44 protein-coding genes are annotated in these 41,948 nt (G+C 51.0%); 16 read left to right on the plus strand and 28 right to left on the minus strand.

All coding sequences use genetic code 11. The features are described from left to right. Window positions 1-163: 163 nt before the first annotated feature. The 4 genes from xapR to xapA are packed head-to-tail and all read right to left on the minus strand — an operon-like array spanning window position 164 to window position 3,450. The gene (xapR, locus tag HEN33_RS16570) at window positions 164-1,048 is read right to left on the minus strand and encodes a DNA-binding transcriptional regulator XapR (protein ID WP_000442947.1); all 885 of its coding nucleotides are present in this window, start codon (window positions 1,046-1,048) and stop codon (window positions 164-166) included. Window positions 1,049-1,088: 40 nt separating this feature from the next. After that, window positions 1,089-1,247 carry a DUF1427 family protein gene (locus tag HEN33_RS16575; protein WP_000651752.1) on the minus strand — a complete coding sequence of 53 codons (159 nt, stop codon included), beginning with the start codon at window positions 1,245-1,247 and terminating at the stop codon, window positions 1,089-1,091. 52 nt (window positions 1,248-1,299) lie between these two features. After that, window positions 1,300-2,556: a xanthosine/proton symporter XapB gene (gene xapB / locus HEN33_RS16580; RefSeq protein WP_000020390.1), complete on the minus strand. Its 1,257-nt coding sequence runs from the start codon at window positions 2,554-2,556 to the stop codon at window positions 1,300-1,302. A 60-nt stretch (window positions 2,557-2,616) separates the two neighbouring features. After that, on the minus strand, window positions 2,617-3,450 hold the full coding sequence (gene xapA / locus HEN33_RS16585) for a xanthosine phosphorylase (RefSeq protein WP_000283878.1): 834 nt from the start codon (window positions 3,448-3,450) through the stop codon (window positions 2,617-2,619). Between the two features lie 248 nt (window positions 3,451-3,698). Here xapA and HEN33_RS16590 point away from each other — a divergent pair, with 248 nt between their 5' ends. Beyond that, window positions 3,699-4,463 (plus strand): nucleoside-specific channel-forming Tsx family protein, encoded by a 765-nt coding sequence (locus HEN33_RS16590; RefSeq protein ID WP_000716371.1) that lies wholly within the window; start codon window positions 3,699-3,701, stop codon window positions 4,461-4,463. Between the two features lie 38 nt (window positions 4,464-4,501). Here HEN33_RS16590 and HEN33_RS16595 read toward each other — a convergent pair whose 3' ends face one another. Next, window positions 4,502-5,428 carry a LysR family transcriptional regulator gene (locus HEN33_RS16595; RefSeq protein WP_001109794.1) on the minus strand — a complete coding sequence of 309 codons (927 nt, stop codon included), beginning with the start codon at window positions 5,426-5,428 and terminating at the stop codon, window positions 4,502-4,504. An 89-nt stretch (window positions 5,429-5,517) separates the two neighbouring features. Between HEN33_RS16595 and HEN33_RS16600 the strand changes: the two genes are divergently transcribed. Further along, window positions 5,518-6,516, plus strand: a complete 999-nt coding sequence (locus tag HEN33_RS16600; RefSeq protein WP_000765604.1) for a bile acid:sodium symporter family protein — start codon at window positions 5,518-5,520, stop codon at window positions 6,514-6,516. Here HEN33_RS16600 and HEN33_RS16605 read toward each other — a convergent pair. The 3 genes from HEN33_RS16605 to zipA form a co-directional block, all read right to left on the minus strand. Beyond that, a complete protein-coding gene (locus tag HEN33_RS16605) occupies window positions 6,513-6,731 on the minus strand; it encodes a DUF3820 family protein (protein ID WP_000410201.1) in 219 nt (72 codons plus the stop codon). The genes HEN33_RS16600 and HEN33_RS16605 overlap by 4 nt on opposite strands. Window position 6,732: 1 nt before the next feature. Next, the gene (ligA, locus tag HEN33_RS16610; RefSeq protein ID WP_000443657.1) at window positions 6,733-8,748 is read right to left on the minus strand and encodes an NAD-dependent DNA ligase LigA; all 2,016 of its coding nucleotides are present in this window, start codon (window positions 8,746-8,748) and stop codon (window positions 6,733-6,735) included. A 70-nt stretch (window positions 8,749-8,818) separates the two neighbouring features. After that, window positions 8,819-9,817 (minus strand): cell division protein ZipA, encoded by a 999-nt coding sequence (gene zipA, locus HEN33_RS16615; RefSeq protein ID WP_001305210.1) that lies wholly within the window; start codon window positions 9,815-9,817, stop codon window positions 8,819-8,821. Between the two features lie 229 nt (window positions 9,818-10,046). Between zipA and cysZ the strand changes: the two genes are divergently transcribed. The 5 genes from cysZ to crr all read left to right on the plus strand — a co-directional run bounded on the left by cysZ (window position 10,047) and on the right by crr (window position 14,927). Continuing rightward, a complete protein-coding gene (cysZ, locus tag HEN33_RS16620) occupies window positions 10,047-10,808 on the plus strand; it encodes a sulfate transporter CysZ (RefSeq protein ID WP_032264456.1) in 762 nt (253 codons plus the stop codon). Between the two features lie 184 nt (window positions 10,809-10,992). Beyond that, complete coding sequence (gene cysK / locus HEN33_RS16625; protein ID WP_000034402.1) at window positions 10,993-11,964, plus strand: cysteine synthase A; 972 nt, start codon at window positions 10,993-10,995, stop codon at window positions 11,962-11,964. 383 nt (window positions 11,965-12,347) lie between these two features. Then, the gene (gene ptsH, locus HEN33_RS16630) at window positions 12,348-12,605 is read left to right on the plus strand and encodes a phosphocarrier protein Hpr (protein ID WP_000487600.1); all 258 of its coding nucleotides are present in this window, start codon (window positions 12,348-12,350) and stop codon (window positions 12,603-12,605) included. A 44-nt stretch (window positions 12,606-12,649) separates the two neighbouring features. Beyond that, entirely contained in the window at window positions 12,650-14,377 is a 1,728-nt protein-coding gene (gene ptsI / locus HEN33_RS16635) for a phosphoenolpyruvate-protein phosphotransferase PtsI (protein WP_000623136.1), read from the plus strand. Window positions 14,378-14,417: 40 nt separating this feature from the next. After that, window positions 14,418-14,927 (plus strand): PTS glucose transporter subunit IIA, encoded by a 510-nt coding sequence (gene crr / locus HEN33_RS16640; RefSeq protein WP_000522247.1) that lies wholly within the window; start codon window positions 14,418-14,420, stop codon window positions 14,925-14,927. Between the two features lie 42 nt (window positions 14,928-14,969). Here crr and pdxK read toward each other — a convergent pair whose 3' ends face one another. Further along, on the minus strand, window positions 14,970-15,821 hold the full coding sequence (gene pdxK / locus HEN33_RS16645; RefSeq protein ID WP_000096671.1) for a pyridoxine/pyridoxal/pyridoxamine kinase: 852 nt from the start codon (window positions 15,819-15,821) through the stop codon (window positions 14,970-14,972). Window positions 15,822-15,925: 104 nt separating this feature from the next. On the opposite strand from pdxK, the gene HEN33_RS16650 reads away from it, so the two are divergent. Next, complete coding sequence (locus HEN33_RS16650) at window positions 15,926-16,294, plus strand: YfeK family protein (RefSeq protein WP_039020925.1); 369 nt, start codon at window positions 15,926-15,928, stop codon at window positions 16,292-16,294. Window positions 16,295-16,296: 2 nt separating this feature from the next. Here the strand turns inward: HEN33_RS16650 and cysM are convergent, their stop codons facing one another. The 7 genes from cysM to murR form a co-directional block, all read right to left on the minus strand. Then, entirely contained in the window at window positions 16,297-17,208 is a 912-nt protein-coding gene (gene cysM / locus HEN33_RS16655) for a cysteine synthase B (protein WP_000105473.1), read from the minus strand. 134 nt (window positions 17,209-17,342) lie between these two features. Beyond that, the gene (gene cysA / locus HEN33_RS16660; protein ID WP_176262584.1) at window positions 17,343-18,440 is read right to left on the minus strand and encodes a sulfate/thiosulfate ABC transporter ATP-binding protein CysA; all 1,098 of its coding nucleotides are present in this window, start codon (window positions 18,438-18,440) and stop codon (window positions 17,343-17,345) included. Continuing rightward, window positions 18,430-19,305, minus strand: coding sequence for a sulfate/thiosulfate ABC transporter permease CysW (gene cysW / locus HEN33_RS16665; RefSeq protein ID WP_000852696.1), 876 nt, complete (start codon window positions 19,303-19,305; stop codon window positions 18,430-18,432). The genes cysA and cysW overlap by 11 nt, the downstream gene beginning before the upstream one ends. Then, window positions 19,305-20,138, minus strand: a complete 834-nt coding sequence (gene cysT / locus HEN33_RS16670) for a sulfate/thiosulfate ABC transporter permease CysT (RefSeq protein ID WP_000458406.1) — start codon at window positions 20,136-20,138, stop codon at window positions 19,305-19,307. Before cysT ends, cysW begins: the two co-directional genes overlap by 1 nt. Next, on the minus strand, window positions 20,138-21,154 hold the full coding sequence (gene cysP, locus HEN33_RS16675; RefSeq protein ID WP_000290253.1) for a thiosulfate/sulfate ABC transporter substrate-binding protein CysP: 1,017 nt from the start codon (window positions 21,152-21,154) through the stop codon (window positions 20,138-20,140). Before cysP ends, cysT begins: the two co-directional genes overlap by 1 nt. Before the next feature lie 303 nt (window positions 21,155-21,457). Continuing rightward, window positions 21,458-22,249, minus strand: a complete 792-nt coding sequence (ucpA, locus tag HEN33_RS16680) for an SDR family oxidoreductase UcpA (protein WP_000517442.1) — start codon at window positions 22,247-22,249, stop codon at window positions 21,458-21,460. Between the two features lie 128 nt (window positions 22,250-22,377). Then, on the minus strand, window positions 22,378-23,235 hold the full coding sequence (gene murR, locus HEN33_RS16685) for an HTH-type transcriptional regulator MurR (protein ID WP_032184830.1): 858 nt from the start codon (window positions 23,233-23,235) through the stop codon (window positions 22,378-22,380). A gap of 163 nt (window positions 23,236-23,398) precedes the next feature. On the opposite strand from murR, the gene murQ reads away from it, so the two are divergent. The 3 genes from murQ to pbp4b are packed head-to-tail and all read left to right on the plus strand — an operon-like array spanning window position 23,399 to window position 27,029. Further along, on the plus strand, window positions 23,399-24,295 hold the full coding sequence (gene murQ, locus HEN33_RS16690; protein ID WP_001175598.1) for an N-acetylmuramic acid 6-phosphate etherase: 897 nt from the start codon (window positions 23,399-23,401) through the stop codon (window positions 24,293-24,295). 3 nt (window positions 24,296-24,298) lie between these two features. Continuing rightward, window positions 24,299-25,723, plus strand: coding sequence for a PTS N-acetylmuramic acid transporter subunit IIBC (gene murP, locus HEN33_RS16695; protein WP_001040487.1), 1,425 nt, complete (start codon window positions 24,299-24,301; stop codon window positions 25,721-25,723). Window positions 25,724-25,727: 4 nt separating this feature from the next. After that, window positions 25,728-27,029: a penicillin binding protein PBP4B gene (gene pbp4b, locus HEN33_RS16700; protein WP_176262585.1), complete on the plus strand. Its 1,302-nt coding sequence runs from the start codon at window positions 25,728-25,730 to the stop codon at window positions 27,027-27,029. A gap of 57 nt (window positions 27,030-27,086) precedes the next feature. Here the strand turns inward: pbp4b and yfeX are convergent, their stop codons facing one another. The 4 genes from yfeX to HEN33_RS16720 form a co-directional block, all read right to left on the minus strand. Beyond that, window positions 27,087-27,986, minus strand: coding sequence for a porphyrinogen peroxidase (yfeX, locus tag HEN33_RS16705; RefSeq protein WP_001353051.1), 900 nt, complete (start codon window positions 27,984-27,986; stop codon window positions 27,087-27,089). 95 nt (window positions 27,987-28,081) lie between these two features. Then, the gene (locus tag HEN33_RS16710; RefSeq protein ID WP_000838945.1) at window positions 28,082-28,657 is read right to left on the minus strand and encodes an RpoE-regulated lipoprotein; all 576 of its coding nucleotides are present in this window, start codon (window positions 28,655-28,657) and stop codon (window positions 28,082-28,084) included. A gap of 60 nt (window positions 28,658-28,717) precedes the next feature. Continuing rightward, entirely contained in the window at window positions 28,718-29,167 is a 450-nt protein-coding gene (locus tag HEN33_RS16715; protein ID WP_176262586.1) for a DUF2919 domain-containing protein, read from the minus strand. Then, window positions 29,154-29,579, minus strand: coding sequence for a GNAT family acetyltransferase (locus HEN33_RS16720; RefSeq protein ID WP_176262587.1), 426 nt, complete (start codon window positions 29,577-29,579; stop codon window positions 29,154-29,156). Before HEN33_RS16720 ends, HEN33_RS16715 begins: the two co-directional genes overlap by 14 nt. Before the next feature lie 213 nt (window positions 29,580-29,792). On the opposite strand from HEN33_RS16720, the gene amiA reads away from it, so the two are divergent. The 4 genes from amiA (at window position 29,793) to HEN33_RS16740 (ending at window position 33,690) form a co-directional block, all read left to right on the plus strand. Then, window positions 29,793-30,662 (plus strand): N-acetylmuramoyl-L-alanine amidase AmiA, encoded by an 870-nt coding sequence (gene amiA / locus HEN33_RS16725; RefSeq protein ID WP_000102907.1) that lies wholly within the window; start codon window positions 29,793-29,795, stop codon window positions 30,660-30,662. A gap of 3 nt (window positions 30,663-30,665) precedes the next feature. Then, window positions 30,666-31,565 (plus strand): oxygen-dependent coproporphyrinogen oxidase, encoded by a 900-nt coding sequence (gene hemF, locus HEN33_RS16730; protein WP_176262592.1) that lies wholly within the window; start codon window positions 30,666-30,668, stop codon window positions 31,563-31,565. Window positions 31,566-31,702: 137 nt separating this feature from the next. Continuing rightward, window positions 31,703-32,965 carry a DUF1963 domain-containing protein gene (locus HEN33_RS16735; RefSeq protein ID WP_176262588.1) on the plus strand — a complete coding sequence of 421 codons (1,263 nt, stop codon included), beginning with the start codon at window positions 31,703-31,705 and terminating at the stop codon, window positions 32,963-32,965. A gap of 260 nt (window positions 32,966-33,225) precedes the next feature. Next, window positions 33,226-33,690 carry a hypothetical protein gene (locus tag HEN33_RS16740; RefSeq protein ID WP_242460299.1) on the plus strand — a complete coding sequence of 155 codons (465 nt, stop codon included), beginning with the start codon at window positions 33,226-33,228 and terminating at the stop codon, window positions 33,688-33,690. A gap of 34 nt (window positions 33,691-33,724) precedes the next feature. On the opposite strand, the gene HEN33_RS26390 is transcribed toward HEN33_RS16740, so the two are convergent. From HEN33_RS26390 to eutB, 8 genes are all read right to left on the minus strand, one after another. Then, window positions 33,725-34,084 (minus strand): hypothetical protein, encoded by a 360-nt coding sequence (locus tag HEN33_RS26390; RefSeq protein WP_242460300.1) that lies wholly within the window; start codon window positions 34,082-34,084, stop codon window positions 33,725-33,727. A gap of 104 nt (window positions 34,085-34,188) precedes the next feature. After that, window positions 34,189-34,524 carry a T6SS immunity protein Tli3 family protein gene (locus tag HEN33_RS26395; protein ID WP_242460301.1) on the minus strand — a complete coding sequence of 112 codons (336 nt, stop codon included), beginning with the start codon at window positions 34,522-34,524 and terminating at the stop codon, window positions 34,189-34,191. Then, window positions 34,521-35,318, minus strand: coding sequence for a tetratricopeptide repeat protein (locus HEN33_RS26400; protein WP_242460302.1), 798 nt, complete (start codon window positions 35,316-35,318; stop codon window positions 34,521-34,523). Before HEN33_RS26400 ends, HEN33_RS26395 begins: the two co-directional genes overlap by 4 nt. 107 nt (window positions 35,319-35,425) lie before the next feature. Beyond that, window positions 35,426-36,478, minus strand: coding sequence for an HTH-type transcriptional regulator EutR (eutR, locus tag HEN33_RS16760; RefSeq protein ID WP_176262589.1), 1,053 nt, complete (start codon window positions 36,476-36,478; stop codon window positions 35,426-35,428). 45 nt (window positions 36,479-36,523) lie between these two features. Next, the gene (gene eutK / locus HEN33_RS16765; protein ID WP_001295463.1) at window positions 36,524-37,024 is read right to left on the minus strand and encodes an ethanolamine utilization microcompartment protein EutK; all 501 of its coding nucleotides are present in this window, start codon (window positions 37,022-37,024) and stop codon (window positions 36,524-36,526) included. A gap of 12 nt (window positions 37,025-37,036) precedes the next feature. After that, window positions 37,037-37,696, minus strand: a complete 660-nt coding sequence (gene eutL / locus HEN33_RS16770) for an ethanolamine utilization microcompartment protein EutL (protein WP_176262590.1) — start codon at window positions 37,694-37,696, stop codon at window positions 37,037-37,039. A 9-nt stretch (window positions 37,697-37,705) separates the two neighbouring features. Next, entirely contained in the window at window positions 37,706-38,593 is an 888-nt protein-coding gene (gene eutC / locus HEN33_RS16775; protein ID WP_000372324.1) for an ethanolamine ammonia-lyase subunit beta, read from the minus strand. A gap of 20 nt (window positions 38,594-38,613) precedes the next feature. Further along, window positions 38,614-39,975, minus strand: a complete 1,362-nt coding sequence (eutB, locus tag HEN33_RS16780; protein WP_032303507.1) for an ethanolamine ammonia-lyase subunit alpha — start codon at window positions 39,973-39,975, stop codon at window positions 38,614-38,616. A gap of 188 nt (window positions 39,976-40,163) precedes the next feature. Here eutB and HEN33_RS16785 point away from each other — a divergent pair, with 188 nt between their 5' ends. Continuing rightward, complete coding sequence (locus tag HEN33_RS16785; RefSeq protein WP_176262591.1) at window positions 40,164-41,372, plus strand: tyrosine-type recombinase/integrase; 1,209 nt, start codon at window positions 40,164-40,166, stop codon at window positions 41,370-41,372. Window positions 41,373-41,948 lie beyond the last annotated feature (576 nt).

Raw genomic sequence — 41,948 nt, forward strand, 5'->3', positions numbered from 1 at the left:
GCAGTTGACTTTTAATCAATTGGTCGCAGGTTCGAATCCTGCACGACCCACCAATGTAAAAAAGCGCCCTAAAGGCGCTTTTTTGCTATCTGCAATTTGCGAAATTGCCTGATGCGCTTCGCTTATCAGACCAACTATGTCCGGCAGTTCCCGTGCCTCTCATCTACTGCGCCAACGCCGCCAGCAGTTTAACCAGCGCGGGCGTCACCTGCTGCGTTTCATAAACAATATATAAGTCTGCCGGGATGCGTTCTTTGAGCGGACGGAATATGACACCGGGCCAGTTCATCTGCGCGTAGCTGTCCGCTATCAATGTGATACCAATACCCATACTGACCATGGCGAGTACCGTTTGCGGTTCATTAACTTCGCGAATAACAACCGGTGAAAATCCCACCTGCTGGCAAACTCGCTGCAAAAAATCCCAGTCAGTGTACACGGGCGGCATTGTAACGAAATACTCGTCACGTAGCGCTTCCAGCGGGACGGTGGAAAATGATGAGAGATGATGCTCTTCAGGCATCGCCACCAGAAACGCCGATTCATGCAACCGTAAGCTGGTAAAACCAGTCGGTGGTTCTGTCGCCATTCGCCAGATCCCGGCATCAAGTTCGCGGCGTTCCAGCAAGGCCATTTGCATCGCGGGCATCTTTTCGCGAAACAGAACTTCAACGTTAGGATTTTCTCTAAGGAATCGCCGCATAACCGGGCGCATCCGTCCCCACATTGCCGTTCCCACAACCCCGAGTTCAATCCGCCCTGCTTCTCCCCGACCTATTTGTTCAACCCGAGCCAATATATTATTTGCATTCACCAGCAATCGACGCGATTCTTCCATCAAGATTTTGCCCGCGTGTGTCAGTACGACGCTGCGCGAATGGCGAATAAAAAGCTGCGTGCCGAGTTGATTTTCCAGCTCTTTAATATGAATACTGAGCGGAGGCTGAGACATATTTAAACGCGCTGCTGCGCGACCAAAATGCAACTCTTCCGCTACGGCAAGAAAATAACGGAGCAACTTAAGATCTGTTCTATATACGCGTTCCATAATTAAGTGCTCCATATAAAAAATACATCGTATTAAATTATCATGGCATAAAGTATTTCACCACCAGATATCCGACATACATAAACACGATGGATAATATACCCGGCAATACATTTGGAACAGGAATAGGTAATCGCACGATTGTAAACAAAGCACCAATGCCAAAACCAACGCCAGAAGAAAATAAAATATCTTTCACTAATTAACCTTTATCATAAAAGCAGCCCCAAGGAACAGAGCTGCGAATCCTTTTAATGTGTAACTGAACGATGCGTTATCTTTTCAGGGTCATGGTTATATTTAAACCCAAAGAAAAATATCACTGCGAGGAAAAGAGCATACCCTGCAAACATCAGCCAAATGGTATGCCAATCTTTTACGCCATCCACCGAGAAGTAATCCACTGCCATACCGCTCAGAATCGAGCCAACCCATGCGCCGACGCCATTTACCATCGTCATAAAAAGACCCTGGGCGCTGGCACGAATGCTGGAATCAACTTCCTGTTCGACAAAGACCGAACCAGAAATATTGAAGAAATCGAATGCACAACCGTAAACAATCATCGACAGCAACAGCAAAATAAACCCGGTTGGTGATGGATCGCCATAGGCAAAGAAGCCAAAGCGCAGCGTCCACGCCACCATACTCATCAGCATGACGGTTTTAATACCGAAACGCTTCAAAAAGAACGGTATCGTCAGAATGAAACCGACTTCAGCCATCTGTGAAACTGACAGTAAAATGGACGGATATTTCACCACGAAGCTATCAGCAAACTCAGGATTACGGGCGAAATCATGCAGGAACGGGTTGCCAAAAACGTTGGTAATTTGCAGCACCGCACCCAGCATCATGGCGAAGAGGAAAAAGATAGCCATGCGTGGATTTTTAAACAGCACGAAGGCATCCAGACCCAGCTTGCTGGCAAGCGATGTAGTCGCTTTTTTCTCCGCAACCGGAATCTTCGGCAAAGTCAGCGCATAAGCCGACAGCAGCAATGACGCACCGGACGCGATATACAGTTGCAGACTACTCAATTCCAGATGCAGCAGGCTTACTGCCCACATGGCGACAATGAACCCCACCGTACCAAAAACGCGAATGGGCGGGAAAGCGGTCACCGGGTCAAGCCCTGCCTGGGCAAGACAGGAATAAGAGACGCTGTTCGATAACGCAATAGTCGGCATAAACGCCATCGCATTGACTAACATCACCCAAAACATCATATCCGGATCAGTTACGGATGCCGCATAAAAAAGTACGCCCGCACACACCAGGTGACACAGCATGTATGCACGTTCTGCACGCAGCCATTTGTCTGCGATGATCCCCATTATACCAGGCATAATAATCGCGGCGATCCCTTTGGAACTGTAAACCATGCCAACATTAGCGCCGGTGAAATGAAGGGTATTAATCATGTAAGAACCGAGGGTAACCAGCCAGCTCCCCCAGATAAAATATTGCAAAAAGGACATTACCTTTAAGCGCAAAGCGATGCTCATAATCGTTTCCTTGTCGCATCATATGGCCTCACTCAGTGAGGCCGTTTATTGTTGTTTTACTCAGGCAATTTTGCGCAGAAAGCCGCAAATAAGATTAATAAAGTTTTGCTTTGAGAGTTCCGCTGCTGCCAGCGTTTGGGCATGAGAAAGCTTCACGTCACTCAGACCTTCCGCCATGTTGGTAATCGCAGAGACCGCAACGACTTTAAGTTCGCAATGGCGAGCTGAAATAACCTCAGGCACCACAGACATACCAACAACATCCCCACCAATAATTTGCATCATGCGAATTTCCGCCGCAGTCTCGAAATTCGGCCCCGGATACGAGACGAACACGCCCTCCGTCAGAGGGAACCCCTCTTCTTTCGCCACTTTTTGTAACAGTGCGCGGTATTCCGCATCGTAGGCATTCGCCAGCGAGAAGAAGCGCTCACCAAAACGTTCATCATTAAGACCCACCATCGGCGTTCCCGGCATGGTGTTGATGTGATCTTTCAATGCGACCAGACTGCCGGCCCCCACTTCAGGACGCAGTGAGCCAGCCGCATTGGTGCAGAACAGCAACTCGCAGCCCAGCAACTTAAAGGTACGGATTGCATCCGTCATGATGGTCATCCCACGACCTTCGTAGAAATGTCCGCGACCTTTCATGCACGCCACTGGCACCCCCTGGAGATAACCCAGCACCAGCTCACCCGCATGACCGTGTACGGTACTTACCGGGAACCCAGGCAGCTTTTCGTAGGAAATTGCGACCGCGTTCTCAATCTGATCGGCCAGAGCGCCCAGCCCGGAACCTAAAATAAAGGCCACTCGTGGCGTGAAATCAGGTTTATAAGTCTTGATAATATCTACGCAATACAGTGGGTTATGAGAAAACTGAGCCTGATACATATATATCCTTTTTTTGTAGGGTGGAATCTAACGCCTTTTTATAACGAGATTGCCCTACCTCATACCAATACACTTTTTTCATGTATCCGATAGTTATTCGATATCGATATATTTATATTTTTTCACTATTAATAGGCTGAAAAAACTGTATTGGTACTCTCCTTTCCCTTGCATTAACAATATGCCGCTTTTAATCAACCTTTTTATTAAGCAATCAACTAATAACGATCGGCATAGGGAATTATGCTATGAAAAAACATCTTTTTACTCTGACACTCTCTTCTGTATTGGCGATACCAGCAGTATCCCATGCAGAATTTAAAGGCGGTTTTGCTGATATAGGTATTCATTATCTTGACTGGACTAGCAGAACCACTGAGAAATCGTCGACCAAATCACACAAAGATGATTTTGGATATCTGGAACTGGAAGGCGGCGCTAACTTTAGTTGGGGAGAAATGTACGGGTTCTTCGACTGGGAAAACTTTTATAATGATCGTCATGATAAACAGGGTAGCGAGCAGCGTTATACATTTAAAAATACCAACCGTATTTACCTGGGTGACACCGGATTTAATCTCTACTTGCATGCGTATGGCACCTACGGTTCTGCGAATCGTGTGAATTTCCATGACGATATGTTCCTTTACGGGATCGGCTACAATTTCACCGGCAGCGGTTGGTGGTTCAAACCGTTCTTTGCAAAACGCTATACAGACCAAACCTATTATACCGGCGATAACGGTTATGTCGCCGGTTGGGTTGCAGGTTACAGCTTTATGCTGGGCAGTGAGAAATTCACCCTCACCAACTGGAACGAGTACGAGTTTGATCGTGATGCCACCTACGCGGCAGGTAATGGCGGCAAAGAAGGTCTGAACGGTGCCGTCGCACTTTGGTGGAATGCAACTTCACACATCACCACAGGGATTCAGTATCGTTATGCGGATGACAAACTGGGCGAAGATTTTTACCAGGATGCGATAATCTACTCCATCAAATTTAATTTCTGATTGATTACTGCCGGAGCTCCCGGCAGTATGAATTCACTCTATATCTGATACAACGGATCCCCTTCCCGCCCAGCCATTAGCGCATTGCCCTGGTCTCGTACTACGTCCCATAACGCTTCAGCGGCGGTGGAAAGTGAACGGTTCTTCCTGCGCACCAGCATCAACTGGCGTTCAACCACCGGCGTAATGCGCTTTACCACCAGTGGGCTACCTTCAGGCAATGGTAGCGCCAGTGCGGGAAGAATACTGATGCCGATGCCTGCGGCTACCATCGGGAACAGCGTCGCCGGATGACCAATCTCCTGCACAATATTCGCCTGAATACCATTGCGCGCCAGCGCTGCGTCAATCAGCGGTCGGCTGCCTGACGCGTAATCCTGCAACACCAATTTCGCTCCCTGTAATGCCTGCCAGGGTACATAATCTTCCACGGCCAAAGCGCTATCGCGATGGCAAAGCAGAAAGAAAGGCTCGGAAAGAATCGCTTCACATTGCAGATCGCCCACTGGGCCTGGATCGATGACGATGCCAAAATCGACATCTCCCTGGCGAATACTTTCCATCACCCACTGCTGCGGACGATCGTGCAGGACAAACTGAATATCTGGATAGCGGCGATGGCTTTCAGCAATGCATTGCGGAATAAGATGCGCGGAAATGGTCTGGCTGGCAGCGACCCGAACTTTTCCGCTCAGTTGTTGCCCCATACGCCCGGTATCACGCAACGTGCTGTTAAGTTCATCCAGCAGTCGCTCAAGACGCAAAGCCAACTGCTGCCCTGCATCTGTAAGCACCACTTCACGCGTGGTTCTGTCCAGCAGGCGAACACCAGTATGATTTTCCAGCTCCTTCACACTGTGACTCACTGCCGACTGGCTCAGGCCGATACGCTCTCCTGCACGACTAAAACTTTTCTCCTGCGCTACTGTGACGAAAACCTTTAATTGCTTTAAAGAATAATTCATCTGTTTTCTTCATGAATGGATGCAATAAATCAATTTTATTTCTCAAACTGGAAGAAGCACAATAGAACCATCGATCATCTGGAGTCTATATGAAACTTTTTCGTATCCTCGATCCTTTCACCTTAACCCTGATCACAGTGGTGTTGCTGGCCTCTTTCTTTCCGGCCAGAGGCGATTTCGTCCCCTTCTTTGAAAATCTGACCACTGCAGCGATTGCTCTGCTGTTCTTTATGCACGGCGCGAAGTTGTCGCGTGAGGCGATTATTGCTGGCGGTGGTCACTGGCGACTGCATTTGTGGGTAATGTGCAGCACCTTCGTGCTGTTTCCGATTCTGGGCGTGCTGTTTGCCTGGTGGAAACCGGTAAATGTCGACCCGATGCTCTACTCCGGTTTTCTCTACTTGTGCATTCTCCCCGCGACCGTGCAGTCTGCAATCGCCTTCACGTCAATGGCGGGCGGTAACGTCGCGGCGGCGGTTTGTTCTGCGTCGGCATCCAGCCTACTGGGGATTTTCCTTTCACCGTTGCTGGTTGGCCTGGTGATGAATGTTCACGGTGCAGGGGGCAGCCTTGAGCAGGTAGGTAAGATAATGCTGCAACTGCTGCTGCCATTTGTGTTGGGGCATCTTTCCCGGCCGTGGATTGGTGACTGGGTGTCGCGTAATAAAAAATGGATTGCGAAAACTGACCAGACGTCCATTCTGTTGGTGGTTTATACGGCATTCAGCGAAGCCGTCGTTAACGGTATCTGGCACAAAGTTGGCTGGGGATCATTGCTGTTTATCGTGGTGGTCAGTTGCGTTCTTCTGGCTATCGTGATTGTAGTTAACGTCTTTATGGCACGCCGACTAGGCTTCAATAAGGCAGATGAAATTACTATCGTCTTTTGTGGTTCGAAAAAGAGTCTGGCAAATGGCATCCCGATGGCAAACATTCTGTTCCCCACATCGGTGATCGGTATGATGGTGCTGCCTCTGATGATTTTCCATCAGATCCAATTGATGGTCTGTGCGGTGCTGGCGCGTCGATACAAACGCCAGACCGAACAGTTACAGGCGCAGCAGGAAAGCAGCGCCGATAAAGCTTAAAGTGGGCGTTTCAGGGGCTGGACCAGTTGCGTCAGCCCCTCGGTTTTAATCAGCAGCGTGATTTGCATTAGCTCACCGAGCTTCCCTGCCGGGAACTCATCTTTGCGGGCAAACCACAGAAGATACTCCTCCGGCAGGTCGATTAAGCGACGCCCTTTGTATTTGCCAAACGGCATTATCGTATTGGCTATTTCAATCAGCTGCTCTTTTTCCATCTCAGCTACCCAGCAAACGCAGCATTTCCGTTTCGTCGATGACTTCAATGCCCAGTTCCTGCGCCTTCGCCAGTTTAGATCCTGCAGCTTCACCCGCTATCACCAGATCGGTTTTCTTCGACACGCTGCCCGCGACTTTCGCGCCCAGTTCGACCAGTCGAGCTTTAGCGTCATCACGCGACATCTGGCTTAAGCTGCCCGTAAGCACCACGGTTTTACCAGCAAACGGGCTGTCAATCTCTTCCGCGTTAATCACCACCGGCGCAGGCCAGTGAACGCCTTCCGCCAACAGCTCGCTGATGACATTGCGGTTGCTTTCTTCGGCAAAGAAGTTGTGAACGTGGGAGGCAACGACAATGCCAACATCAGGCACCTTTTGCAGCTCTTCAATCGAAGCGGCTTCCAGCGCTTCCAGCGTGCCGAAATATGCCGCCAGACCTGCTGCGGTGGCCTCGCCGACTTCACGGATGCCAAGTGCATAGAGGAAGCGGGCAAAGGTGGTTTCTTTCGCTTTTTCCAGCGCGTTAACCACATTTTGTGCCGATTTCGGCCCCATGCGCTCCAGTCCGGTCAGTTTGCCTGCGGTGAGTTTGAACAGATCCGCCGGGGTATGGACATATTCTTTTTCAACCAGTTGATCGATGATTTTGTCGCCCATACCGTCAACGTCCATCGCACGGCGGGAAACAAAGTGTTTCAGCGACTCTTTACGCTGAGCACCGCAAATCAGGCCACCGGTACAGCGGGCAACCGCTTCACCTTCCACACGCTCGACGTCAGAACCACATACCGGACAATGCGTCGGGAATACAACCTCACGGGTATCTTCCGGGCGTTCAGAAAGCACGACGTTAACCACCTGCGGGATCACGTCGCCAGCGCGGCGAATCACCACTTTATCGCCAATGCGTAAACCAAGACGTTCGATTTCGTCAGCATTATGCAGTGTGGCGTTACTCACCAGCACACCAGCAACATGGACTGGTTCAAGACGCGCAACAGGCGTAATCGCGCCAGTACGCCCAACCTGAAACTCGACGTCACGCACAAAGGTCATCTGTTCCTGCGCCGGAAATTTAAACGCTACTGCCCAGCGCGGGGCACGCGCGACAAAGCCAAGCTGTTCCTGCTGTGCCAGTGAGTTGACCTTAATTACCACGCCGTCGATATCAAAGCCCAGCGTCGGGCGGTCTTCTTCCACTTTGTGGTAGAACGCCAGCACCTCTTCCGCCGATTCACAAAGCGTTACCCGATCGCTGACCGGTAATCCCCACTTTTTAAATTGCAGTAAACGGCCAAGATGAGTATCCGGCAGCTCGCCACCTTCCAGAACACCGACGCCATAGCAGAAAAAAGTGAGCGGTCGCTTCGCTGTAATACGCGGATCAAGCTGACGCAGTGAACCTGCAGCCGCATTACGCGGGTTAGCAAACACTTTCCCGCCTGTGCGTCGCGCATCTTCGTTGATCTTTTCGAAGCCGGCCTGCGGCAGGAACACTTCACCACGAACTTCCAGACGCGCCGGGATATTCTCGCCGTGAAGCTTCAGCGGAATGGCGCGAATAGTACGCACGTTTGATGTAATGTCTTCGCCGGTAGTGCCATCGCCACGGGTCGCTGCACTGACTAAAACGCCATTTTCATACAGAATGCTGACGGCAAGACCATCCAGTTTCAGCTCACAGCACCAGGTCACTTTTTCGTTGCTTTTCAGACGATCCTGTACGCGTTTGTTGAAAGCAAGAAAGCTTTCTTCATCAAAGACGTTATCCAGCGACAACATGGGCACTTCATGGCGGATCTGGCTGAAAGCCGCCAGCGGCGCAGCACCTACACGTTGGGTAGGTGAATCAGGTGTAATCAGCTCTGGATGTTTGGCTTCCAGCTCGCGCAGTTCGCGCATCAGCCTGTCGTATTCAGCGTCGGGAATTTCCGGCGCATCCATCACATGATAAAGATATTCATGATGGCGAAGCGTCGTTCGCAGTTCTGTCAGTTGTTGTTCGATTGATTCCATATCGCACCATCAATGCTAAAAACCCCCGACAAGCGGGGGTTCGAAGAGGAGTTAATTTGCCTTAAGTGTATCAGGCGTTGGCGTCTTTGACTTCGCGGATGATGTCCTGGTACTCGCGCAATTTCTGCGGAGTCATCATACGGCGCTGATCGTCAAGCACTACACCGCCCACTTCATCGGCAATATGCTGCGCAGATTGCAGCATCAGCTTAAAGTTCTGCAGCTCGTCACCGTAAGACGGTACCTGCATAAAGATAGTGACACCCGGAGTAGTGAAATCCTTCATTTCAGGATCGAAGGTTCCCGGTTTCACCATATTCGCCAGGCTGAATAACGCCGGGCCGCTGCCATCCGGGCTAAGATGACGATGGTAAATGTTCATATCGCCAAAAATGAAGCCCGCTTGTTGAATGCTGTTAAGAAGCAGTTCACCGTTTAACTCGCTACCGTGATGCGCCGCGACGTTCATGATAATCACCGCTTCTTTGCGCTTCGGTTTATCCATAACTGGAGCCGGTTCCGCTACAGGCTCAGGCTGTGGTGCCGCTACAGGTTCTGCAGGCTGGAAAGCCTGTTGTGCCGGTTGCGGTGCTGAATGCACTGGCTGCGGCGCTGACGCGACCTGTGGCGAAACTGGCTGCTGCAACGGCTGTTCAGGCTGAGGCTGATAGGCAGGCTGCTGCACGGGTTGCTGCACCGGCTGCGTTGGACGCGGAGCATGTTGCGGCGGTACCTGCGCTTCAGGCGGCTGCTGGACCGGTTGACGCGGCTGCGCAGACGCATAAGGCGGTTGGTACTGGTGTTGCGGCGACGGACGAGCAGCCTCATGCTCCTGGGCGTTAGCCGGGGCATGATTCACGCGGTGAACACGAACCTCACCAACGCCCTCATCATCTTCGACATCCTCGTCATAAGAATCGTCGTCACGTTTTGACTTCATTCGTTTTAATGGCCGATCGCGGAACATAGAAGATCGTTCTTTACGGCTGGTCCAGAAACCATGTACCAGTAAAGCGATTATGGCGATCGCGCCAACAATGATTAATATCAGACGCAAATCCTGCATCATTATATTCTCTGTTGTTCTAACACCTTGCCACCACGGCAAACATTTACTCACTAAGAGTATTTGCCGATTACCTCAAGTGCAAGTGCACTATTAACTTTCACAGCACAAAGATAGATGAAATCGTGCTTTTTGCTGTTTTTTCGAACATATCCTAACTGTCCATTGCGCAATTACCCGGTAAAATACGCAGAATTTTCCTGGGATTGGTCAAAAGGAGCTCATCCTGATTATGGTTTCATCATTCACATCTGCCCCACGCAGCGGTTTTTACTATTTTGCGCAAGGCTGGAAGCTCGTCTCGCAACCTGGGATTCGGCGTTTTGTTATTTTACCGCTGTTGGTCAATATTTTGTTGATGGGGGGCGCATTCTGGTGGCTCTTTACGCAACTCGATGTCTGGATCCCGACTCTCATGAGTTACGTTCCGGACTGGCTACAATGGCTGAGCTATCTGTTGTGGCCTCTGGCCGTCATCTCCGTGCTGTTAGTTTTTGGCTATTTTTTCTCCACGATTGCTAACTGGATTGCCGCTCCGTTTAATGGCTTGTTGGCAGAACAGTTGGAAGCGCGATTGACTGGCGCTACGCCGCTAGATACCGGGATTTTCGGTATCATGAAAGATGTGCCGCGAATCATGAAACGCGAATGGCAAAAATTTGCCTGGTATCTGCCGCGCGCAATTGTATTGCTAATTCTTTACTTCATCCCTGGCATTGGGCAAACCGTCGCGCCGGTACTGTGGTTCCTGTTTAGTGCCTGGATGTTAGCCATCCAGTATTGCGATTACCCCTTCGATAACCACAAAGTGCCGTTTAAAGAGATGCGTACCGCCCTGCGCACACGCAAAATCACCAATATGCAGTTTGGTGCTTTAACCAGCCTGTTTACGATGATCCCGCTGCTTAACCTGTTCATCATGCCCGTTGCCGTTTGTGGCGCGACAGCTATGTGGGTCGATTGCTATCGCGATAAACACGCGATGTGGCGTTAACAATCTACCGGTTATTTTGTAAACCGTTTGTGTGAAACAGGGGGGGCTTATGCCGCCCCTTATTCCATCTTGCATGTCATTATTTCCCTTCTGCATATAGATATGCTAAATCCTTACTTCCGCATATTCTCTGAGCGGGTATGCTACCTGTTGTATCCCAATTTCATACAGTTAAGGACAGGCCATGAGTAAGATTTTTGAAGATAACTCGCTGACTATCGGTCACACACCGCTGGTTCGCCTGAATCGCATCGGTAACGGACGCATTCTGGCGAAGGTGGAATCTCGTAACCCCAGCTTCAGCGTTAAGTGCCGTATCGGTGCCAACATGATTTGGGATGCCGAAAAGCGCGGCGTGCTGAAACCAGGCGTTGAACTGGTTGAACCAACCAGCGGTAATACCGGGATTGCACTGGCCTATGTGGCTGCCGCTCGCGGTTACAAACTCACCCTGACCATGCCAGAAACCATGAGTATTGAACGCCGCAAGCTGCTGAAAGCGTTAGGTGCAAACCTGGTGCTGACCGAAGGTGCTAAAGGCATGAAAGGCGCAATCCAAAAAGCAGAAGAAATTGTCGCCAGCAATCCAGAGAAATACCTACTGCTGCAACAATTCAGCAATCCGGCAAACCCTGAAATTCACGAAAAAACCACCGGTCCGGAGATCTGGGAAGATACCGACGGTCAGGTTGATGTATTTATTGCTGGTGTTGGGACTGGCGGTACGCTGACCGGCGTCAGCCGCTACATTAAAGGCACCAAAGGCAAGACTGATCTCATCTCTGTCGCCGTGGAGCCAACCGATTCTCCGGTTATCGCCCAGGCGCTGGCAGGTGAAGAGATTAAACCTGGCCCGCATAAAATTCAGGGGATTGGCGCTGGTTTTATCCCGGCTAACCTTGATCTCAAGCTGGTCGATAAAGTCATTGGCATCACCAATGAAGAAGCTATTTCTACCGCGCGTCGTCTGATGGAAGAGGAAGGTATTCTTGCAGGTATCTCTTCTGGAGCGGCTGTTGCTGCAGCGTTGAAACTACAAGAAGATGAAAGCTTTACCAACAAGAATATTGTGGTTATTCTACCGTCATCGGGTGAGCGTTATTTAAGCACCGCATTGTTTGCCGATCTCTTCACTGAGAAAGAATTGCAACAGTAATGCCAGCTTGTTAAAAATGCGTAAAAAAGCACCTTTTCAGGTGCTTTTTTGTGGCCTGCTTCAAACTTTCGCCCCTCCTGGCATTGATTCAGCCTGTCGGAACTGGTATTTAACCAGACTAATTATTTTGATGCGCGAAATTAATCGTTACAGGAAAAGCCATAGCTGAATCGATTTTATGATTTGGTTCAATTCTTCCTTTAGCGGCATAATGTTTAATGACGTACGAAACGTCAGCGGTCAACACCCGCCAGCAAAGGACTGTATTGCGCTCTTCGTGCGTCGCGTCTGTTAAAAACTGGCGCTAACAATACAGGCTAAAGTCGAACCGCCAGGCTAGACTTTAGTTCCACAACACTAAACCTATAAGTTGGGGAAATACAATGTTCCAGCAAGAAGTTACCATTACCGCTCCGAACGGTCTGCACACCCGCCCTGCTGCCCAGTTTGTAAAAGAAGCTAAGGGCTTCACTTCTGAAATTACTGTGACTTCCAACGGCAAAAGCGCCAGCGCGAAAAGCCTGTTTAAACTGCAGACTCTGGGCCTGACTCAAGGTACCGTTGTGACTATCTCCGCAGAAGGCGAAGACGAACAGAAAGCGGTTGAACATCTGGTTAAACTGATGGCGGAACTCGAGTAATTTCCCGGGTTCTTTTAAAAATCAGTCACAAGTAAGGTAGGGTTATGATTTCAGGCATTTTAGCATCCCCGGGTATCGCTTTCGGTAAAGCTCTGCTTCTGAAAGAAGACGAAATTGTCATTGACCGGAAAAAAATTTCTGCCGACCAGGTTGATCAGGAAGTTGAACGTTTTCTGAGCGGTCGTGCCAAGGCATCAGCCCAGCTGGAAACGATCAAAACGAAAGCTGGTGAAACGTTCGGTGAAGAAAAAGAAGCCATCTTTGAAGGGCATATTATGCTGCTCGAAGATGAGGAGCTGGAGCAGGAAATCATAGCCCTGATTAAAGATAAGCACATGACAGCTGACGCAGCTGCTCATGAAGTTATCGAAGGTCAGGCTTCTGCCCTGGAAGAGCTGGATGATGAATACCTGAAAGAGCGTGCGGCTGACGTACGTGATATCGGTAAGCGCCTGCTGCGCAACATCCTGGGCCTGAAGATTATCGACCTGAGCGCCATTCAGGATGAAGTCATTCTGGTTGCCGCTGACCTGACGCCGTCCGAAACCGCACAGCTGAACCTGAAGAAGGTGCTGGGTTTCATCACCGACGCGGGTGGCCGTACTTCCCACACCTCTATCATGGCGCGTTCTCTGGAACTGCCTGCTATCGTGGGTACCGGTAGCGTCACCTCTCAGGTGAAAAATGACGACTATCTGATTCTGGATGCCGTAAATAATCAGGTTTACGTCAATCCAACCAACGAAGTTATTGATAAAATGCGCGCTGTTCAGGAGCAAGTAGCTTCTGAAAAAGCAGAGCTTGCTAAACTGAAAGATCTGCCAGCTATTACGCTGGACGGTCACCAGGTAGAAGTGTGCGCTAACATCGGTACGGTTCGTGACGTTGAAGGTGCTGAGCGTAACGGCGCTGAAGGCGTTGGTCTTTATCGTACTGAGTTCCTGTTCATGGACCGCGACGCGCTGCCCACTGAAGAAGAACAGTTTGCTGCTTACAAAGCAGTAGCTGAAGCGTGTGGCTCACAAGCGGTTATCGTTCGTACCATGGACATCGGCGGCGACAAAGAGCTGCCATACATGAACTTCCCGAAAGAAGAGAACCCGTTCCTCGGCTGGCGCGCTATCCGTATCGCGATGGATCGTAAAGAGATCCTGCGCGATCAGCTCCGCGCTATCCTGCGTGCCTCTGCTTTCGGTAAATTGCGCATCATGTTCCCGATGATCATCTCTGTTGAAGAAGTGCGTGCACTGCGCAAAGAGATCGAAATCTACAAACAGGAACTGCGCGACGAAGGTAAAGCGTTTGACGAGTCAATTGAAATCGGCGTAATGGTGGAAACACCAGCGGCCGCAACAATTGCACGTCATTTAGCCAAAGAAGTTGATTTCTTTAGTATCGGCACCAATGATTTAACGCAGTACACTCTGGCAGTTGACCGTGGTAATGATATGATTTCACACCTTTACCAGCCAATGTCACCGTCCGTGCTGAACTTGATCAAGCAAGTTATTGATGCTTCTCATGCTGAAGGCAAATGGACTGGCATGTGTGGTGAGCTTGCTGGCGATGAACGTGCTACACTTCTGTTGCTGGGGATGGGTCTGGACGAATTCTCTATGAGCGCCATTTCTATCCCGCGCATTAAGAAGATTATCCGTAACACGAACTTCGAAGATGCGAAGGTGTTAGCAGAGCAGGCTCTTGCTCAACCGACAACGGACGAGTTAATGACGCTGGTTAACAAGTTCATTGAAGAAAAAACAATCTGCTAATCCACGAGATGCGGCCCAATTTACTGCTTAGGAGAAGATCATGGGTTTGTTCGATAAACTGAAATCTCTGGTTTCCGACGACAAGAAGGATACCGGAACTATTGAGATCATTGCTCCGCTCTCTGGCGAGATCGTCAATATCGAAGACGTGCCGGATGTCGTTTTTGCGGAAAAAATCGTTGGTGATGGCATTGCTATCAAACCAACTGGAAACAAAATGGTCGCGCCTGTAGACGGCACCATTGGTAAAATCTTTGAGACCAACCACGCGTTCTCTATCGAATCTGATAGCGGCGTTGAACTGTTCGTCCACTTCGGTATCGACACCGTTGAACTGAAAGGCGAAGGCTTCAAGCGTATTGCTGAAGAAGGTCAGCGCGTGAAAGTTGGTGATACCGTGATTGAATTCGATCTGCCGCTGCTGGAAGAGAAAGCCAAGTCTACCCTGACTCCGGTTGTTATCTCCAACATGGACGAAATCAAAGAACTGATCAAACTGTCCGGTAGCGTGACTGTGGGTGAAACCCCGGTTATCCGCATCAAGAAGTAATTCTTGCCGCAGTGAAAAATGGCGCCCATCGGCGCCATTTTTTTATGCTTCAGTCAGCGGCGGCAAAATCAATTCATCGCTACCATACTGCTGGGTATAGCGCATCACCTCCAGCACGCGTAATCCCGCGCTATGTACCGCGTCAGTTAATTCCTTACCTTTCAACAAGCCACTGATAAGCTGAGCACAAAACAGGTCGCCAGTACCTTTCAGGTCAGTTTTAACCCGTGAATGGGAAATGACATTCACGCTGTCGGCGGTGACCACCACCACCTGCATCTCCTGATTTTCTTCATTACCGGAGGCACTGGTAATCACCACCCACTTTAATGTGTCTGAAAGCAGACTTTTTGCGGCAGCAATGGCGCTGTCGAGATCGCGGCAATTTTTACCTGTCAGGATTTCCAGCTCAAAGATATTAGGCGTAATACCCTGCGCCAGAGGCAGTAAATATTGTCGGTATGCCTCAGGAAGGTCAGGTTTGACATAAATTCCGCTATCAATATCGCCAATCACCGGATCGACCATAATCAATAAGTCAGGATGGTCTTTGCGTAGCGCAGTCAGCCACTCGGCAAGGATTTTGATTTGCGATGCCGTTCCCATATAGCCCGTGGTGACAGCGCGCAGCTGGCGCAGCGCATCACGCTCCTGAAGCGCACGCAAATAACCGCTAAACCATTCGTCCGGAATCGCACCACCGTAGAAAGTGTCATAATGCGGCGTATTGCTGAGCAACACGGTCGGCACGGCAAAGACATTCAGGCCGTTCTGTTTAATAGCAGGCACGGCAATGCTGTTGCCTACGCTGCCGTACACTACCTGCGACTGAACGGCGACGATATCTGCCTGCAATGCCCTGCTCTTATCGTTAAACAACAACAAACTACTCATTTAATTTTTTCTCCTTGCCGATGATCCTCATCGTATTCCAACCGAAACTTTACCTGATTCTGGCAGTCAAATCGGCTATCACCACACAAGGATAAGGTAATTCAGTGAAGAAAATCATTTGTCTTTTAATAACGCTTCTAATGACACTCCCCGCTTACGCGAAGTTAACCGCCCACGAAGAAGCCCGCATCAACGCCATGCTGGAGGGATTAGCACAGAAAAAGGATTTGATATTTGTGCGCAACGGCGATGAACATACCTGCGATGAAGCGGTTTCCCATTTGCGTCTGAAGCTGGGCAATACCCGTAATCGCATTGATACTGCTGAGCAATTTATTGATAAGGTTGCTTCGTCATCATCGATTACCGGGAAGCCGTATATCGTGAAGATGCCCGGTAAGAGCGATGAAAACGCGCAACCTTTTTTACATGCGTTAATTGCGCAGACGGATAAAACGGTGCCTGCACAATAATCTTAAATCCCCGCCCCCTGACTAAAGTGCTCTTCCCCAAACACCCCGGTAGAAAGGTAGCGATCGCCACGATCGCAGATGATCGCTACCACCACTGCACCAGGGTTGGCTTTTGCCACCCGCAGTGCTCCGGCAACCGCGCCGCCGGAACTTACACCGCAGAAAATCCCTTCCCGCACTGCCAGTTCGCGCATGGTGTTTTCCGCATCGCGCTGATGAATATCCAGCACCTCATCCACCAGCGAAGCGTTGAAGATGCCTGGCAGATATTCCTCAGGCCAGCGACGAATGCCGGGAATGCTGCTGCCCTCTTCCGGCTGCAGACCAACAATGGTCACCGGTTTGGATTGCTCGCGCATAAAGCGCGACACGCCGGTAATCGTACCGGTCGTCCCCATGCTGGAGACAAAATGGGTAATGCGACCGCCGGTTTGCTGCCAGATTTCCGGCCCGGTGGTGGTGTAATGCGCATAAGGATTATCGGGATTATTAAACTGATCGAGCAGCTTGCCTTCGCCACGATTCGCCATCTCCAGCGCCAGATCGCGCGCACCTTCCATGCCCTGCTCTTTAGTGACCAGAATCAGCTCCGCACCGTAGGCACGCATCGCCGCGCGACGCTCCTGGCTCATGTTATCGGGCATCAGCAATTTCATGCGATAGCCTTTTAGCGCAGCGATCATTGCCAGCGCAATCCCGGTGTTACCACTGGTGGCTTCGATTAACACATCACCCGGTTTAATTTCCCCGCGCTTTTCCGCCTCGACGATCATCGAAAGCGCCGCACGATCTTTCACCGAACCGGCCGGATTATTGCCTTCCAGCTTTAACCACACTTCACTGCCGTTATCCGGCCCCATTCGTTGTAATTTCACCAGAGGCGTATTGCCTATTGTTTGTTCTAATGTACTCACGATCTCTGTCCATACGTGGTGTTGCCTGATGCGACGTTTACGCGTCTTATCAGGCCTACAGGTTACAAAACCTTGCCATTAAAAAGCCCGGATCGCGGGAAGCGCCTCCGGGCGTTTAACATTCACTCAACCTATCAGGCGCTTTGCGCGAGAGCAAGTTCCTCATCGCGGGTTTCAATACGCTCGTCGCCGTTATACAGTCGAGCATGTTGTAGCCCGACGAACAAACGATCGCCGCGCACCGGCGCATCATCACCACGCATTACCACGGTGAGCGGATCTTCATACCACCCCAGCGGCTGCACGACTAATTGGGTGTAGTGACCTTTCGGGCTGGCTTCCAGCACCTGCACCGGCAGCGGCGAATCGAGGCTGGTGCGGCGGCTGATATCCACTTCCCACGGGCGCAGGAAGAGATCCACCGGCCCCTGGTACGCAGGGGTATATCCCAGCGGCCAGCGATGTGCGCCAACGTGGAACTGTCCGCCGCGAATCGTTCCCTGCAAGCGGTTTACTTCGCCCATAAACTCCAACACAAAACGGGTAGCCGGTTCGCGCCAGACCTGATCGGGTTCATCAGCCTGTTCGATATTGCCCTGGCTCATCACCACCACGCGGTTGGCGACTTCCATCGCCTCTTCCTGGTCATGGGTCACGAACACACTGGTGAATTTCAGCTCTTCATGCAACTGACGCAGCCAACGACGCAGCTCTTTACGCACCTGCGCATCCAGCGCGCCAAACGGTTCATCAAGCAGCAGAATTTGCGGTTCGACAGCCAGCGCGCGCGCCAGCGCCACACGCTGTTTCTGACCGCCGGAAAGCTGCGCCGGATAACGATCCGCCAGATGGGCAAGCTGCACCATTTCCAGTAATTTTGTCACTTTCGCTTTGATCGCCGCGGCATTCGGGCGCTCGCGACGCGGCAGCACCGTCAGGCCAAAGGCGATATTGTCGAACACCGTCATATGGCGGAACAGCGCGTAATGCTGAAACACGAAACCGACTTTACGATCGCGTGCATGCAGGCGGCTGACGTCGGTGCCGTGGAAACGAATATGCCCGCTGGTTTGATGCTCCAGCCCGGCGATAATCCGCAGCAGCGTGGTTTTCCCGGAACCGGACGGCCCCAGCAACGCAACCATCTGACCAGAAGGAATACCCAGTGAGATATCGTTCAGCACCTGGGTGCGACCAAACGACTTCTTAATATTGGCAATCTCAATGCTCATGATGTTCCTCCTGTTGCGCGCGTTTTTCCTGATTCTCCAGGCGCCACTGCAACATACTCTTTAAAAACAGGGTGATAATCGCCATCAGCGTCAACAGCGCCGCGGCGGTAAAGGAGCCGACGGTGTTGTAGTCCTGCTCCAGCAATTCAATCTGTAACGGCAGCGAAAGTGTTTCACCGCGAATCGAGCCGGAAACCACCGACACCGCGCCAAACTCGCCAATCGCGCGGGCGTTGGTCAGCACCACGCCATAAAGCAGAGCCCAGCGGATGTTCGGCAGCGTGACGCGGCGGAACATCTGCCAGCCAGACGCGCCAAGCAAAATCGCCGCTTCGTCTTCCTGGCTGCCCTGGCTTAACATCACCGGCACCAGCTCGCGCACCACAAACGGACAGGTCACGAAGATGGTGACCAGCACCATTCCCGGCCAGGAGAACATAATTTGCAGATTATGTTCATCCAGCCAGCCGCCGAGCGGGCCATTAGAGCCGTAGAACAGCAGATAGACCAGACCGGCAACCACCGGCGACACAGCAAACGGAATGTCCAGCAGCGTCAGCAGCAACTGGCGTCCGGGGAAGTTAAAGCGCGTCACCAGCCAGGCCAGCAGAATCCCGAACACCAGGTTTACCGGGACGGCAATCAGCGCAATCATCACCGTTAGCCAGATGGCATGTAGCATGTCCGGATCAGCCAGATTCTGTAAAACCGGCATCAGCCCTTTGCTGAATGCCTGCACGAAAATGTATATCATCGGCACCAGCAGGATGAACGCCGAAACCAGCATTCCGGTGCCAATCAGAAACCATTTGCCCCAGTTAATCGGGCGCGCGTCATAACGCTTCAACTGTGTCACTTCCGCCATTAATGACCTACCACACGCCGACCAAAGCGACTTTGCAGAGTGTTAATTGAGAACAGCAGCAACAGTGATGCCGCGAGGATCACCGAAGCAATTGCGCTCGCCGCCGGGTAATCAAACTCCTGTAAGCGAACAAAAATCATCAGCGACGTCACTTCTGTCTTCCAGGCGATGTTCCCGGCGATAAAAATCACCGCACCAAACTCACCGAGACTACGGGTAAACGACAGCGCCACGCCCGCCACCAGCGCCGGAGAAAGCTCCGGCAGCACTACTTTGCAGAAACTCTGCCAGCGCGTTGCACCGAGCGTTTCTGCCGCTTCTTCATATTCCGGGCCTAACTCCTCCAGCACCGGCTGCACGGTACGCACCACAAACGGAATGCTGGTAAAGGCCATCGCCACCGCGATACCAAGCCACGTATAGGTGACTTTGATATCAAACTTCGCCAGCCACTCGCCGTAAAAACCGTTCACGGAAAAGAGCGAGGCCAGCGTTAAACCTGCTACCGCCGTTGGTAGCGCAAACGGTAAATCCATCAGCGCATCAAGCAGCGTGCGGCCCGGAAAGCGATAGCGGGTTAAAATCCACGCCATCAGCAGGCCGAAAACGCCGTTAAAAATCGATGCCACAAACGCCGACAGCAGCGTCACTTTATAGGCCGCAACCACCTGCGGGTTGGTGATCACCTCCCAGTACTGCGCCCAGCTCATCTGAGCCAGTTGCATCACCAGCGCGGAGAGCGGCAGCAGCAAAATCAGGCACACAAACAGCAGACTGGTGCCGAGGCTTAAAGTAAAGCCCGGCAGCACGCGTCTGGAAGAAACTGCAAACATTAGTTACGCCCCGCCGCTAACAGCTTGTCTAACTCGCCGCCGCTGTTGAAGTGGGTTTTCATCACTTCCGGCCAGGAGCCAAATTTATCTTCCACGCGAAACAGTTCGGTCTGCGGGAATTTGTCTTTCAGTTTGTCCATGACTTCCGGGTTATTCACGCGGTAGTAATAATCGGTAATGATCGTTTGCGCCTGTGGGCTGTAGAGCCAGTTCAGGTAAGCTTTTGCCGCTTTTTCCGTGCCGTTGGCCTGCACGTTTTTATCGACCCACGCCACCGGGAATTCCGCCAGAATGTTGGTTTTCGGAATCACCACTTCAAAGCCCTGCGCTTCATACTGCTTGCGGATGTTGTTCACTTCCGATTCGAAGCTAATCAGCACATCGCCCAGCCCGCGCTCGGCAAAGGTGGTAGTTGCGCCACGACCGCCGGTATCGAACACTTCCACGTTTTTCAGGAACTGGGTCATAAACTGTTCGGTTTTGGCTTTATCGCCACCGTCGGCTTTATCCGCTGCGCCCCACGCGGCTAGATAGGTGTAACGCGCGTTACCGGAGGTTTTTGGGTTCGGGAAAATCAGCTTCACGTCGGAGCGCACCAGATCGTTCCAGTCGTGGATATTCTTCGGGTTGCCCTTACGCACCAGGAAGCCCATGGTGGAGTAAAATGGCGAGCTGTTATTCGGCAGACGCGACTGCCAGTCAGCCGGGATCAGCTTGCCTTTATCATGCAGGATCTGCACGTCGGTCACCTGGTTATAAGTGACAACGTCTGCTTTTAAGCCCTGCAAAATCGCCAGCGCCTGTTTTGATGACCCGGCATGAGATTGTTTAATCGTTAGCTTGTCGCCACCGTTATCTTTCGCCCACTGCTGCTCAAACGGGGTATTCAGGGCGGCAAAGAGCTCGCGGGAGACGTCATAAGAACTGTTCAGCAGTTCCGTTGCCTGTACATGGCCCGCCAGCAGCAGAGAAGCGACCAGCGCGAGTGAGTTCTTTTTCAGTAAGTTAACGGCCATTGCGCACCCTTATTAATTAAATGACTTTCTATTAGTCATCATATTTATAACGGACGTGAAAGGAGTAACGGTTTTATATACCGTTTGGTGATTTGGAAGTTGAAAAGGGAATAAGAACTTGGTTCAACAGGCGTAATTGTTGCAGTCAGTTTGGACACGAACAGCGCGGAGAAACCGGAGCGTACACATAGTACGTGAGGATTTCGAGCACTGCCCGGGGCCAAAATGACAAATAAAATAGCCTGGTGAACTTAGTTCAAGACGAAATCCTCCCCACACATGCAGGGAGGAAACAGAGGTGAATCAGATGCCGACGCTAACCGTCTCCGGCAGTGTGCTGCCGCCATCAATCACATTCTGTGTACCGGTTAAATAGCTGGATTCATCGGATGCGAGGAAGGCCGCCAGTTCGCCAACTTCCAGCGGATCGGCGAGGCGACGCAACGGGATTGCTTTCGCCATTTCAGTCAGCACCGATTCCGGATCCTCCGGGTTCGACTGACGCGCGATGCTTTCCGCCATTGGCGTGCGAACATATCCTGGGCAGATGGCGTTAACGCGAATACCAGACTGCGCGTACTCCACCGCCAGCGATTTAGTCAGGCCAACAATCGCCGCTTTCGTTAAGGCATACGCCGTTTCGCCCGGATCGGCCACCATATCGCCAGTGACCGAAGACATCATCACAATGCGACCATCTTTGCGGGCAATCATCTCCGGCAGCACCGCCTTTGTGACGTTCCATACGCCTTTTATATTGATATCAATATGGAAATCGCGATCTTCATCGCTCATATCGAGGAAACTGCCCAGACGACAAACGCCTGCGTTATTCACCAGGATATCAATGCGCCCTTCTTTTTCCTTTGCGCGCTTGATAGCTGCGGCTACCGATGCCGGGTCACGCACATCGGCGACAACCGCCGTACAGCGATGACCACGACCACACAGTTCGTCCGCCAGCTTTTCGATCTCAGGGGAGATATCCAGCAAGATTAGGTTTGCGCCATGACGCGCAAAAGTTCTGGCAATTCCTTCGCCAATTCCCTGCAATGCGCCCGTAATCAGTGCTGTCTTGCCCGTGAGTTTACCCATTTTAATGCTCTCCTTGTTAATACAGAGCGTTACACTCCATTCCCTCTGAAAATACAGGATAAACAAAATATTGCTGCGGATCAGCTCACTAATTCAGGAAAATCTCAATCCAGTCGCTGCTTTATGCATCATTTCAGGCGTTGTGTTAGCTCACTGCTGCGCTCAATCATTTTCAATGACTCGACATCATTAAGTTGTACCAGCCCAACAAACAGTAAATCGGTAACCGAATTTTGCGCCGTGCGGGTGGACATCGACGAGCTACGCCATTCGGTTTCACCAGAAACGGTATCGAGGGTGAAATGTGCCAACCGCCGCAGCGGAGAGTCAGTCAGTGAAGTAATGGCAATCACCGTTGCCCCCTGCTTTCGCGCTGCCTCGGCGCATAGCAAAATCTCTTTTTTACTGCCGCTGTAAGAGATAGCGATTTGTACATCACCCTTTTTCAACGCCTGGGAAACGGTAGCTTGTACGTGCGTGTCGGCTTCACAGGCCACGCGATAACCAATTTTCATCAGTTTGAATGAAAGATCGCGCCCCACCAGCGCCGACCCGCCCAGGCCTGTTATCTGGATAAACGGCGCTTTACTGATGACCTCAATGATTTTTTGCAGCCGCGCGTAATCGAGTAAGGCGCAGGTTTGCTCCAGTGCCAGCTCTTTTTCGCGATTCAGTTTGCGGGCAATCACTTCCAGCGAATCGTCACTGGTAATCGAACTGTGCAAGTGCAGCGCCGTGGCATTCGTTTTCTCCCGGCTGGCACTGTATTCGCCAATTAACGCCATACGCAATTCAGTAAATCCTTGCGCGCCGAGCTTCTGGGCAAACTTCACAATACTCGACTGGCTGATGCCGAGCTGTTTCGCCATCTTGCGCGAAGAGACGGATTTCAGCTCACTCACTTTAGCCTGCAGAAAGTCAGCTATTTTTTTCTCGTTCTCGGTAAATTCACTTTCTGCATTGCGTATTTTCGTCAGGTACAACATCTTCCACTCTCCTGGGCTGGCAGCAAAAATTCCGCTTAAGTTCTTATGACGCTCTTCACACTCTGCGAGTGTAGACTCAATGATTCCTTTAAGTCTGTCAATTCGGGATATATGATTCCATCCATCTGCAATTATTTGATCGTAAATAGTAAGGTCACCACCGATGCAACTTGAAAAGATGATTACCGAAGGCTCGAACGCCGCTTCGGCTGAAATTGACCGCGTATCAACGCTGGAAATGTGCCGGATTATCAACGATGAAGATAAAACCGTACCACTTGCCGTTGAGCGTGTACTGCCGGATATCGCCGCAGCGATCGATGTTATCCACGCCCAGGTAAGCGGCGGCGGTCGACTGATTTACATCGGTGCGGGGACTTCCGGTCGTCTGGGTATTCTTGATGCCAGCGAATGTCCGCCGACCTACGGCGTCAAACCGGACCTGGTGGTTGGTTTGATTGCTGGCGGTGAATATGCCATTCAGCACGCGGTGGAAGGCGCAGAAGATAGCCGGGAAGGTGGTGTTAACGATCTAAAAAATATCGGCTTAACCGCACAGGATGTGGTGGTTGGTATTGCTGCCAGCGGTCGCACACCGTATGTGATTGCCGGGCTGGAATACGCACGCCAACTCGGTTGCCGCACAGTGGGCATTTCCTGTAATCCGGGGAGCGCCGTTTCAACCACCGCTGAGTTTGCTATTACTCCGGTGGTTGGTGCCGAAGTGGTTACCGGTTCTTCGCGAATGAAAGCAGGAACAGCGCAGAAACTGGTGCTCAATATGCTCTCTACCGGGCTGATGATTAAATCCGGCAAAGTGTTCGGCAACCTGATGGTCGATGTGGTCGCCACCAACGAAAAATTGCATGTGCGCCAGGTCAATATCGTTAAAAACGCCACCGGATGTAACGCCGAACAAGCGGAAGCGGCGTTAATTGCTTGCGAGCGCAACTGTAAAACGGCCATTGTGATGGTGCTGAAAAATCTCGATGCCGCAGAAGCAAAAAAACGCCTGGATCAACACGGCGGCTTTATTCGTCAGGTTTTAGACAAGGAATAACCCATGGCCAAAGAGATCAGCAGTGAACTTCTGAACACCATCCTTACCCGTGTCGGCGGACCGGGGAATATCGCCAGTTGTGGTAACTGTATGACGCGCCTGCGTCTGGGTGTACATGACAGTTCACTGGTTGATCCCAATATCAAAACGCTGGAAGGCGTGAAGGGCGTCATTTTGACCAGCGATCAGGTACAGGTCGTTTTTGGACCAGGTAAAGCGCATCGTGCCGCCAAAGCGATGAGCGAACTGCTGGGCGAAGCCCCGGTACAGGATGCCGCAGAAATCGCCGCTCAGAATAAACGCCAGTTAAAAGCCAAACAAACCTCCGGAGTGCAACAGTTTCTTGCCAAATTCGCCACTATCTTCACGCCGCTGATCCCCGGTTTTATTGCTGCGGGTCTGTTGCTGGGGATAGCGACGTTAATTGCCACCGTGATGCACGTTCCGGCAGATGCTCAGGGAACGCTACCCGATGCGCTGAATTTTATGAAGGTGTTCAGCAAAGGTTTGTTCACTTTCCTGGTGATTCTGGTGGGCTATAACGCTGCCCAGGCATTTGGCGGCACGGGCGTCAATGGCGCAATTATCGCCGCGCTCTTTTTGCTCGGTTATAACCCTGCTGCCACCACCGGTTACTACGCCGGTTTTCACGATTTCTTCGGTCTGCCCATCGATCCGCGTGGCAATATTATCGGCGTGTTGATTGCCGCCTGGGCCTGCGCCCGCATCGAAGGCATGGTGCGCCGCTTTATGCCAGACGATCTCGACATGCTGTTGACCTCGTTAATCACTCTGCTGATCACCGCCACACTGGCGTATTTGATCATTATGCCGCTGGGTGGCTGGTTATTCGAAGGCATGTCGTGGCTGTTTATGCACCTGAACAGTAATCCGCTCGGTTGTGCAGTTTTAGCAGGGCTATTCCTGATCGCCGTGGTGTTTGGCGTACATCAGGGCTTTATTCCTGTTTACCTGGCCTTAATGGACAGCCAGGGATTCAACAGCCTGTTCCCCATCCTTTCAATGGCAGGCGCGGGCCAGGTGGGTGCGGCGCTGGCGCTCTACTGGCGGGCACAACCGCACAGTGCATTACGCAGTCAGGTCCGCGGGGCAATTATTCCCGGTCTGCTGGGCGTTGGCGAACCGTTAATTTACGGCGTCACCCTACCCCGCATGAAACCGTTTGTTACCGCCTGTTTAGGTGGCGCGGCGGGCGGTTTGTTTATCGGTCTGATAGCCTGGTGGGGCCTGCCGATGGGCTTAAACAGCGCCTTTGGGCCGTCTGGCCTGGTGGCGCTGCCGCTGATGACATCCGCGCAAGGCATCCTTCCGGCAATGGCGGTTTATGCAGGTGGGATTCTGGTGGCATGGGTTTGTGGGTTTATTTTCACCACGCTCTTTGGCTGCCGTAACGTCAATCTGGACTGATAATATGAAACGGACAATGCTCTGTCTTTCTCTGCTGGCTGTCAGCTGTAGCGTCAGCGCCGCAAAATACCCTGTTCTGACAGAAAGTTCGCCAGAGAAAGCAGGGTTTAACGTCGAACGGCTTAATCAGATGGATCGCTGGATAAGCCAGCAAGTTGATGCCGGTTATCCCGGCGTTAACCTGCTGATCATTAAAGATAATCAGATTGTGTATCGCAAAGCCTGGGGCGCGGCGAAAAAGTACGATGGCAGCGTGTTAATGAAGCAGCCAGTAAAAGCAACCACCGAGACGCTGTATGACCTGGCCTCAAACACAAAAATGTACGCCACTAACTTCGCCCTACAAAAGCTAATGAGCGAAGGCAAACTACATCCTGACGATCTGATTGCGAAATATATTCCGGGATTTGCCGACAGTCCAAATGACACCATCAAAGGCAAAAACACGCTGCGGATTTCTGATCTGCTGCATCACAGCGGCGGTTTCCCGGCGGACCCGCAATACCCAAATAAAGCCGTCGCGGGCGCGTTATATTCCCAGGATAAAGGCCAGACGCTGGAAATGATCAAGCGCACGCCGCTGGAATATCAGCCCGGCAGCAAACATATCTACAGCGATGTCGATTATATGCTGCTTGGATTTATCGTCGAGTCAGTTACTGGTCAGCCGCTTGACCGCTATGTTGAAGAGTCGATTTATCGCCCGCTCGGCCTGACGCATACGGTGTTTAATCCGCTGCTGAAAGGCTTTAAACCACAGCAAATTGCCGCCACGGAACTCAACGGCAATACCCGCGATGGCGTGATTCACTTCCCGAATATCCGCACCTCCACTCTCTGGGGTCAGGTGCACGATGAAAAAGCATTCTATTCGATGGGCGGCGTTTCCGGGCACGCAGGTTTGTTTTCCAATACCGGCGATATTGCGGTGTTAATGCAAACGATGCTGAACGGCGGCGGCTATGGTGATGTGACGCTGTTCAGTGCGGAAACGGTGAAGATGTTCACCACCAGCTCTAAGGAAGATGCTACTTTTGGCCTCGGCTGGCGCGTGAATGGTAATGCCACCATGACGCCGACGTTTGGCACGCTGGCAAGCCCGCAAACCTACGGTCACACTGGCTGGACCGGGACGGTGACCGTTATCGATCCGGTGAATCATATGGCGATTGTGATGTTAAGCAACAAGCCACATTCACCAGTTGCCGATCCACAAAAAAATCCCAATATGTTCGAAAGCGGTCAGCTACCGATTGCAACTTATGGTTGGGTGGTGGATCAGGTGTATGCGGCGTTAAAGCAGTAATAAAAAGGCCAGTCAGTTGTGATACTGGCTGGCCTTTAATCATCGAATCAGAAGCGCTTACAGCGCCATCAGTTTGTCCAGCGACGGCGCGAAATAATAGCCGCCAGTGACTGGTTTGGTGAAACGCAACATCGCATCACGCTTACCATCGGTATCGCCAAACATACTCAGCAGTTGCTGCTCAATGTTATGTAAACGCGCGCAGTAGGCACAGAAATACAGACCGTGCGTGCCGCTGGCGGTGCCGTATGGCAGGCTCTGGCGAACAATCTTCAGTCCTTTGCCATCTTCTTTCAGATCAACACGGGTCAGGTGAGAAGTTTCCGGACGTTCGTCGCCGTCGATCTCTTCGTTATCTTCTTTGGTGCGCCCGATCATCATCTCCTGATCGTGAACGCTCATCCGGTTGAGCTGCTTCAGGTTGTGCTCCCAACGCTGCACAAATACATAGCTGCCGCCCGCATCCACGCCGTCTTTGATAACCGCCACTTCGCGGCGCGTCTCTTCACCCGCCGGGTTTTCAGTACCGTCAACGAAGCCGCTCAGGTCACGCTCTTCAACCCAACGGAAGCCGTGGATCTCTTCTTTCACTTCAATGCAGTCACCAAAGGCTTCCATCGCCGCCTGAGCGACAGAGAAGTTTACGTCGTGACGCAGAGAAAGAATGTGGATCAACACATCGAACTGGGTGGTCGGCGCAAGGCCTTTACCGTAGCCCGGAAAATCTTTCAGCTCTTCGGCCCCAACGCCGCCGCTCAGAGTACGCCAGGTGTTGTTACCAAAGGCAACTACCGCACCAAGATGCGCGTCCGGGAATTTCGCTTCAAAAGTTGCCAGTTTGTCGGCAAATGTTTTACTGGCCGCACGCAGGGCGTCAACTTCCCCTTTAACGTTGGCTTCGATCCAAATCGCCGCGCGGCAATGTTCTGGCAAAATGCCACTCTGAACCTGAGACATTGTTCCTCCTGAAAATAAGAATGCCACGCAATCCGTGGCATTGTTGGGCGCTATTTTACGTGTTTTTTTGCGGCGGCGGTTTGTTCAGACGCAAATTAACGCCGCCAGATAATTTTACTGACTTTCCAGTTTTTCAGGGTATCGTCCGAAGGCATTAACCCTTCAGGACCACTCCATTCCCCGCTGAACTGGTAGCTAATATGTTGACTGCCTTCGGCTTTACATTCGACGGCACGATTATCATCACCATCAGCTTTTTGGCAATTGCCAAATGCTTTGCTGTAAAGGTCGCTAAACGGTGTACCGATTTTAACACCGGTGTCAGCAGGAATATCGCTATCCAGCACATCAATGCGGCTGATCGTGCCCTGATCGCCGTTAATTACCATCGCCACGTTGTCGCCTTTCATCACTTCAAAAAAGCGCACCACGTTGCCGTTCGCGGTTTTCATTCCGCTGCGCAGGCGATAATCACCATCAAGCGCATCGGCAATAGCTTGTTCTTGCAGTGGTGTGGACGCCGTTAATTCACCCACGCCCTGCTCGCTCACTTTGGTGGACGACCCAAACCAGTTCCACGGATTAGCGGCAGACCAGTTAACTGACGACATCGTTGAACACCCGGTCAGCATCAACGGCATAGCGCATAACATTAAACGCAGCGATTTCATGTCACTTCCTTTGGTTATTCAATAACGTTGCTTGGAGTGCGAATTTGCAAAAAAGTGCCGTTATTCTTTCTCAACCACAAAACAAGCGCGTAAACGTCGATTGGTCAGCAGCCAGATTAACGCCACAATATCCGCCACTACCAGCGCCAGACCGATACCGCTAACGGATTCACCGTTCAGCCACAGCCACGGTTGCCAGCAAAGTAAAACCACCTGCGCCAACAGCAACAGAAAATAGAGCACATGCCAGATACGGGGAAATGAAGCCCGCCGACCACTCAGCAAAAACGCCAGCACCGCCGGAATACCGGGAATCAACCCCAGCCAGAAATTATCGTGATCGGGATAAAACAGATTTAGCAGCGCAGTACCCTGCTCGCGCGACGCACCGGCAATGACAAACAGCACCCAGGTTCGCGCCTGAAGCAATAGCACAAGCCAGAAGAGCAAGGGTAAACGCAGGCGACCGTGCGCATCATAATGGACAGGATGAAACTCAGTACTCTTCATCTTCAATCAAACGCTTACCCAGACTCAGCACGTCGGCGTGTTCATATCCCAGGCGTTCATACATTCCGAGCACCATGTCGTTATCTTCCGGCACGTTGATCTGAATTTTCGGGCAGCCGCGAGCAATCAGCTTTTTCTCCAACCGATTAAGCAACGCATTAGCAATCCCACGCCCACGAAACTCTGGATGCACGCCAAGATAATAAGCAGACCCGCGATGCCTGTCATAACCGCCCATCACCGTTCCGACCACTTCACCGTTTACCTCAGCGACCAGAAACAAACTGACGTCATGGTTCATCTTACGCTCGATGTCCATTTCCGGATCGTTCCACGGACGCAGCAAGTCGCAACGCTCCCAAAGGGTGATGACCTCTTCGAAATCTTCCTGGCGAAATACGCGTATCTCCATGGTATTCGTTACCTTTTTGCGGGTTAAAAGGCTGATTATGGCGTGAACGGTCGAATTAGCCAATATCTGACGAAAATCGGTTGAAAAAGTGGCATAATGGGGAGTTGTCAACTATTGAAATGAAAAGTAAAACAATTCTCAACAGCAAACGGTCGTAACGGATTACGCGATACGATATAACATCTGGAACTTTATTATTACAACTCAGGCCGTATGAGCACTTTTAAACCACTAAAAACACTCACTTCGCGCCGCCAGGTGCTGAAAGCCGGATTGGCTGCCCTGACGTTGTCAGGAATGTCGCAAGCCATCGCCAAAGAAGAACCTTTAAAAACCAGTAACGGACACAGTAAGCCGAAAGCCAAAAAAAGTGGCGGCAAACGTGTCGTTGTTCTCGATCCAGGCCACGGCGGAATTGATACCGGAGCGATTGGTCGCAATGGATCGAAAGAAAAACATGTGGTGCTGGCGATTGCCAAAAACGTCCGTTCCATATTGCGTAATCATGGCATTGATGCGCGTCTAACGCGTTCTGGCGATACGTTTATCCCGCTGTACGATCGCGTTGAAATCGCCCATAAACATGGCGCTGACCTGTTTATGTCAATTCACGCCGACGGCTTTACTAACCCGAAAGCTGCCGGTGCTTCGGTATTTGCTCTCTCTAACCGTGGGGCAAGTAGCGCAATGGCGAAATACCTGTCTGAACGCGAAAACCGCGCCGATGAAGTTGCCGGTAAAAAGGCGACTGACAAGGATCACCTATTGCAGCAAGTGCTGTTTGATCTGGTGCAAACCGATACTATTAAAAACAGCCTGACGCTCGGCTCGCATATTCTGAAGAAGATTAAGCCGGTGCATAAACTGCACAGCCGCAACACCGAACAAGCCGCGTTTGTGGTGTTGAAATCGCCGTCGGTTCCTTCGGTGCTGGTGGAAACCTCATTTATCACCAACCCGGAAGAAGAGCGGCTGTTAGGCACGGCGGCATTTCGCCAGAAAATCGCCACAGCGATTGCCGAAGGCGTGATCAGTTATTTTCACTGGTTTGACAACCAGAAAGCACACTCGAGAAAGCGGTAAGTGATGAAACCCGACGCACACCAGGTTAAACAGTTCCTGCTCAACCTTCAGGATACAATTTGTCAGCAGCTGAGCGCCGTCGATGGCGCAGAGTTTGTCGAAGATAGCTGGCAGCGCGAAGCTGGCGGCGGCGGACGTAGCCGGGTGTTACGTAATGGTGGTGTTTTCGAACAGGCGGGCGTCAACTTTTCACATGTCCACGGTGAGGCGATGCCTGCTTCCGCCACTGCTCATCGCCCGGAACTTGCCGGACGCAGTTTCGAAGCGATGGGCGTTTCGCTGGTAGTGCATCCGCATAATCCGTACGTTCCCACCAGCCACGCGAATGTGCGCTTTTTTATTGCCGAAAAACCGGGTGCCGATCCCGTCTGGTGGTTTGGCGGTGGATTCGACTTAACCCCTTTCTATGGCTTTGAAGACGATGCTATTCACTGGCACCGCACCGCCCGTAACCTGTGCCTGCCATTTGGCGAAGACGTTTATCCGCGTTACAAAAAGTGGTGCGACGAATACTTCTACCTCAAACATCGTAACGAACAACGCGGTATTGGCGGGCTGTTCTTTGATGACCTGAACACGCCAGACTTTGACCACTGTTTCGCCTTTATGCAGGCGGTAGGTCAAGGCTACACCGACGCTTATTTACCGATTGTTGAACGACGCAAAGCGATGGAATACGGCGAGCACGAGCGCAATTTCCAGCTCTACCGTCGCGGTCGCTATGTCGAGTTCAACCTGGTCTGGGATCGCGGAACGCTGTTTGGCCTGCAAACTGGCGGGCGCACCGAGTCTATCCTGATGTCAATGCCGCCACTGGTACGCTGGGAGTATGATTATCAACCGGAAGAAGGCAGCCCGGAAGCGGCGTTAAGTGAGTTTATTAAGGTCAGGGATTGGATTTAATATCATGAAAATAAAAGAAAAATAACCCTATGTTTGTGGCTTGAAATTAATTCTGTTTAATTTGTGTGCCATAGTGACACCCTAATATCTAATAATAATCTCTTTCGACTTAATATCCTCAGGCAAGGAGCGCCTCTATGACTCACCGTATTCCCTGTAAAAGCCCCGCTTGTACATCAACCATTCTTCCGGAAACCGCTGCGCGTACTGACGGATACTGTATGCCCTGCGTTCAGGCACAACAGCAGCGTGAGCACGATGAATATATCAGGAAAAATAAAAAGACCGTGAATGTGTTTGCTGGGCTAAGCGATCCGATTGCCATGCTGAAATTAGTTCACCAGCCACGGAAATTCGATGCGTTAATCGACTGGACTCCCTGCCCCGTTCCCACCGATGCCCTGTATCAACAACTGACTGCCGATCAAGCGCAGCTGATGGCTGATTACGCCACAGAACGCTTTGCGTCTGGTGAATATGAACACGCTCAGGAGATTTGTCTTTGTCTGGCGGCGTTTACCCAGGCAAATCTGGATGCATATTTACGAGAGTGGATCTCTTATGATGATTTAGACGCTTATTCTCCTCTGCCTTTCCACCGCGCCCCAGCGGATGTTCGCGATACGCTGTTAGAACGGGTTGAGGATGATGCAGAAAACAGAAATTGTATTCTGCAATGTCTGGCATGGATTGGGGATGACGTTGTTGTTGAACGTTTTGCCTACTGGCGCAATAACCCGCCGCTGTGGCGCAGTTCACTTTACATCGCGCCAGAAGAATATGCGCATGAGGCCGGTTGGGAGTTAACCGCTGAAGATCAAAGGCGTAATCTCTATTTTCCTCAATGTTTTCATCTGGAGATGAAAAGCACCGGGTCTTGCGAAGCTTTGCGTGTTGTTGATGAACGCAGCGATACCTGTCCAAAGTGCGCATTGCCCCTAACAAATCTTTTCGACGTTGACCTGAAGGCAACGGGTCTTAGCGATAACGGCAGTTTTCGCGTCGTGACTTGCGAATGTTGCACCGCCTACAGCACCATTTTCGGCTACATGGACTCAAAGGGTAACGCTCATTTGTCTGCAAAAAATATCCCGCCTGCCTGGCTACCGGATGATGTATCGGAATGGCGTCGACTCCCTGTAAACAGCATGAGACAGGGAAACCTTAGGTCACCGTTATTTGCCGCAGACCCATTTTTACCTGTCTCTTTCTCGCAACTTGGCGGGCATCCAACCTGGATTCAGGACGCGGAATATCCTCTCTGTCCGCAATGTTCCCACACAATGATGTTTCTTGCGCAACTGGATTATGCCGATATTGAACAATATGGCGAAGGGATAATTTACGCGTTTATCTGCCCGGAGTGCCGGACAACGGCAACGTCTTATCAGCAGTCTTAACTGCAATAATAGTGAAAGATATGTCTTTTTAAATCTGGAAATGAAGCAAAATAACTAAAATGATAATCACAACCAACACAACAATATGCATTGCAGAACAACAAATCAGAATACTTGAGCTCTTCCGTGAATACTGAGGCATACAGCAAATAAATGAAGTCATTACCAACTCAGAACTTTGTGTAAATAGCAAAAATCACAGGTGTAACATTTCCTGGACAGATAATTACATAAATATCAATTATCAATGCAACCGGGAAATGCATCCACAAGAACGGGATAAATTTTTGACAGCATTCAGTGCAGCTCTTAGTCAACCTGTTCCCGATTATTACACTGACGCATACGAAAAAAGCCATCGTATTTTTCTGCGTAAAAAACATCGCCGTAGTGATGGACGTATTGGTTGTTCTATCTATCCTTACAAGGAGGAACCTAACGGTGGATGGGATTACAATGTTGCCAGTCTTTTTATTTATGAGTGCGATTTTGAAATACTATCCCCGGCTATTAAGTCACTATACCCTTTAGCCAATGGTGAAACATTTTTTGATTACACAAGCTGGAATGAATTTACCTCAGATGAATGCGTAAAGATAATTGAACAATGGTTAGCTAAGGCACAAACAAATACCGAATATGCAGAATTCATTAAGTATGTTATTGAGTGGATGAAACCGCTCTTAAACAAATATCAGAATATCATGATCGAAGGTAATTTATAAGTTCAATCCAGACTAAGCTGATGCATTACTGACATTACTTATAGTTTTTTTCATCACCTTTTCGGCCCCAGGAATCCCAACTTCTTTGGCGATCTTGTTGAAAACGTTCCGCCTCTTCTACAGATAATTCTGCATTTTCGGAACACTGCATGTGATCCCAACCGCGATAGTTTTTAATGACTGGTACATTTTTGGGCAGATTAACATCATTATTCTGACTGTGATAATCATAATAATACATAAAAAAACTATGCATCGGAATTTGACTGAGATAAAACCCATCCTTATCATCAATAAATAGCTGGCCCTCATGAAAAATCAATCGCGTATCACTGGTCGCAAGTTCAACCGATAAGTTGATATCTTTCCAGGTCGCGCCATAATCGGATGACATTTGCACTTCATGGTATTCATAAATCAGTTGTCCATTTTTATCTTTTTTATGTGGATCGCCCCCCAGAGGTACAAAAATATACTTTTCAGAATCATGAATAAACTTTATATTTTCAGGAAGTGGACTGTCATATGAGGGAGTGATTGCAGAACGTGAACCAATGGATTCCGGAACCCATTGGTTGTGACGCGTATCGCCAACACGGGAAAATATATTTTTTGTGTATCAGTATACCAGTATTGACCTGAACAATAATCAACACCGTCGTAATGCCGCTTTTCACCTGTTAAAATGATATAACGGTGATCGTCAAAACGGTAGACAATCTGGAGAGGTAGTGCATCCGAAGACATATACTTCGCCGGAGGCACTATACTATTACCCCCGTAGACAGCATAGCTAAAAAATAGCATTGAGAACGCCAATACGCTTTTTTTCATTTTGCCCCCTTCACTACAACTTCCGCCTCAGACTCTGCCAATAACTCCGGGAAAGGTATCTGACCAAGATAATGTTTGGCATTAATTCTGTTCGCTTCGATTCTGGCGGGCTTTAGCATTTCCGCTGAGAATTTCTTTTCTATTCCCGATATATACTCTATTGCCTCTGGCAAACCTAATTTTGCTGCAAGATAAAACCAGGCAACGGCAAGGTCGTTGTTTTGCGTAACGCCATGACCACTGAGATATTGTGAACCGATAAAGTAGCAAGCCCTACTTGCTTTCTCTCGACCTGCCCCGTTCAGCGACTTCATAAACCAGGAAAAAGAATGAGTATAATTCTTTTCAACCCCCTGCCCACGATAATACATTACCCCAACCATGTAGCGTGCGGCGGCTATTCCCCAGGAATTTTCCCGCCCGGAAGCTTTCATAAACCAGTTAAAAGCTTCTTTATAATTTTTTGTCACCCCATCACCTGAATAATAACGGCGTCCAAGACGATACTGCGCTCCCGCCATACCATTCTCTGCAGCTTTACGAAACCAGTACAGCGCTTTTTTATCATCTTTAGGCGTTACACCATCCCCTTTTAGATATATCCATGCAAGATCGTATTGATCCGATGATTTACCTTGCTGCGCACGCAACTGCAGGCAAACAATATCGGATTTACTGTTACAGGGAGTGAGTCGAGCCCACGAGCAGGAAGAGAAGGCAATGGTCGTGACGATAACGACTAATCGAGGGGAGATATTCCATAACCATAGCGTTGCTAATAGTCGAATGTCCATCCTGGACCTCCTGATTATCGTCACTCTCTTTGAGAGAAATACGAATTATAGTATTTGCATGGCTTTTCTCGTTACACAAATATGGCGAAAAGCGATACCAGTCGTTTTCACTCCAGTTCCTGCATCCGCTGATGTAGCGTCAGAGACGGCTTCTCGGCAAACAGTTGCTGGTAATCCGTGGCGAATTGCCCCAGATGCCAGAATCCCCACTGCATGGCGGCATCTTTGACCGTTGTACTTTGCGACCACGGGCTTATCAGCTCGCGGCGTACGGCGTTCAGGCGAATGCGTTTCAGCCACGCATTCGGACCAATGCCTAAAATAGCGTGAAATGCGTTTTGTAACGTGCGGCGGCTGACATGCAGTTGATTACACAAGTCCAGCACCGTCACTGGTTCGGACATGTTTTCCAGCACATATTCACGGGCCCGGGAAAGCAACCGGCGGTAACTCTGATGACTTATACTTTCCGCCGTCATCATTGGCTGCGCTTCTTCCAGCATCGCCCCCATCGCCATTAGCAAATTATCTCCCAGCACTTTACGCACTGCAGGCTGATGTAGATTTTCCGGGCTCTCGCAAAACGTCGCCAGCGCCTGTTGGACAAACCCCCACAGCGCGACCTTATGCTGCTCTTTCACTTCCAGCGCCGACTGGCTACGCAGCATATGTAATACCCGATCCGGATTATGCAAAAAGTTAGCCTGCCGGGTGATGACATCTTCAGAAAGCACCACGCCAAGGATCGTGTAATCGTCCGGCGTACTTAATTCAAACTCGGTGCCGCCAGGGCGCGTCGCAATTTCTGCGCTTCCCAGACATTGCGAACCGATAAATCCCTGCTCACCGCGCGTCGCCGGAATGCCAAACCAGAACGAGTTCGGCCAGACCAGGCACGACTGACGCAGCGCCAGCCCCGTGTATTCACGGAAAACCTGAATATCATCGAGCAGAATTTCCGTAAATTCACCATGAAATTTGCCCGGATGCAGCTGATCGTAAATCTGCTGCCAGGCGGTAATCGTCAAAGCATGTTCATAGACATCCGTTGTTTGCCGTTGATGAACATTATCCACTTCGACCTTCGGCGTGAGCTTCAGGTTTTCGGGTAAGGGTTCATGATAAAGATGGTGCAAATTGGCTGTACGGGTCTTTTTCATGATGTTAATGCCGGGTGTTGTAGGACACCCGGCACCTCCGACAGGTTAATGGGGCTTGAGACGATAACGACTACTGCGTTTACGTAACGTCCCGGCAGAAAAGAGCTGTTCGAGCGCATTTCTGGCTTTTTCCAGCGGCCAGCCAAAGTGGGCAGCCACTTCTCCTGCCGTCATTCCCTGACGTACTGATGTTAACAGCGCCAACAACTCGTCAGCAGATTCCGCGACGATAACTGGCGCGTCGGGTTCCTTTACGGGTTGCTTCGGCTGGCGGTTAAAGCCAGTAACCAGCCACTGGGTGTCATCGTCTGGTCGACCGATCTCCTTACGGCTGATGACACGCCCGGTACGCATCGCGGCAGCACAACCTGCGTCCAGCGCCGCACGACACGCCGCCAGATCGCCTTCCACCACCAGCGTTAGGCGACCAGGGTCAAGCACTTCGTGACTGAGCAGACGAACGTTAGCTGCTTTGAGCATGGCATCAGCTGCATCTATCGCGGCGACCATGCCGTCCACTTCCAGCAATCCCAGTGCATTGATCATCGGCAACCTCCGTTACGCACGCTGGATTGGATTACGCGCGATTTCCAGCACTGCATCGGTAAAGGCGTTACAGGCTGCTTTACACGCGGCCTGGCTACCGGTTAAAAATGCTGCCGAGTAGTTGGTTTCAGACGGTGGCGGGACATAGGTCACCAGCTGCACGTCGGCAGATTTCAACGCTGCATCAATGCCGTAGGTCGCTTCCAGCGGCGGTGCCACCAGATACGCCATCGGATCGCCAAGCGTGATCCCGGCGGTTGATGAGAGATAAGAGCCGGTACGCGAAACGACATGCGCCAGGAAGGCTGTGTTTTCTGCATCATTAGCCCACTGGAAAGCAGCGCCATTTTCAATATGCGCAACCATCGCATCCAGACCGGCACGCACTTCCGCCGGGTTTGGCCCCCCGAGCATAATCAGCACTTCACCGACAGTCGGTGACGGCCCGTGTGCAGCTCCCGCATACAGCGAGCGACCATACACGACTTCAACCATCGCCTGCTTGGTCGCTTCGTCAGCCGCAATGTAGGTGACGTCATCGGAATCAGCAGAAATCAGCCCGAGGCTACGAATATGCGGCGGCAATTTCAGTTCACGCGCAAATTCGGCGTTAACAGAGGCAATCACCCGCATGGCGGTTACCGACGGTCGAATCAAATCTAAAGCTGGCATGATGCCTCCTTATCGGGTCATGTTGATGCCGGATGCTTTCTGCTCCAGCATACGTTTCGCCAAATCCACAATGACGGCTGCGGCTTCAACCGGCGGCGTGCCGCCCTGGTGAATGTTAGAGATACAGGTACGGTCGGCCTCAACGGTGGTTGCCATACGCGGCGAGTAAACGGCGTAGCAGGAGAGACTTTCTGACTGCCCTAACCCCGGACGTTCACCCACCAGCAGGATCACCACTTTCGCGCCAAGAAGTTCGCCAATCTGATCTTCAATCTTCACCCGACCATAACGAACAAAGAATGGCGTACCGACTTTCAGCCCGGCCTGTTTCAGGCCCGCCATCAGCGGCGGCAGGATCTCTTCGTAGTTGACGGTGATCGCATCAGTAGACAGACCATCGGAAATAACCACCTGTACGTCCGGATTGGCAACACACTGCGCTTTCAGCGCTTCAACAGCCTCTGCACACAAGCGGCGGCCCATATCCGGGCGAGTCAGATAGAGATTTTTGTCGCTAATTTCAGAGCGGACCTCCAGCAAGCCCTGCGCTTTCACCCACTCTTCCGGCACTTCTTTCAGTACGGTGTCTTTCGAACGAGAGTGATCGGCCAGGAAACGCAGCAACGCCTGGGTACGCGGACGCGGACCAGCACGACCGGTACAGACGCGAGCCACGGTGCTGCGGCGCAGTTCTGTTAATACGTCTGCGCGATGCGGGTTTTCAACGCCAATCCACGCTTTTGCTTCCGCGGAACCTAAATCCAGCGCGCAGCTTTCCGAGGTCACCGGTGCTGCACAGGTGGTAGTGGCGCATTTTGCTTCTGACGGCGCGGGGGCCGCTTGTCCCATTGACGCCATCACGCTGCGTACAATTTCTTCAATCTGTTTTTGATCCATGATGTGTTATCTCCGCGTCATCAGAAGAACAGTGACGGATCGCCCGCCCGTTTGGTCAGGCGACCGTTTGCCATAATGCCCATGCTTTCCAGCCAGCGTTCAAACTCCGGTGACGGGCGCAGGTTGAGTAACTGACGCACAGTGGCGGTATCGTGGAATGCGGTGGTCTGGTAGTTGAGCATGATGTCATCACCCAGCGGCATCCCCATGATGTAGTTGCAGCCTGCGGTGGCGAGCAGGATCATCAGGTTTTCGTTGAGGTTCTGGTCAGCGTCAGCGTGGTTGGTGTAGCAGCAGTCACAGCCCATAGAGATGCCGCTCAGCTTGCCCATAAAGTGATCTTCTAAGCCAGCACGGATAATCTGGCGGTCGTTGTAGAGATACTCTGGCCCAATAAAGCCGACTACGGTGTTGACGATAAACGGATCGTAATGACGTGCCAGCCCGTAGTTACGCGCTTCCATCGTTACCTGATCTGCGCCGAAGTTAGCGCCCGCCGATAGCGCAGAACCCTGCCCGGTTTCGAAGTAGAGGCAGTTTTCCCCGGCGATACGGTTGAACTCCGCGCCCACTGCGCGCGCTTCGTCGAGCATCGCCAGCTCTACGCCAAACTCTTTCAGCCCTTTTTCACTGCCGCAGATACTCTGGAAAATCAGCCCGCCCGGCGCGCCGCGACGGATCGCTTCAATCTGGGTAGTAACGTGCGCCAGCACGCAGCCCTGGGTCGGAATGTTGAATTTGTCGATCACGCCATAGATGGTATCCAGCACGCGGCTTAAGTTTTCCACGTCGTCAGTCACCGGGTTAACGCCGATCACCGCATCGCCCACCCCGAAAGAAAGCCCTTCGTAGATTTGCGCGGCGATACTTTGCACGTCGTCGCGGGTATCGTTTGGCTGCAAACGGGCGCTAAAGGTGCCCGGAATACCGATGGTAGTATTGGCCTTTTTGATAATCGGCATTTTCTTCGCGCCGTAGATCAGATCCGCGTTAGAGCAAATCTTCGCTACCGCCGCGACCACTTCCGAGGTCAGCCCTTTGCGGGTAAAAGCAATGTCGTCAACGCTGGTTTCATCACTCAGCACATACTCACGCAGCTCGCTGATGCTCCAGTTTTTAATCTGGTTGTAGGCCGTTTCGTTAACGTCGTCCTGAATCAGCCGCGTCACGCAGTCATCTTCATAGGCAATCACCGGATTATTGCGGATGTCCGCTACGGTCATTTCCGACAACACCTGCTTTGCCGCCACGCGCTCCTGTGAGCTTGCCGCTGCAACGCCCGCCAGCACATCCCCCGAACGCAGTTCGTTGGCTTTAGCCAGCACCTCTTTTACATCCTTAAACTGATATACATTGCCGAACAATGTGGTCTTTAGTTTCATAAGTCGTTCCCTCAGGAAGAAGTGATGAGTAACATTTTTCACAGCCTGCAAACAATTCTATTTCATCGTTAGCCCTTGTCCTGTAAGGTAATTGCCTTAACACGCCCGCTATTCATCCTGCCGAACGCAACCGAACGCGCCGGATACATTAGCGGGGTTATCGAGTCGTTAGATCGAGGTATCCGGTTTTGAGCAAGACACCACTGACAGCAAAGGCCATAGAGGCCGCCCAGCCGAAGGACAAGCCCTACAAACTCACAGATTCACAAACGCCAGGCCTTTTCTTGCTGGTCCATCCCAACGGGTCACGGTACTGGCGATTCCGGTACTGGATTGGGAAGAGAGAATATTTACAGGCTATCGGGATATATCCGCTAATCAGCCTCAAGGAAGCCCGTAAACGAGCCACAGAGAGCCGATCTCTGATTGCTAATGGAATTAATCCAATGGAAGCGGCACGCAAGGAGAAAGCCGTTGATGCGCTCAACATGGCGGCAAGTTTTAAGACGGTAGCAGAAGACTGGCTTGCTACCAGGGTGAGCGGATGGAGTGAGAGCTATACAAAGCAGGTCAGATCGGCACTGGAGAAAGATGTTTACCCCGTGCTGGGACGTCGGTCGATCGTCGATATAACGGCCCGTGATGTTCTGGCATTGCTTCAGAAGAAAGAGCGCACCGCACCGGAACAAGCCAGGAAGCTACGCGCCCGTATCGGGGAGATCTTCAAATTTGCCGTTATCACCGAACTGGTTAACCGGAATCCGGTTGCAGATCTGGACACGGCACTGAAAGCCAGACGCCCAGGCCATAACGCATGGATACCGATTAATGAAATTCTGGCCTTCTACAAAGCCCTTGAGAGAGCTGGGAGCGTTCAGATTCAGACGGCAATACGTTTGCTTATATTAAGCGCCCTAAGGACGGCAGAGCTTCGTTTAATGCGCTGGGAATGGGTGGATCTGGAGTCGGCAACAATCACATTGCCCGCCGAAGTCATGAAGGCCCGCCGCCCGCATGTTGTCCCGTTATCCCGGCAAGCGGTCGAGCTATTACAGGACCAGTTTACTCGCAGCGGATACAGTGCTTTCGTCTTTCCGGGCCGATTCATGGACAAGCCACTTTCATCCAGCGCCATCCTTAAAGCCCTGGAGCGTATCGGATTCAAATCGACGGTTACAGGCCACGGCTGGCGCACAACATTCAGCACGGCGCTTAACGAATCCGGCAGGTATAACCCTGATTGGGTCGAAATCCAATTGGCCCATGTTCCAAAGGGAATCAGGGCGATTTATAACCAGGCGGCCTACCTGAAGCAACGGCGAGCAATGATGCAGGATTACGCCGACGCTATTGATTCAATATTGGCTGGTACTGGCAATCCGCTTGAGCCGGAATGAATAATTAAGCGGGTTTTCCGGCCTCCTGCATCGCAGGAACTCGGCTAAATACTGGACACATTCAGAATAACTATTCACTTGCCGGATTCGTCCGGCTTTTCTTTTGCTAATCGTTAAACCACCGTTTCAATATCCAATAGCGATGGTTGAAGCGTTCAAAAAATAACCGTGACAACCGTCACAAATATGCAATGTCAATGATTTAAATCAATAAATTGGTGATTCTTCGTTTTCTCTTTCGAATGAAAGTAAAATACAGGAAAATAAATCACCACGAAATCATGCACTTATGAATTTTGACCAACTAGTCCAAAATATCCTCGGTGAATCCATGCTGGTTACAGGACGATGATTAATACTTAACCTGTGACTTTCGAATGAAAGTAAATTGATAAAGATGTCAGTATACACCAACCAAATAGAATATTTTTTATGCGATATTTGGATGATAATTAAGCAAAACTTTCGCGAGGTATAACGATGTGAGTAATTAATTTTAACTCTACAATAAATCCATCCCGACAGGGATAATGAGATGGACGCTCCAGATTTTACGGTATCAAAGTACCAGACTGG

Origin of the sequence: Escherichia sp. 94.0001 (assembly GCF_013369155.2) — a bacterium.
GTDB lineage: Bacteria > Pseudomonadota > Gammaproteobacteria > Enterobacterales > Enterobacteriaceae > Escherichia > Escherichia coli_F.

Excerpts from the sequence above, each read along its gene's own strand:
- HEN33_RS16590 (WP_000716371.1), top strand. The coding sequence starts at position 3,699 with ATGAAAAAACATCTTTTTACTCTGACACTCTCTTCTGTATTGGCGATA.
- zipA (WP_001305210.1), bottom strand. The coding sequence starts at position 9,817 with ATGATGCAGGATTTGCGTCTGATATTAATCATTGTTGGCGCGATCGCC.
- xapR (WP_000442947.1), bottom strand. The coding sequence starts at position 1,048 with ATGGAACGCGTATATAGAACAGATCTTAAGTTGCTCCGTTATTTTCTT.
- HEN33_RS16595 (WP_001109794.1), bottom strand. The coding sequence starts at position 5,428 with ATGAATTATTCTTTAAAGCAATTAAAGGTTTTCGTCACAGTAGCGCAG.
- HEN33_RS16740 (WP_242460299.1), top strand. The coding sequence starts at position 33,226 with ATGCATCCACAAGAACGGGATAAATTTTTGACAGCATTCAGTGCAGCT.
- murP (WP_001040487.1), top strand. The coding sequence starts at position 24,299 with ATGGCCAAAGAGATCAGCAGTGAACTTCTGAACACCATCCTTACCCGT.
- HEN33_RS16715 (WP_176262586.1), bottom strand. The coding sequence starts at position 29,167 with ATGAAGAGTACTGAGTTTCATCCTGTCCATTATGATGCGCACGGTCGC.
- yfeX (WP_001353051.1), bottom strand. The coding sequence starts at position 27,986 with ATGTCTCAGGTTCAGAGTGGCATTTTGCCAGAACATTGCCGCGCGGCG.
- HEN33_RS16605 (WP_000410201.1), bottom strand. The coding sequence starts at position 6,731 with ATGGAAAAAGAGCAGCTGATTGAAATAGCCAATACGATAATGCCGTTT.
- ucpA (WP_000517442.1), bottom strand. The coding sequence starts at position 22,249 with ATGGGTAAACTCACGGGCAAGACAGCACTGATTACGGGCGCATTGCAG.
- crr (WP_000522247.1), top strand. The coding sequence starts at position 14,418 with ATGGGTTTGTTCGATAAACTGAAATCTCTGGTTTCCGACGACAAGAAG.
- pbp4b (WP_176262585.1), top strand. The coding sequence starts at position 25,728 with ATGAAACGGACAATGCTCTGTCTTTCTCTGCTGGCTGTCAGCTGTAGC.
- cysT (WP_000458406.1), bottom strand. The coding sequence starts at position 20,138 with ATGTTTGCAGTTTCTTCCAGACGCGTGCTGCCGGGCTTTACTTTAAGC.
- HEN33_RS16720 (WP_176262587.1), bottom strand. The coding sequence starts at position 29,579 with ATGGAGATACGCGTATTTCGCCAGGAAGATTTCGAAGAGGTCATCACC.
- eutR (WP_176262589.1), bottom strand. The coding sequence starts at position 36,478 with ATGAAAAAGACCCGTACAGCCAATTTGCACCATCTTTATCATGAACCC.
- xapB (WP_000020390.1), bottom strand. The coding sequence starts at position 2,556 with ATGAGCATCGCTTTGCGCTTAAAGGTAATGTCCTTTTTGCAATATTTT.
- eutK (WP_001295463.1), bottom strand. The coding sequence starts at position 37,024 with ATGATCAATGCACTGGGATTGCTGGAAGTGGACGGCATGGTCGCCGCG.
- cysK (WP_000034402.1), top strand. The coding sequence starts at position 10,993 with ATGAGTAAGATTTTTGAAGATAACTCGCTGACTATCGGTCACACACCG.
- ptsH (WP_000487600.1), top strand. The coding sequence starts at position 12,348 with ATGTTCCAGCAAGAAGTTACCATTACCGCTCCGAACGGTCTGCACACC.
- hemF (WP_176262592.1), top strand. The coding sequence starts at position 30,666 with ATGAAACCCGACGCACACCAGGTTAAACAGTTCCTGCTCAACCTTCAG.
- cysW (WP_000852696.1), bottom strand. The coding sequence starts at position 19,305 with ATGGCGGAAGTGACACAGTTGAAGCGTTATGACGCGCGCCCGATTAAC.
- eutB (WP_032303507.1), bottom strand. The coding sequence starts at position 39,975 with ATGAAACTAAAGACCACATTGTTCGGCAATGTATATCAGTTTAAGGAT.
- amiA (WP_000102907.1), top strand. The coding sequence starts at position 29,793 with ATGAGCACTTTTAAACCACTAAAAACACTCACTTCGCGCCGCCAGGTG.
- cysZ (WP_032264456.1), top strand. The coding sequence starts at position 10,047 with ATGGTTTCATCATTCACATCTGCCCCACGCAGCGGTTTTTACTATTTT.
- eutL (WP_176262590.1), bottom strand. The coding sequence starts at position 37,696 with ATGCCAGCTTTAGATTTGATTCGACCGTCGGTAACCGCCATGCGGGTG.
- cysA (WP_176262584.1), bottom strand. The coding sequence starts at position 18,440 with ATGAGCATTGAGATTGCCAATATTAAGAAGTCGTTTGGTCGCACCCAG.
- HEN33_RS16735 (WP_176262588.1), top strand. The coding sequence starts at position 31,703 with ATGACTCACCGTATTCCCTGTAAAAGCCCCGCTTGTACATCAACCATT.
- cysP (WP_000290253.1), bottom strand. The coding sequence starts at position 21,154 with ATGGCCGTTAACTTACTGAAAAAGAACTCACTCGCGCTGGTCGCTTCT.
- HEN33_RS16710 (WP_000838945.1), bottom strand. The coding sequence starts at position 28,657 with ATGAAATCGCTGCGTTTAATGTTATGCGCTATGCCGTTGATGCTGACC.
- HEN33_RS26395 (WP_242460301.1), bottom strand. The coding sequence starts at position 34,524 with ATGAAAAAAAGCGTATTGGCGTTCTCAATGCTATTTTTTAGCTATGCT.
- HEN33_RS26400 (WP_242460302.1), bottom strand. The coding sequence starts at position 35,318 with ATGGACATTCGACTATTAGCAACGCTATGGTTATGGAATATCTCCCCT.
- ptsI (WP_000623136.1), top strand. The coding sequence starts at position 12,650 with ATGATTTCAGGCATTTTAGCATCCCCGGGTATCGCTTTCGGTAAAGCT.
- ligA (WP_000443657.1), bottom strand. The coding sequence starts at position 8,748 with ATGGAATCAATCGAACAACAACTGACAGAACTGCGAACGACGCTTCGC.
- HEN33_RS16600 (WP_000765604.1), top strand. The coding sequence starts at position 5,518 with ATGAAACTTTTTCGTATCCTCGATCCTTTCACCTTAACCCTGATCACA.
- pdxK (WP_000096671.1), bottom strand. The coding sequence starts at position 15,821 with ATGAGTAGTTTGTTGTTGTTTAACGATAAGAGCAGGGCATTGCAGGCA.
- murQ (WP_001175598.1), top strand. The coding sequence starts at position 23,399 with ATGCAACTTGAAAAGATGATTACCGAAGGCTCGAACGCCGCTTCGGCT.
- xapA (WP_000283878.1), bottom strand. The coding sequence starts at position 3,450 with ATGTATCAGGCTCAGTTTTCTCATAACCCACTGTATTGCGTAGATATT.
- murR (WP_032184830.1), bottom strand. The coding sequence starts at position 23,235 with ATGTTGTACCTGACGAAAATACGCAATGCAGAAAGTGAATTTACCGAG.
- HEN33_RS26390 (WP_242460300.1), bottom strand. The coding sequence starts at position 34,084 with ATGTCATCCGATTATGGCGCGACCTGGAAAGATATCAACTTATCGGTT.
- eutC (WP_000372324.1), bottom strand. The coding sequence starts at position 38,593 with ATGGATCAAAAACAGATTGAAGAAATTGTACGCAGCGTGATGGCGTCA.